28 protein-coding genes are annotated in these 47,813 nt (G+C 53.8%); 16 read left to right on the top strand and 12 right to left on the bottom strand.

The genetic code is table 11. The features are described 5' to 3' along the window. Window positions 1-278: 278 nt before the first annotated feature. Together EG028_RS27015 and EG028_RS27020 are read right to left on the bottom strand one after the other, a co-directional pair. Window positions 279-1,373, bottom strand: coding sequence for a helix-turn-helix domain-containing protein (locus tag EG028_RS27015; protein ID WP_120519429.1), 1,095 nt, complete (start codon window positions 1,371-1,373; stop codon window positions 279-281). An 18-nt stretch (window positions 1,374-1,391) separates the two neighbouring features. Further along, window positions 1,392-1,811 (bottom strand): LytR/AlgR family response regulator transcription factor, encoded by a 420-nt coding sequence (locus tag EG028_RS27020; protein WP_162946649.1) that lies wholly within the window; start codon window positions 1,809-1,811, stop codon window positions 1,392-1,394. Window positions 1,812-2,250: 439 nt separating this feature from the next. Between EG028_RS27020 and EG028_RS27025 the strand changes: the two genes are divergently transcribed. Then, a complete protein-coding gene (locus EG028_RS27025; protein ID WP_241559230.1) occupies window positions 2,251-2,916 on the top strand; it encodes a murein L,D-transpeptidase catalytic domain family protein in 666 nt (221 codons plus the stop codon). Window positions 2,917-2,962: 46 nt separating this feature from the next. Beyond that, window positions 2,963-4,777, top strand: a complete 1,815-nt coding sequence (locus EG028_RS27030) for a glycoside hydrolase family 9 protein (protein ID WP_120519427.1) — start codon at window positions 2,963-2,965, stop codon at window positions 4,775-4,777. On the opposite strand, the gene EG028_RS27035 is transcribed toward EG028_RS27030, so the two are convergent. Next, entirely contained in the window at window positions 4,740-5,291 is a 552-nt protein-coding gene (locus EG028_RS27035) for an RNA polymerase sigma-70 factor (RefSeq protein ID WP_162946648.1), read from the bottom strand. The genes EG028_RS27030 and EG028_RS27035 overlap by 38 nt on opposite strands. 181 nt (window positions 5,292-5,472) lie before the next feature. On the opposite strand from EG028_RS27035, the gene EG028_RS27040 reads away from it, so the two are divergent. The 4 genes from EG028_RS27040 (at window position 5,473) to nagA (ending at window position 13,226) form a co-directional block, all read left to right on the top strand. Then, complete coding sequence (locus EG028_RS27040) at window positions 5,473-6,453, top strand: FecR family protein (protein WP_120519425.1); 981 nt, start codon at window positions 5,473-5,475, stop codon at window positions 6,451-6,453. A gap of 329 nt (window positions 6,454-6,782) precedes the next feature. Next, window positions 6,783-10,328: a TonB-dependent receptor gene (locus EG028_RS27045; RefSeq protein WP_206614527.1), complete on the top strand. Its 3,546-nt coding sequence runs from the start codon at window positions 6,783-6,785 to the stop codon at window positions 10,326-10,328. A 19-nt stretch (window positions 10,329-10,347) separates the two neighbouring features. Beyond that, entirely contained in the window at window positions 10,348-12,099 is a 1,752-nt protein-coding gene (locus tag EG028_RS27050; protein ID WP_120519424.1) for a RagB/SusD family nutrient uptake outer membrane protein, read from the top strand. Window positions 12,100-12,122: 23 nt separating this feature from the next. Next, on the top strand, window positions 12,123-13,226 hold the full coding sequence (gene nagA / locus EG028_RS27055; RefSeq protein WP_120519423.1) for an N-acetylglucosamine-6-phosphate deacetylase: 1,104 nt from the start codon (window positions 12,123-12,125) through the stop codon (window positions 13,224-13,226). A gap of 63 nt (window positions 13,227-13,289) precedes the next feature. On the opposite strand, the gene EG028_RS27060 is transcribed toward nagA, so the two are convergent. Genes EG028_RS27060 through EG028_RS27075 form a run of 4 tightly spaced genes read right to left on the bottom strand, consistent with a single transcriptional unit; the run spans window position 13,290 to window position 16,951 of the window. Next, window positions 13,290-13,847: a hypothetical protein gene (locus tag EG028_RS27060; RefSeq protein WP_123864810.1), complete on the bottom strand. Its 558-nt coding sequence runs from the start codon at window positions 13,845-13,847 to the stop codon at window positions 13,290-13,292. 57 nt (window positions 13,848-13,904) lie between these two features. Then, window positions 13,905-15,548, bottom strand: coding sequence for an autotransporter outer membrane beta-barrel domain-containing protein (locus tag EG028_RS27065; RefSeq protein ID WP_120519421.1), 1,644 nt, complete (start codon window positions 15,546-15,548; stop codon window positions 13,905-13,907). Next, complete coding sequence (locus EG028_RS27070; RefSeq protein WP_120519420.1) at window positions 15,523-16,113, bottom strand: RNA polymerase sigma factor; 591 nt, start codon at window positions 16,111-16,113, stop codon at window positions 15,523-15,525. The genes EG028_RS27065 and EG028_RS27070 overlap by 26 nt, the downstream gene beginning before the upstream one ends. Before the next feature lie 58 nt (window positions 16,114-16,171). Continuing rightward, entirely contained in the window at window positions 16,172-16,951 is a 780-nt protein-coding gene (locus EG028_RS27075) for an RDD family protein (protein WP_120519419.1), read from the bottom strand. Between the two features lie 57 nt (window positions 16,952-17,008). On the opposite strand from EG028_RS27075, the gene EG028_RS27080 reads away from it, so the two are divergent. From EG028_RS27080 to EG028_RS27100, 5 genes are read left to right on the top strand one after another with little or no spacing between them, the layout of a single operon-like run. Next, window positions 17,009-17,995 carry a stage II sporulation protein M gene (locus EG028_RS27080; RefSeq protein ID WP_120519418.1) on the top strand — a complete coding sequence of 329 codons (987 nt, stop codon included), beginning with the start codon at window positions 17,009-17,011 and terminating at the stop codon, window positions 17,993-17,995. Next, on the top strand, window positions 17,992-18,930 hold the full coding sequence (locus EG028_RS27085) for a DUF4129 domain-containing protein (protein WP_120519417.1): 939 nt from the start codon (window positions 17,992-17,994) through the stop codon (window positions 18,928-18,930). The genes EG028_RS27080 and EG028_RS27085 overlap by 4 nt, the downstream gene beginning before the upstream one ends. Then, on the top strand, window positions 18,927-20,159 hold the full coding sequence (locus EG028_RS27090; protein WP_120519416.1) for a DUF4350 domain-containing protein: 1,233 nt from the start codon (window positions 18,927-18,929) through the stop codon (window positions 20,157-20,159). Before EG028_RS27085 ends, EG028_RS27090 begins: the two co-directional genes overlap by 4 nt. Next, window positions 20,159-21,139: an AAA family ATPase gene (locus EG028_RS27095; RefSeq protein WP_120519415.1), complete on the top strand. Its 981-nt coding sequence runs from the start codon at window positions 20,159-20,161 to the stop codon at window positions 21,137-21,139. Before EG028_RS27090 ends, EG028_RS27095 begins: the two co-directional genes overlap by 1 nt. A 1-nt stretch (window position 21,140) precedes the next feature. After that, complete coding sequence (locus EG028_RS27100; RefSeq protein ID WP_120519414.1) at window positions 21,141-22,484, top strand: DUF58 domain-containing protein; 1,344 nt, start codon at window positions 21,141-21,143, stop codon at window positions 22,482-22,484. Here EG028_RS27100 and EG028_RS27105 read toward each other — a convergent pair whose 3' ends face one another. Beyond that, on the bottom strand, window positions 22,485-25,151 hold the full coding sequence (locus EG028_RS27105; protein ID WP_120519413.1) for an outer membrane beta-barrel protein: 2,667 nt from the start codon (window positions 25,149-25,151) through the stop codon (window positions 22,485-22,487). 176 nt (window positions 25,152-25,327) lie between these two features. Between EG028_RS27105 and EG028_RS27110 the strand changes: the two genes are divergently transcribed. Continuing rightward, complete coding sequence (locus EG028_RS27110) at window positions 25,328-25,726, top strand: DoxX family membrane protein (protein ID WP_120519412.1); 399 nt, start codon at window positions 25,328-25,330, stop codon at window positions 25,724-25,726. Window positions 25,727-26,108: 382 nt separating this feature from the next. Here EG028_RS27110 and EG028_RS27115 read toward each other — a convergent pair whose 3' ends face one another. After that, window positions 26,109-26,864: an SDR family oxidoreductase gene (locus tag EG028_RS27115; RefSeq protein ID WP_241559229.1), complete on the bottom strand. Its 756-nt coding sequence runs from the start codon at window positions 26,862-26,864 to the stop codon at window positions 26,109-26,111. 156 nt (window positions 26,865-27,020) lie between these two features. Here EG028_RS27115 and EG028_RS27120 point away from each other — a divergent pair, with 156 nt between their 5' ends. Further along, window positions 27,021-28,514, top strand: a complete 1,494-nt coding sequence (locus EG028_RS27120; RefSeq protein WP_120519411.1) for an OmpA family protein — start codon at window positions 27,021-27,023, stop codon at window positions 28,512-28,514. Between the two features lie 77 nt (window positions 28,515-28,591). Here the strand turns inward: EG028_RS27120 and EG028_RS27125 are convergent, their stop codons facing one another. From EG028_RS27125 to EG028_RS27135, 3 genes are all read right to left on the bottom strand, one after another. Beyond that, a complete protein-coding gene (locus EG028_RS27125) occupies window positions 28,592-29,065 on the bottom strand; it encodes a Dps family protein (RefSeq protein WP_120519410.1) in 474 nt (157 codons plus the stop codon). A gap of 25 nt (window positions 29,066-29,090) precedes the next feature. After that, window positions 29,091-29,999, bottom strand: coding sequence for a transglutaminase domain-containing protein (locus tag EG028_RS27130; RefSeq protein ID WP_120519409.1), 909 nt, complete (start codon window positions 29,997-29,999; stop codon window positions 29,091-29,093). A 96-nt stretch (window positions 30,000-30,095) separates the two neighbouring features. Continuing rightward, window positions 30,096-32,672, bottom strand: a complete 2,577-nt coding sequence (locus EG028_RS27135) for an NACHT domain-containing protein (RefSeq protein ID WP_120519408.1) — start codon at window positions 32,670-32,672, stop codon at window positions 30,096-30,098. Window positions 32,673-33,387: 715 nt separating this feature from the next. On the opposite strand from EG028_RS27135, the gene EG028_RS27140 reads away from it, so the two are divergent. From EG028_RS27140 to EG028_RS27150, 3 genes are all read left to right on the top strand, one after another. Further along, complete coding sequence (locus tag EG028_RS27140) at window positions 33,388-44,154, top strand: gliding motility-associated C-terminal domain-containing protein (protein WP_120519407.1); 10,767 nt, start codon at window positions 33,388-33,390, stop codon at window positions 44,152-44,154. Window positions 44,155-44,249: 95 nt separating this feature from the next. Continuing rightward, window positions 44,250-45,260 (top strand): PorP/SprF family type IX secretion system membrane protein, encoded by a 1,011-nt coding sequence (locus EG028_RS27145; RefSeq protein ID WP_120519406.1) that lies wholly within the window; start codon window positions 44,250-44,252, stop codon window positions 45,258-45,260. A 32-nt stretch (window positions 45,261-45,292) separates the two neighbouring features. Further along, window positions 45,293-47,278 carry an OmpA family protein gene (locus EG028_RS27150; RefSeq protein WP_162946647.1) on the top strand — a complete coding sequence of 662 codons (1,986 nt, stop codon included), beginning with the start codon at window positions 45,293-45,295 and terminating at the stop codon, window positions 47,276-47,278. The last annotated feature ends 535 nt before the right edge of the window (window positions 47,279-47,813 follow it).

Here is a 47,813-nt window from a genome sequence, read left to right on the forward strand (position 1 = left end):
TCCGTAATAAACTCATTTACAGAATGTTTGCTGTCATAAAACGCCAAACGCCTTTTGATAAGAACTATTTAGCAGCGGCCTGAATTTTTTTTTGGTAGTCTCTTTATCTTAGAATACGCAATGACGGGGCTGTTATTTTCCTTTAGCACTGCTCCTGGCAATGATGGGCTTTGCGCCGCTTGGGGCACTCATGTTGAGGATCAGCACCGAAGCAGGACTTTAGTCCGGATTCCAAACCGCTGCAAGTGCAGAGTATTCTAGTTGGTAAAGGCCCGGATTTACGAAGCGGCCACGTTATACTTCGCCCGGTATTCGGTGGGCGTCATGCCGGTAATATCCTTGAATGCTTTATTGAATGTTGTTTTGTTCGCAAAGCCGGACTGGGCGTATACTTCCTGCATTTTCAGGTCATTGTTTTCCTGAGAGCAGATAAGGTGTTTGGCATGATTGACCCGCAACGCGTTGATGTAATCCGGGAAACTGAGCTGCATCTTTTCGTTGACCGTCTGGCTGAGGTAATTGGTGGAGGTGCCCAGTTCATCCGCGAGCTCTTTCATCCGGATGTCCGGCTGGAGGAACAGCTGCCGTTCCTGCATCACTTTCTGTAACCGGCGCACGATGTATTCCTGCGTTTCGGTACGCAGGGCGGAGGTTTTATATTTCCGGCCGGGCGTTTCAGCCGGGGTTTCTTTTTGCAGGGAATTGGCCAGCACCAGCTTCTGGTAAACGGTGAAATAGATGCCCACCGTCATGATAAACTTCACTACCATAGCGTAATACATCACATCCGGCTCGTTATTGACCAGCGCGGCTACGTACATGATGAGCGACAAGGCAAAACACAACGTAAAGATCAGCAGGTATTTCAGCGTTTTGACGCGGTATTGCAGGATACCGGCCGCCACTTCCACGTTGGGCGCATACTTCTGGTAAAACCGGGCGGAGATCCCGCAATACACGATCAGCAGGGCGGTGGTGCCAAAGGCGGTGTAAGCGCCGGGCAGCAGGATGGCCTTTCTTCCCAGGAAAGGGAACAACAGTATCTGTACCAGCAGGTACGCCGTGGGCAGCAGGCAGAGCAGCGCGGGTTTTTTATTATAGGGAAGATTGTATTCCCTGGCCGTGTACAGCAGCAGCAGCGGGCCCATCAGGCTGATGATCATCCAGGCTACAATGGAGCCGGGGTTCCAGCTCACCCGGCCATAGAACATGTTAAACACGTAAGTAAACAGCGAAAGGGACAGCAACAATATCAGCCATCCCAGCAGGTGTTGTTTTTTCTGCGGATGGCGCAGCAATATCACGCTCATCAACGTGCCGTTGGCCGCGGCGGCAAAAAAGAGCCAAAGAAAAACGGTGACAAAAAGGGGCATCAAAATTACTTTTTGAGGTTATTCACCCAGCCATATTTTAAACCCGGCCACCCTTTCCCGGCTGATCAATATTTCCGTGGCGGGGATCTCTGGCCGGATGTGCAGCTTCAGCTTGCCGTTCCACCAGACGCTCACGAGCTGAATGGCGCGGTAACTGATAATGAAGCTGCGGCTGGCCCGGTAAAAATACTCCGGGGAAACGGATTTTTCAATTTCGCCCAACGTCTGGGAAAGCAGGTATTCTTTGCCCTCATGGGTTTTGAGGTAACTGATCTTGTTCCGGGAGAAAAAATAAGCAATGTCCGTTACGTGGATAGACTGAATGGTTTGCCCGCGCTTTACAACAAAGCGTTCTTTGTAAGCGTTTTTTTTGATCAGCTCATGGAGCATCTGTCGCACGGCGGTGAGTTCCTCCGGAAGTAATTGTTCTGTTAGCATGGTTCGGGGTTTATGTTTTGCAAAGAAAAAGGATTGTACTGGTAAAAACACCGGAAACCCGCTACCATGGCGTACGTAATTATAATTCCTTACTTCCGGGGCGGCATTTTGGGGCGCTGAACCGGGTAAAATGGCCCTTATTCCATTCATTTCCTGAAATGAACGAAATCAAACTGACCGGTGACAATGCCGGCAGCGCCCAATTCCTGGCGTTATAAACAACTGATTATCAAGGGTGCATTTTTGACTGGAATTAGACAATTCAGTGATTGTAACAACAATACCCATGCAAGATTTTTCGTATCTTTGTGCCTCGCAATAACCATATTGAAAAACCGTTTAACATAGGAGAAAAGATATGAAGTGGATGAAATTACGCATTAACAAAAAAAGATACATACTGCCCTTTCTGGTATTAACTTCCCTATTCAGTTTGAAAGTGTCCTCGATCGGCAAGAAAAACAGCGGTGTGGTTGCTCCCGTAGCAGTCTCTCCTGTTGTTTCCGCCATGGCTGCTTTGTACGAAAATCTCTCGCTGGATTCCCTCGGGCTTTCCCGCGAAGCGTACCAGTATGCCATACAGGGTCACGACCGCCTGCTGAAAGAAGGTAAGCTGCGCAACGATGATATATTATCTATCGTGGACTTCAGCCTGCCTTCCACCAAAAAGCGCCTGTTTGTAATCGACCTTGCGTCCGGCACGCTGTTGTTCAACTCCCTCGTGAGCCACGGAAGGAATTCAGGTAAAGAAATGGCGACAGACTTTTCCAACTCTCCCGAGAGTTTTAAAAGCAGCCTTGGTTTTTATGTGACCGGCAAAACTTACCGCGGCCAGCACGGCTATTCGCTCAAGCTGGAAGGTGAGGAAGACGGGATCAATAACAACGCCATGGAAAGAGGTATCGTGATGCACGCGGCGAATTATGTGGATGAAAAACTGGCCCGTCTCCAGGGTTACATCGGCAGAAGCCTTGGCTGCCCTGCCATCCCGACGAAGCTGCATAAAAAGATCATCGGCAAGATCCAGAACGGCACCTGCCTGTTCATGTACAGCCCCGATACAAAATACCTGTCCGCCTCGCGGATGCTGCAGGCGGCAGCATAACGGTTCATAACGCCCAGATTGTCTTATTTTTGAACATATCCGGGCCATGATGAAACGTACTTTACTCTTTATACTTTTTTTACCATTACTGATAGCCGCACAAAAAGAAACGCCGGAAGCATATATCCGAATCAATCAACTCGGGTATTTGCCTTCCGGCGTTAAAGCTGCGGTTTGGGGAAGTTTCTCTTCCAACACGATCAGCTCCTTCCAGCTCATAGATTCCGCCAGCGGCAAGGCCGTATTCACCGCCCCGGCTGGCAAGGCTTTCGGCAGTTATGGCCCATTCACACAATCCTACCGTCTCGATTTTACTACATTTTCAAAGCCCGGTACTTATTACCTGCAAGCGGGCGGCGCCACCTCGCCGGTGTTCCGCATCGGGAATGATGTGTACAAAGGCGCGGCGGATTTCTGCCTGCGTTATCTCCGCCAGCAGCGTTGTGGGTTTAATCCGTTCTTAAAAGATTCCTGTCATACTTTCGACGGATACACGTTATACGGCCCTATGCCGGACAGCACAAGAATAGATGCTTTCGGCGGCTGGCACGACGCCAGCGATTACCTGCAATACTCCACTACTTCAGCCAATACGGTATATCATCTCCTCGCGGCTTACCGCGATTTCCCACGCGTATTCACCGATGATCACGATGCGAACGGCCTCCCGGAAAAGAATAACACGGCGGACGTACTGGACGAAGCCCGCTGGGGCCTGGACTGGTTGCTGCGCATGCATCCGCAGGATGACTGGCTGTTCAACCAGATCGCGGACGACCGGGATCACCGTGGTATGCGTATACCTGCGCTGGATTCGTTTTATGGGAGAGGTTTTGAAAGGCCGGTATATTTCTGCTCAGGCCAGCCACAGGTGCAGGGCGTGAAATATAAAAAGATGAACCGGTCCACCGGTGTGGCTTCCACGGCCGGTAAGTTCTCCAGCGCTTTTGCGCTTGGGTATTCGGTGTTGGAGAAAAAAGATCCTGCATACGCCAATAAACTCAGGACAAAAGCAGGCACCGCTTATACATTAGGTGTGCGAAAGCCCGGTGTGCAGCAAACCGCTTCGGTCCTTTCTCCTTACATCTATGCAGAAGATAACTGGACGGATGACATGGAACTGGCCGCCGCGCGGATGTTCACCATCACCAAAGACAAACATTACCTCGCTGAGGGTATGAAATACGCGGAAGAAGAAACCATCACGCCCTGGCTGGGCGCGGATACGGCGAGCCATTATCAATGGTATCCTTTTATCAATATCGGTCACTACGAAATGGCCGCGCAGGCAGCGGGCGCTGATAAACAAAAGCTGCTCGGTTACTACCGGGCTGGTATCGAAAAGGTATGGCGGAAAGCAAAAAACAATGCATTTTACCGCGGTGTTCCGTTTATCTGGTGCAGCAATAATCTCACCGCTGCTTTTGCGATACAATGTTACTGGTACCAAACCTTAAGCGGGAAAAACGATTACGCCGCGCTGGCGCAGGCGAACGTGGACTGGCTCTTCGGATGTAATCCCTGGGGCACGGCGATGGTGTATGGCCTGCCGCAGCACGGCGATACGCCGGTGGACCCGCATTCCGCATTCACCCACCTCAAACAATACCCGATAGACGGCGGCCTGGTAGACGGGCCGGTGTACGGCACGATCTACAACAGCCTCATCGGCATCCGCCTGGCCGAACCTGATGAATATGCGGCTTTCCAGAGCAGCCTGGTAGTGTACCATGATGATTACGGGGACTACAGTACAAACGAACCTACCATGGACGGTACGGCATCTTTGATCTACCTGCTTGCGTTGAAAGAAAATGAAGGGATTAAAACCAGCTTGCCAAAAAACCGATCAGTAAAGTAGTGCGTTGCAGTCCATTGCGGAGCAGGCGCAAAGCCTTACGCATATGCTGTTCCACGGTATTCACGGAAATACCGGAACGTTCCGCGATCTCTTTATTGCTCAGCTCTTCCGAACGGCTTAATAAAAATACCTGGCGGCATTTGTCCGGCAGCTGCTGGATGGCATCGGCCATCCGGAGGGAGAGTTCTTTATGGGAAAGATAAGTTTCCACATCGTTGGAAACAGCCGGTGGGCGGGTTTCCTGGAATACTTCGTATTTGTGGTGGATGTATTGGCGGTGCAGGTAATTTAACACACGGTTGCGGAGCGCGGTAAAGATATAGGCTTTAAAAGAGGTGTGAATGTCGAGGCGGTCCTTCCGTTCCAGCAGTTCCAGGAATACTTCCTGTACAAACTCCCGGGCGGTTTCTTTATCGCCGGTCTTTTCATATGCCTTTTTGAGCAGCATCACCGCATAACGCTCATACAAGGCGTCAAACGCTGCCTGGTCGCCCTTTTTCCAGCATGTGAGCAAATCTACGTCCGTATGGTGTGTATAGTGTGGAATAGACTTTGGTTGTTTTGCGTAAGTTAAATGTAATAAAAAATAAGGGCTAATTACAAAGTGAAACCAAAAAGAAATATTTTTTTAATACCAGTAACGGTTTGTTTTTTATTGTTTGTCCTATATGGTAACAGAAGTATAAATTCCGCCTATGGGCCTGATCGATTTAAAAGCACTGCTGGAAAAATACAAAGCCGGAACCTGCACCCCGGAAGAGCTGAAGGCGCTGGAAGAATGGTATGAAACCTGGCATCATCCCGATGCCGAGCCCGTGCAATGGCGCCCGGACGAAGAGCTGGCGAAGGAGCTGTTACAGGATTTCCGGGAGATGCGGCGCAGCAAGGAAGCCCTTTTCCGTGGCGGCTCGGGCGGTACCTGGTGGAAAGCAGCGGCAGTGGTCGTTCCTATCATCGGCATCGGCGCCCTGCTGTGGACCAGCCGCCCTTCTGTGAAAGAACCCGCCCCCGGCCCCGTGTTGGCTACAGTGCCCGCGAAGCCGGACAGCAAACGTTTCATCCTGCTGCCCGATAGCAGTACCGTGGTATTGCGTGAGGGCAGCACCCTCATATATCCTGACGTGTTCAAAGGCAACGCCAGGGAAGTGACGCTCACCGGCGAAGGGTATTTCGATATCCGGGAACAGCCGGGCAAACCCTTCCGCATCCGCTCCGGCAAAGTGATCACCACCGTGCTGGGCACTTCCTTTAACATCAAAGCATACCCGGACGAGCCTTCCGTGACCGTAACCGTTACCAAAGGCAAAGTGAAAATAGAAGAAGGCGGCAGCAACAAACTCCTCGGCATCCTGCTGCCGGACCAGCAGATCGTATATGAAAACGAAACCGCCGCCACCAAACCCGTGAAAGCGGTGGAGACCGTAGCCTGGGTAAAAAAAGGAATGGACTTCAACTCCGTGCCGTTTGAAGAGATCGCCCGGCAGATCGGCGAACAATACCAGGTAAAGATCCTGTTTGCCAACGACGCGCTCCGGCAATGCCGCATCCGTGCTACGTTTGAAGGCACGGAAACGCTGGATAAAGTACTGTATATCTTATGCACCGTGGGAAATGCCACTTATACCATCCGGAACAACGAAGTAACGATCAATGGAGACGGCTGCATGACCGAGTAACAAAAAATAAATCGGGTAATAGAAAATATTCAACGCTAACAATGTAATAGAGAAATAAGATCGGGTAATAGAAAATATTTACCGCTAACAATGTTCAGTGACCAAATTCTTATGCCATGACCCGGAAAATGCGTCCGCCTTCCTGACGATAATGGATATGAGAAACCCCTCCGTACTGTGGTAGGTCGGGAGGGGCTTAGCTTAAAACTCAAACAGCCCGAGGGCTGATTCTTCATCATTTTAAACTATTGCAATTTATGCAAAAATCAGCGGTTTTTGCTAAAGACAGGCTATTGCCTGCCCTTACATCAGCAGTTTATTCCACGCAAATGCGTTTCATTATGAGAATGAGCCTTACCACCATCATTTGCATGCTGGTTAGTATTCACCTCCTTTGGGCCATGCCTATCAAAGGGCAGGCGCTGGATGATAAAAAGATCACCATGGAGGCCGCCAACGTAACGCTTGAAAAAGCGCTGTCGCAGGTGGAAAAACTGTCCGGATTTCACATTGCCTATGCTTCCGAAAAAGTGGAGCGGTATAGCCGTGTGCAGCTGCAAATGGCCACCCGTAGCGTAAGCGCCACGCTGGCCGCACTGCTGAAACAAACCGGCCTCAGCTACCAGCTCACGGAAAAAACGATCATGATCGTTCCCAGGCAGGAGCCACACGTGGCCGGACCCGCTGCACAGCCGGCCGCAGATACCACCATCGAGGTGAAAGGCAAGGTGACGGATGAAACGGGCAATCCTATGCCTGGCGTGTCCGTCCGTATCAACGGCACCACCAAAGGCGTGTTCACAGACGGGCTGGGCGCATTCACCCTCTCCGCCGGCCGCGGGCAGGTGCTGGTGTTCACCTCCGTGGGCGCCATCCAGCAGGAATATGTGGTCAGGAACGCTACTACGATCAATATTGCGCTGAAGACCGATAGCCGCAGGCTGGAAGACATTGTGGTGGTAGGGTACGGCCGGCAGCGCAAAGCCAACCTCACCGGCGCCGTATCCACCGTGGATGTGAAACGCACGCTGGAATCCCGCCCCGTGACGGACATCGGCCGCGGCCTGCAAGGCGCCGTACCCGGCCTCACCATTACCACGGCCAGCGGTGACCTCGGGCGCAACCCCAATATCAGGCTGCGCGGCATGACCGGCTCGCTGAACACCGGAGCGGCAGGCGCACAACCCCTCATCCTGGTGGATAACGTAGAGATCCCCAGCCTGCAGATGATCAATCCCCAGGACATTGAATCCATATCAGTATTGAAAGATGCGGCCTCCGCCTCTATTTACGGAACGCGGGGCGCCTGGGGCGTGATACTTATCACCACCAAGTCCGGCGCGAAAGGAGCGCCCGCCAGCGTCAATTACACCAATAACTTCTCCTGGAGCAAACCGACTACCGTACCGGAAATAGCGGGCGCAGTGGAAGGCGCGGAAGCCGTATTGCTCAACCGCCGCCGCTCCGCGAACAACCCCGCCATCAACTCCTTTGGCGTACTCGGTATGTACTTCGACGATATCGGCATCCAGAAAATGAAAGACTGGGAAGCCAAATACGCCGGCCAGGACCTGGGAGACGAAATGGTGGAAGGCCGCGACTTCGAGATCAGGAACGGGAACTTTTATCCGTACCGCCCCTGGGATGCGAACGAACGGTATATGAAAAAATACGCCTTCCAGCAGAAACATGACCTGTCCGTAGCGGGTGGCGGCGATAAGACCACTTACCACCTGGGCCTGGGGTATCTCAACCAGACCGGTATGCTCAAATTCAAAACAGACCGCTTTGACCGTTACAATGCTACCCTCAGCGTAAATACCACCGTCAACGACTGGCTGGACGTAAGAGGGAAAATGATGCTCTCCCAATCCAAACTGGAAACGCCTTTCTCTTTCTCCGCCGCCCAGCTCGGCCCCTGGTATTATCTCTACCGCTGGCCGAAAGTATATCCCTACGGCACTTACCAGGGCAAACCCTTCCGTAGCGCCGTAACGGAAATGCAGCAGGCAAAAATGGACCAGGACAAAAATACTTTCACCCGCGTGCAGGTAGGCGCTACGCTGAAACCAATGAAAGACCTGACCATCGATGTGGATTACACTTATTCCAGCACGAACCAGCATATTCATTCCGTAGGCGGTGAAACCGGGGCTATCAACTTCTGGTTTGGCAACTTCAGTTATGTGCCCAACTACCAGGGCCCGGAATGGAACCGCGTAAAATATACTTCCAACTGGAATGATATGAACACCGGCCGCGCATTTGCCACTTACACCAAAAACCTCGGCGATCATCACCTGAAAGCCATCGTGGGAACGGATGTGGATCTTTTCCGGAACTGGTCGCAGACCTCCGAAAGAAGGGGATTGATAGACCCGAACCTGGGCGAGATCAGCCTGTCCACCGGTGACCAGTTTGTTACCGGCAGGCGCGGGCATTGGTCTACCAACGGTTATTTTGCGCGTGTCAACTACGATTATAAAAACAAGTTCCTGCTGGAAGTGAACGGCCGTTACGATGGTTCTTCCAAGTTCCCGAAACACGACCAGTGGGGATTTTTCCCTTCCGTATCCGCCGGTTACGTGCTTTCCGAAGAACACTTTATGGAGCTGACCAAACCGGTGCTTTCCTTCCTGAAACTGCGCGGCAGCTACGGTTCCATCGGCAACCAGAACGTGGGTGACGTAACATTCCTGTCCGTAATGTCCGCCAGCAACTCAGGCTGGCTGATCGGGAACAACAACATGACCACCTTCAGCACGCCGAACCTGGTACCGCGCAGCCTCACCTGGGAAACCATCTCCACCCTGGACTTCGGTGTGGATGCCCGTTTCCTCGAAAACAGGCTGGGCCTTACCTTCGACTGGTATAACCGTACCACGCTGGACATGATCGGCGAAACGGTGGGTCTGCCCTCCACCTTCGGCGGCTCCGCCCCGAAAGAGAACTTCGGTGAAATGCAAACCCGTGGCTGGGAACTCGCCCTCGACTATACACATATTTTCGATAACGGCCTCCGCCTGAATGTACTCGGCACCCTGTCCGACTTCCAGGAAGAGATCACCCGCTTTGCCAGCGCCACCACCAACGTATACCGCAACTACCAGGGCAGAAAGATCGGGGAGATATGGGGATACGTTACGGACAGGCTTTTCCAGGAAAGCGACTTCAATAAAGTAGCCGGCAAATGGGAACCTAAACCCGGCATCCCGGACCAGAGTGCGCTTACACAAGGCAGCGCATGGTTCTACTACACTCCCGGCGATGTGAAGTATACAGACATCAACGGCGACGGAAAAGTGAACTGGGGCTCGGAAACCACGGACGATCCGGGGGACCTCCGCGTGATCGGCAACTCCACCCCCCGCTACCAGTACGGTGTCAGGCTGGGCGCGGACTGGAAAGGCATAGACCTCGGCGTGTTCTTCCAGGGCGTGGGCAAAAGAGAACTCTGGCCTTCAGGCCCCATCTTTATCCCCGGCTTCAACGAAGCGGAAGCCTGGTATGAGCACCAGATGGATTACTGGACGCCAGACCGCACCAACGCATTTTATCCCCAGCCCACGAACCACGACAAGGCGGAAAGCAATAAGAACTTTTTCCGCCAGAGCCGTTACCTGCTGGACATGTCTTACCTGCGCCTGAAAAACGTGACGCTGGGTTACACGCTGCCCGCGCACATCAGCCGCGTTGCGCATATCAGGTCCGCAAGGGTATATGTGAGCGGGGAAAACCTGCTTACCTGGGACAAGATGTCCGTACCCATCGACCCGGAAATTGATTACACCGCAGAGCAGACGGACCGCTCCGCCTTCGGCAGGGTATATCCCTACCGCAAGGAATTCTCTTTTGGCCTTCAAATCACTTTCTAAAGCGAAAAACTGACTGGTTATGAAATCGACAATATTATTAGTGGTATTACTGGCGGCGCTGGGGATGGGATGCAAAAAAGATTTCCTTACCCGCCTCCCGCTGGACCAGATGGAGGACGCCACTTACTGGACAAACGAAAACAACGTACGCACCTTTGCATACGGGTTTTACCCGACCTATTTCCCCGGCTTCGGCCGCAACTTCGACCTGGAAGTGTATTTTTATTCCGGGCAGTCGCTGAACGATGACTTTGCGCCCACGGCGCCGGTAGCTTTCACCAAAACCGTTCCGGCTTCCGCTACGAACACCGCCTGGAATTTTACAAACGTACGCAAGGCGAACATCATGCTGGAACGCGTAAAAAGCATGGGCATGCTGGACGAAGCCACGCGCAACCACTGGGCGGGTGTTGCGAGATTCTTCAGGGCCATGGCCTATTACAGGCTGGTGAAAACCTATGGAGACGTACAATGGTACGGCAAACCCCTGGAGGTATCGGACGAGCAGCAGCTCTACAAACCCCGCGACAACCGCACGCTGGTAATGGACAGCGTACTGCTGGACCTGCAATTTGCCGCCGGCAACGTACGCGAAACAGATGGCGAAAAAGGGCTGAACATCAGCAAATGGGTGGTGATGGCTTTTATGAGCCGCATCATGCTGTTTGAAGGCACCTGGCAGAAATACCACCAGCTGAGCGAGGCGAAAAGCCGCGAATACCTGGAGGCGGCCAAATGGGCCGCGAACGAAGTGATGACCAAAGGCGGTTATTCTTTTTCCAACAGCTACCGCGAATCCTTCAACTCGCCGGACCTTGCGCCGAACAAAGAGATCATCCTATATCGCCGGTATGCGCCGGGCCTGCTCACGCATTCGCTGATGAGTTACAACAATAAAGAACCACAGACCGGACCCAATAAAAACCTGATAGAGACTTATCTCTGTACGGACGGTTTGCCCATCGGCCTTTCGCCATTGTACCAGGGAGACAAAACGATCGACAAAGTGCTCGCCAACCGCGACAGCCGGATGCTCCACACCTTCAACCCGGAACTCCGCCCCAATGGTTCCCGCACGCGTACAAACAACCTTGGCATCAGCACGACCGGTTATTGCACCTGGAAGTTCCTGGACGATAAGCTGCGCGAAGCGCCCACCGGGGAATCCAGCCTGAACGTGTCCCACGCTCCCGTGATCCGCCTGGGCGAAGTAATGGTCAACTATGCGGAAGCTGCGGCAGAGCTGGGCGCCATTACGCAGGAAGACCTGGACAAGTCCATCAACAAACTCCGCGCCCGCACTACGGGCAATACCACTCCGCTGCCCCCGCTGCAGGTGATGGGCGGAGAGCCGGCGGTGAGCGGCGCTGTGTACCACGACCCCGCGAAAGATCCCGATGCGAAAGTGACTTACATGATCTGGGAGATCCGCCGCGAACGCCGCGTGGAATTCTGCATGGAAGGCACCCGCTTCGACGACCTGCGCAGGTGGCGCAAACTGGATTACATGGACACCCGCGTACACACAGACCTCAACCGCGGCGCCTGGATCAAACGGTCCGAGTGGAACAAACCCAACCCTCCCGGCGGCTCATGGCTGAACAACGTGACGCTGGAAGGGCCGGATGAAGGATATATTATCCCTTCAGTTTCACCCCTGGCAGACCGGATTTATAACGACGATAAAGTATATTTGGAGCCGATACCACAAGACCAGATCAAACTGTTCCTAGACAAGAAAGTGACTCTTTCCCAGAACAAAGGCTGGTAGGCTCCATTTAAATTTTTATCAGTATGCTCACAGCGCTCACCCACGCGGTTATTTACACAGGAACGGAAGAGATCAGGGGGAAAGCCCTGTTGTTAGACAATGGCATTGTAAAAGGGTGGACGGACGAAGGGAACATACCATCGGATTTCCATATCATCAACCAGAACGGCCAGTATATCGCACCCGGATTGCTGGACCTGCAGATATACGGAGGAGGCGGTCAGCTGTTTTCAGACGACCCCTCCTCCGCTGCTTTAAGGAACATAGCGGACGCATTGGTGAAAAGCGGTACAACGGGTTTTCTGCCCACGCTGGCCACCAATGAAATGGCTGTTTTTGAAAAGGCGATAGACACGGTGAGGGACAACCCGCATCCCGCCGTACCTGGCCTGCATCTCGAAGGCCCTTACATCAACCCGGTGAAGCGCGGCGCGCATATCCTCTCCTGCATCAAAATGCCGGAGCTGAAAGAAGTGGAAGCCCTGCTGAAAAGGGCGCAGGGCGTCATCAAAATGATCACGCTGGCCCCGGAAATGACGGAACCAGCGGTGATCGACCTATTGCTTGCCAATGGGGTCATTATTTCAGCCGGGCACAGCAATGCCACCTTTACGGAAGCCGCCGCCGGTTTTAAAAGAGGTATTCAAACGGCCACGCACCTCTTTAATGCCATGAGCCCGTTCCATCACCGCGACACCGGTTTGCCCGGCGCGGTGTACCAGGGCGATGCTTATGCCAGTATCATCCCGGATGGGATCCATGTGGATTATGAAGCATTGTCCGTATCCAAAAAACTGATGGGCGAACGGCTCTTTATTATTACAGACGCCGTAGAAACCAGTACCGGCGCATATCCCCATATATTCAAAGGCGACCGTTATACCCTTACGGACGGCACCTTATCCGGCTCCGCGATCAAACTGCTGGAAGGCGTAAGGAACCTCGAAACACACGCCGGCATCCACCGCGCGGAAGCTTTACGGATGGCATCCACTTATCCTGCGCGCCTCATCGGCCACCCGGAGCGGGGGCTTATTACGCCCGGCCATCCGGCTTATCTCACCATGTTTGACGAACTTTTCCGGCCTTGCGGCACTTACATCAACGGCAGATTTTTTGAAGCATAAAAGAAGAGTCCCGGCATACCGCCGGGACCCGTTCTTGTTGTAGTCACCGTAATTGAAGCTATTTTACTGACGGGGGAATAGTTTCGGCTGAATGGTGATGATGCTGTCATGCGCCCAGCTGATGCTGTAGGCGGTATCCGTGGCATGAATGGTACCGGTGTATGTGTTGCCCCTGAGCGAGATATTGAGCGGCCAGTTGCCGTTCGGGTAACGCTGGTGAACGATCCTGCGTACGGCCTGCGAATAACCGGGGTTGGGGCTGAACTGGTAAGCCCGGATGATACCGATATTCCATTTGTCCGGAAAGGTATAAGCAGTGAGATCAAGGCGGGCGTGTTCAACGGGGTAATAATTTTTGGATTTAATGAGGAACACGATGGCGGTATCTTCTACGGACGATGCGGTGATGTCAAGGCCGGTAATGCGCCACCATGAACTGTCATTAGGGTGCGGGATCGTATCCGTCGGGATGGTGTCTGTGGAATCGTTGCCAATGCTGTCCCTGAGTGCGAGCAGGCTTTTGGCGTCTTCTTTCGATAATACAGCGTCCTGGCTGCAGCTGTGTACAATAAATGATATCGCCAGCATAAGCAATGGTAAAAATGGTGAGATCCGTTTCATAGAATGTTTGTTTTATACTATGAAAGACGGGGTGGTAAAATGAAAAGGTTGGGTGGGTTATTTTTTTCTTTTAAAAAAATACCGGACGTGTAGCTCAAGGCTCTGCCGGTTCGGATAAGCCGGTACATCGTTTACAAATCCCTTGCCGCCCGCGCTGCCATTCCAGCCAAGATTGTACTGGAGCCCGATGCGTAATACCGGCGTAAGCTGGTAATCCACCCCGGCCTGCCATTGGAAGAAATTTTTCCCGGCGAGTTTGTTCGCATTGAACCTGTCCGGGAAATGCGGCAGCGTATCCAGCGGGGCAGTATACGAACCCGGGATCACCGAATCTTTCCCTTTCTGCATCAGCTGGTACTGGTAAGCGATGCCGGTATACACGGACCATTTACCGGTTTCATACGTCAGTTGGATGCCAAGATTCCCATGCAGCGTGTTTTTCAGGGTGTAAAAGGTGCGGGCGGTGTCTATGGTGTACCGCCTCGGGCTGCCGATAGTATCTGTGATGCTGGCATTGCGGTAAAAATGTTCGTATTTACCTTTCGCACCGGTGAGATAAGTAATGCCTATAGATGGCCTGACGGCCAGTTTGGGGGAAAAGCAATAGGTGTATTCAGCCTGGAGGTTTCCCGCCCAGGTATTATTATTCGCAGCCATGACGGCGGCTTTTATATTGAAGGGGCTGACCTTGTGATCCGGGAAATCATGGGGTTTCATGGCAATGCGTGCGCCGCCGGCGTTGATTGTTTTTTGCGGAACAGTGCCGGGGTAGACGGGCTGAAGGTGGAAGGTGAATGGGCGGATGTTATTTTCATTTCCGGTGATGCCGTTGTTGCGTTGGCCGGGGTTGCCGGTTGAAATGGTTTGTTGTGCGTCAGGGTTATCCGGCTGAAGCGTTTCCTTTTTTCCGGTAGTGCTGCCGGGCTGCGCTTTTGTAGGGGCGGCGTTGTTTGGAAGCGCAAGGGTATTGCTGCGCTTCCCTTTACTGAAAGTACTGCCCGGCTTGGAATGATCCGTTTTTTCTTCGTTACGTCCCGGTTTGGCTTCGGCAGCTGTCTTATCTCGTAATGGGTCTTTATAATTCGTTTTTATTCCTCCTTTTTTGCCCGGAGATTTGCGGTCACTTTTACCCGTTCCAACGCCTGCACCCGAATCCTTGTTCTCTCCTGTATTTTTATCACTGCTATTGTTCCCGGCATTTTCCTTCGACGATTTGTTGTCGTTATTGCCGCTTTCTTCGTCCGGAGCCAGGCCCTCATTCCCCGCCGTATGTTTATCACTGCTCTTATCTTTGACCGTTCGGCCGTTTTCATGATCAACGCTAACGCCCGTAGGAAGTTTTTCATCTCCCTCCGCGTCCTTCCCCATCCCTTCCTTTTCACCATTTTTATTCTCCTCACCCGCCAGCATCTCCTTCCCGTTCCTCACCACTACTTCCTTCTTCACATCCTCCCGCTCCGGCCCCAAACGGTCCCCGCTGTGCAGTACAAACGTCAACCCCGTACCCAGCAGAACGATCACCTCCGCCAGCAAAAACCACCAGCCCCCGCCGGACGAAGGCGGCGGCGGAGTGCCCCGCACATCCAGCATGTGGCGCAATTGCTCCCAGGCCTGCTGTTTCACAGCGGGCGCGGCGGGCTCCGGCTCCTGCAGGGCCGCAGCTTTCAGCAAATGCTCAATATCCGGTTCTTGTCCGTTCATACCGTTGGTTCAATAATTCTTTTAACAGCCGCTTCCCCTCGGATACATGCCACTTGGACGTGCCCGCGCTGATGCCCAGCATCACGCCGATCTCCTTATGGGAATAGCCTTCGATGATAAAAAGGTTGATCACCATCCGGGTGGCCGGTGGCAGGTATTGTAATAATTGTAAAAGTTCCTTGTAGGCAGCCGGATCATGCGTGTCCGCCAGGGGTAAATGCGGCGGCAACGGAACGGCGGTGTCCAGTTGTGTTTTGTGCTCCCGGTAATAATCGGCCGCCGCGTGATGGATGATCCTGCGCAGCCAGCCCTCAAAGCTCCCGCTCCCGCTATATTGCCCGATTTTCGTAAACGCCCGTAGGAACCCGTTGTTTAATATGCTGATGGCCGCATCCTGGTCCGGAAAGGTCCGTTTCACAACGGCCAGCATCTTGTCGAAAAAGAACATATACAGCTTCTCCTGGCTCAGACGGTCATGCCTCCGGCATCCTTCCAGCAGGGATGCAAGATGGTCGGGCTGCTGGCCTGCCGCCGGGTCGGGTATATGTGGATGTTGCGGTTCCAATTGGACTATCCTGAACAGACGCCCTTTTTATACGGGAAGGTTGGGTAGGATTAAAAATTTATTTCCGGGTCACGAGATAATTGTAATCATTCAGCAGGGTTTCCAGGAAATGAACAGCTTCCATATCTGTTTCGATATGCAACACCTCCCTGATCCTCAGTGAAATACGCTCCGCCATGGAGGTGTCGCCGGTACGGGCCACACTGTCCAGCACGGTTTTGATCTTGCTGAGATCCTTATCGCTGAGCCGAAGGATCTGGGAGAACTGGGGGATATAATCCGGCTGGTGTATTTCCCTGAAAATGGTATCCTGGATGGTATGCCGTTCTTTTGTCCTCACCAGGATGGTGCCGGCGGCCAGATCGCCCAGCCGCTGATTGTAAGGGCTGCGCAGCACCACCACCAGCGGCAGGATGCCGATGGCGAGGAACAGTAAGGCCGCCAGGGGAGAATCTTCTTCCAGCATGGACGTGATCAGCGCCAGCGTTACCAGCGGCGATTCCACCATCCTGAATATCCAGCGAAGCAGTATCTGGCTCAGGCTGGGCACATTGCCCATCAGGCTCACCACCTTGATGTCCATCACCCTTTTGCCCAGGCTTTGCCCTTTCATGATCAGTTCCGATATCAGGTAATAAAAAGAGACCGGTAGTACCAGCAGGAAAACATCGGCGAAATACCCGCCAAGACCGGTATTTTTGAGGAAAAGCGACATCAGCAGCAGGTAAGCCCCCCTGATGAGCAGGTCCACCAGGTAAGCCACGCCGCGCCGCCCAAGATCCGCCGCTTCAAACTCCAGGTCGATGTTAAATACTGTAGGTATTTTGATAATAGGCATAAACAAATTTAAAATTTATTATATTTCCACCTCAGTAATTTTTATGACCCGTACCGCATGAGAGAATCTTCATTTATAAAACGGAACCTGGACCGGTGGAAAAAGATCCGTGAGGAACCCACCGAAGACCCGGATGAGATGGCGGAACGATTCACTTCCCTGCTTGATGACCTCGCTTATGCCAAAACTTTCTACAGCCACAGCAAAGTGACCCATTACATCAACGGGATGGCTTCGGGCATATTCCAGCGCATTTACCGCAATCATAAAGGAGACAAAGGCCGTATCCGCAATTTTTTCTGTTATATACTGCCGCTGCTGATCCGTAAACATCACCGGCTGTTCCTTTTTTCGTTCTGTTATTTCCTCCTGTTCTGCATCATCGGCGCGTTTTCCGCGGCGCACGACGAAACCTTCGTGCGTGGCGTACTGGGCGATGGGTACGTGAACATGACGGAAGAGAATATATCCAACGGCGATCCTTTTGGGGTCTATAAAGGCGAAAACGAATGGCAGATGTGGATACGCATCGCGTATAACAACATCCAGGTGAGCATGTTCTGTTTTGTGATGGGCATCGCATTTTCGGTGGGCACACTGTGGATACTGTTCAGGAACGGCATCATGCTGGGCTCCTTCCAGTATTTCTTTTTTGCAAAAGGACTGGGATGGCCTTCTGTACTCGTGATATGGATACACGGCACGCTGGAGATTTCTTCCATCATCATTGCGGGCACGGCCGGTATGATCATGGGGAACAGCCTTTTGTTCCCCGGCACGCATACCCGCCGCGAGTCGTTGAAACGCGGCGCCATGGAAGGGCTGAAGATCATCGTGGCGCTGGTGCCCATCTTTATCGTAGCCGCTTTCCTGGAAAGTTTCGTCACCCGCCATACCAGTATGCCCATCGCGCTCAGCATCAGCATCCTGGTGTTGTCCGCCGCTTTTATCGTCTGGTATTTTGTGATCTATCCCATAAAAGTGCAGCAAAAAGGTTACCGGCTGGATATGGAGGGGAAACTTCTAAAACCTGCCGCCGCATGAAACGAATGAGATACTGGATCGGCGCGGCGCTTTTCTGCATCAGCCTGCACGCCGCCGCGCAGGATAAAAAAGAAAAAAATAAAGAGTTCGACGAAAACGAATGGCGAGTGATCGATTCCACGGATGAGGGGAATGCCGTGGAAGGCGATATTGAAGACGCTTACGCAACAGATACCACCGTCACCGGAGATATAGACAGCGCCCTGGCTTTGGACGAGGCCACGGAAGAAACGGAAGACAACAGCACTGTTGAACAAAAAATACGAAACGGGACGATACCCTACGCCCGCTGGGACCAGCACCCTGTGGGAGACTGGGACGAAAGCGGCCAGGCCCGGCTTTCCATCCGCAAAGTATCCGGCGCGGACATGGAGGAGCTGCGGAAAATGGAAGCGCTTAATTACGAAGGAGAAGATAAACCCGCCGCAAAAAAAGAAGGTTGGCTCTTTTCACTCGGCGCATGGGTAAGGGCAAACGGCGTTCTCTTCATCTGGATATTTTATGTATCCCTGGGTGCGCTGCTGCTGGGTGTATTGGTGCTGTTCATCAGGAAAAACGATATTTCATTCCGTTGGTCTTCCACCAATAAAAATTACGGCAGCTTTGACATCGTGAAAGATGAAGGCCCCCTGAACTACGACGCACTGGCCCGCACCTCCATTGCGGAGGGCCGGCTGAGGGACGCCGTACGTTTCCGTTACCTGCACACCCTGCAATTGCTGGAAGCGCGACAGCTGATCGCGCCGGGGAAAGACAAAACGAACATGGACTTCCTGCGCGAACTTTCCCGCACCGCTTTTCACAAACCCTTTGCCGCCTTAACGCTGCATTACGAGTACATCTGGTACGGACAGCTGCCCCTCAGCAACGGGCAGTTCTCACAGCTGGATGACCAGTTTGCCGCCTTTACTCAATCTATAAGACAACATTCGTGAAAACCGGCATCATCATAGGCATTTCCGTGATCATTACAGCGCTCATCGTGCTGCTGATCATCGGCGGCGTCACACAGGGCGGCGGAGGCCCGCGGGCTGATTCGCGCCTGCAGGTGGAGTATATTTCCTACAGCAGCCGGGACAAATCTCCCTATGGGAGTTATGTGCCGTATAAACTGCTCCAGCATTTTTTCAAAGGCACCAAACCCAAAACCGCCACCCGCCCCTTTGTAAAAACATACGAAAAGGGCAACGACCTGAAAACGCAGAACAATGTATACATCATTGTAGCTGAGCGCCTGTGGCTCAGCGAAGAAGACGCCACGGCCATGTCCGATTATGTAGCGGAAGGCAATAAACTTTTCCTGGCCATCGAAGAGACGGATTCCCTGCTGGAAGCCACTTTCGGGTTCAGGGTAAGAGAGGGGCTGAATACCCCCGCCGTCACGGCGGTAACGCAGCATTTCTCCAACCCGAATTTCGGGGCGGACACTGCTTTTACCTCGAAAGGCATCCTGTTCAAAAATTCGCTGGCCAGGCCGGATTCGGGCATCATCACCATACTGGGCACCAACAAATTCCACGAGCCGAACTTTTTCAGGATACCGCATGGGAACGGCCAGGTGTTCGTGATGCTGAACCCCATGACCTGGACCAATTATTTCCTGATGAACAAACAGAACATCAGGGCGCTGGAGCTTCAAATGGCTTACCTGCCGGAGTATCCGCCGAATGTGTATTGGGACGAGTTTTACAAATACCAGCACGGCCCGCAGCAGGGAGACTTTTCCAACTGGCAGGTATTGCTGCGCCACCCTTCCCTGCGCTGGGCGTTGTTCCTTGCGGTGGTATTGCTGCTGCTGTATGTGCTGTTCGAAAGCAAACGCCGCCAGCGCCTGATACCGCCCAAGCCGGTACTGGCGAACAACTCGCTGGACTTTGCGGAAACCCTCGGGCGGCTTTATTACCTGCATCATAACAACTGGAACCTGGCGAACAAAATGACGCAGCACCTGCTGGATTACATCCGCCAGAATTATTACCTGAACACCAGTGCGCTTTCTTCCGAATTCGTAACGGCGCTTTCCCGCAAAAGCGGCCAGCCCCGGGAATCGGTGGAACGGCTCATGGGCATGGCGGCGCAGGTAAAATTATCCGGCAGCATCAGCGACGAGCAATTACAGGAATATTATAACAGTATCTATCAATTCTATTTAAAAGCGAAATAATGGAAATAAACACCTTTGAGCCCCGCACGGACCTCAGCGAACTCCACGAAGCGATTGCGGCTATCAAAGCTGAGATTGGCAAAGTGATCGTGGGGCAGCACCAGATGGTGGACCTGCTCACGGCCGGCCTGCTGGCCAACGGGCACATCCTGATAGAAGGGGTGCCGGGCGTGGCCAAAACGCTGGCGGCAAAGCTGCTTGCCGGCACGATAGATGCAAAGTTCTCCCGTATCCAGTTCACCCCGGACCTCATGCCGGCGGACGTATTGGGCACTTCCATCTTCAACCCGCAGAGCAAGGAATTTGAATACAAAAAAGGCCCCATCTTCGGCAATATCATCCTGATAGACGAGATCAACCGCGCCCCCGCCAAAACGCAGGCCGCGCTGTTTGAAGTGATGGAAGAGCGCCAGATCACGAACGACGGGCAAAGCCACCTGATGGACCAGCCCTTTATGGTAGTGGCCACGCAGAACCCGATAGAGCAGGAAGGCACCTACCGCCTGCCGGAAGCCCAGCTGGACCGTTTCCTCTTTAAAATAGAAGTGAAATACCCGGCGCTCCAGGAAGAGATCGCGATACTCCAGGCGGCGAACACGCAGGGCGGGCAGCACCAGATGCTGGCGCTGATAAAGCCGGTGGTCACCGCGGCCATCGTGATACGCCTTCAGCAGAAAGTACGGGAAGTGATCATGGAAGAAAAACTCCTGTTATTCATCGCCAGCCTGGTGAACGAAACGCGGAACAACCCGAGCATCTATCTCGGCGCTTCGCCCCGTGCGTCCATCGCGGTGATGAACTGCGCCAAAGCCGTGGCCGTGATGAACAGCCGCGACTTCGTAACGCCTGACGACATCGTGTACATCCTTCCCCACATTCTCCGCCACCGCATTGTGCTTACGCCGGAGCGTGAAATGGAAGGCATCACGCCGGACGAGATCATCGCGGAAATACTTAAAGCAGTAGAAGTACCAAGATAATATGGGAATACTCAGCCGGTTTTACAGGTCGTTTTTCCTCAGCTTAAGGTTGTACCTGGCGCTGGGCGTGGTCATCGTGTTGTTCGTGACCGCCTTTTTTGTACCCGTGTTTTTCCAGGTGGCCATGACGGCCCTGGTCGTATGCTCCGCAGTGCTGCTGCTGGATATGGCCCTGCTATACCTGCCACGCAACGCCATGCGTGCGGAGCGCCGCATGAGCGACCGCTTCAGCAATGGTGATGAAAACGAGGTGGAGCTGATCATCCGAAACGGTTACAACTTCCCCGTGCAGCTGGAAATAGTGGACGAGCTGCCTTTCCAGTTCCAGCGAAGGGACTTTTCCATGAAAGCCGGTCTCAAAGCCCGGGAGGAAAAACATTACACCTATAAGCTCCGCCCGGTGGAAAGAGGCGAATACCAGTTCGGCGGCACGCATCTGTATGTACGGAGCGCCTTTGGCCTGGTAACGCGGCGGTATACGGAAGCGCTGGAAAAAGCGGTGAAAGTGTACCCCTCCTTTATGCAGCTGCGCAACTACGAACTTTTTTCCATCAAACACAAGCTGAACGAAATGGGCGTGCACCGCAAACGCGTGATAGGCCACAGCATGGAGTTTGATCACATCAAAGAATACACCCGGGGCGACGATGTGCGCACCCTCAACTGGAAAGCCACCGCCCGCCGCGGCACGCTGATGGTGAACAACTTTATCGAAGAACGTTCCCAGCAGGTGTACTGCGTGATAGACAAAGGCCGCAACATGAAGATGCCTTTCGACGGCCTCACCCTGCTGGACTACGCCATCAACGCCTCGCTGGTGTTCAGCAATGTGGCGCTGGGCAAAGGGGATAGGGCCGGCCTGGTCACCTTCACGGGCAAACAAACGGAAGTATTGCCCTCCAGCAGCAAAAAAGTACAACTCAATAAGATCCTCGAACAACTCTACGCGCAAACCACCGCCTGGACGGAAAGCGATTTCGAAAGACTGGGCGTGCACCTGCGCGCGTCCCTTTCACAGCGGTCCCTGCTGATCCTGTTCACGAACTTCGAATCCATCACCAGCCTGCAAAGGCAAATGCCTTTCCTCCGCCAGATCGCCAAATATCATTTGCTGCTGGTCGTGTTTTTTGAAAATACCGAGATCAAAAAGCTGAACGAAAAACAGGTGGAAGGGGTGGAGCAGATCTATATCCAGGTGATCGCGCAGAAGTTCGCGCATGAAAAGAAACAGATAGTGAGGGAGCTGGCGCAGTATGGGATCATGTCCTTACTCACCACGCCCGAACATCTTACCGTGGACGTGGTGAATAAGTATCTTGAGCTGAAGTCGCGCATGATGGCGTAACTACAGCGGTTCTTCCTTCTCGTAATCTTTGGGCCCTTTCTGGCCCAGTTTGGTGAATTTCCGGATGTTGTAGGTAACGTTCAGGCTGAAGAAACGTACGTTTCTCCGGTTGTTCGAGTATTGTTCGTAAGTATTGGTCAGCTCGTAGAAGTTCTTCACGCTGGACCCGAAGATGTTCTCACAGGTGAATGCCACGTTCAGCTTGCGCTGGAACATGTTCACCTGTCCCCTCAGCCCGCTGTTAAAACGCGCTTCCTGTTTGCCCTGCGAATAATAACGCGGTCCGTTGTAACGCCCGTTCACCGAAATGGAAAACACCCTGATGCGGTATGCCGCCCACACGGTCAGGTTCGAAGTCCAGCCGGACACGTTCGCAAATCTTTCGCTCACCGCTTCTTTGCCTTCTTCGCCGCCGTCGGTGATGGTTTCGTAGTACCGTAAACCGCCGCTGACGTTCATGTTGAACGATCCTTTGTTATTGCCCAGCGCTTTGAAGAAGTGCGAGTTGAGGGTGACGTATGCGCTCCTGTCGCTGCGCGACGCGAGGTTCACGAAGGTGCTGGTATTGATGATGGTGCTGTCGTTGATGTATTCCACTTTGGTGTAGCGGCTGATGATGTCGCTGGCATCCTGTTTTTCCAGGCCCGCTTTCACCTGGTGGCTTTTGATCTGCGCGGTGTATTCCAGGCGGTAGTCTTTGGTGAAAGAAGGGCGCAGGTTCGGGTTACCGGTACGGATGTTGAAGCTGTCCGCCGTGTTCACAAAGGGGTTCAGCTGGTCGGGGGACGGGCGGTCCATGTTCCGGTTGAAGTTGAACGTGATCTGTTGCTGTTTGTAATCGTACTGGAAATTGATGCCGGGCGAGAAGTTCGTGTATTTGAACGGCACGGCGTTTTTCAGCGAATCCAGCAGGGCCATCTGGTTGAAGTATTGAATGCCGGGGTTGAACCGGAGGTTTGCCATATGGTGTTTCCAGGGGCTGTAATTGATGCCCATGGAGCTGCGCACTTCGTATGTTTCATTGTTAAAACGGTTGCCCGCATACAGTTCTTCCGATTTATTGCCGATATAACCCAGGCGGCCGGTGAAGTTGTAACCCAGCTTGCGGCTGCGTTTACCCACGGACACGTTCGCGGCGTAGTTCTGGTTGAGGTCGGAATAGTCGGTGGACAGTTGCGGGGCGGGCAGCAGCTCAAGATCGTTCACGTTCTTGCGGGTGGCAAGGTTCAGGTTCATGCCGCTGCTCAGCTCCGCGGTGGCGCTGAGGTCGTAATATTTACCGGCGGAAAGCGGCTGGCGGAAGTGAATGTTCGAGCGTACGTTGAAGTTGCCGTTTTTCCGGTCGTTCTTTTGCAGGGAAGTATCGTCCGTGAGCAGGTAAAAATAGTCGTTGTTGCCATACCCGCTGCCGCCGCCTTTTACAAAGTTGAAGCCGGCTTCGAGCTTCTTTTCGGAATTTTCTTCATACTCTTTGAAATAATACCAGTCGGTCACCGCGCGGTAGCCGTTGCGGCGGTTCCTGCTGTCCTGGTTTTTGATCATGGTCGGCTTCTGCGCATAGTTGCTGTTGATGCTGTTGTTTTCCGCGTCGCTGCCGTCGCCGGTCCAGCCGAGGGTTACGGAGCCGCGTAGTTTTTCTTTTTCGGTGATCTTCAGTTCGTAGCGGCCGTTCAGGTTGTGATTGAAGTTATAGGAGGTGCGGAAGTTCTTTTGTGAAAGATAAGAGCTGTCGCCGCCCGGTGTTTTCGGGAAGTAGGTCCGGTTCACGTAGCTGCTGTCCGAGTTATACTGCCCGTTGTTGAAGTAAGTCACCTGGAATGGCGCCAGGTTCAGGTTATAACGCATTTTGGCGTTCAGGTTGCGGCGACTGTCCACCCCCGCGGTGAAGGCTGCGGAATAACCGCGGAACTGCACTTTACGGGTGATGATGTTGATATAACGGATATTGGTACGGCCCTCCACCAGCGCCTGCTCTGCTTCCACCGCGTCCGGTGGGGCTTTCAGCACTTCAATGCGCTCGATCATAAAAGAGGGAAGATTGTTCAGGTAACTGTTCGCGTCCATGCCGGTGAGCGCAATGGGTTTGTCGTCCACATAAAACTTCACCCGGTCCTTGCCTTCCATGGTGATATTGTTATTCGCATCGATTGTCACGCCGGGCACGTATTCCAGCAGTTCCATGCCGGTACCGCCGGGCAGGAAGTTTTCATCGGGGGTGAACACGATGCTGTCCTTGTTCATGGTGAACATCTGCTTCTGGCCTACCACGGTCACTTCTTTCAGGCTGCGGGAGCCGGTTTCGAGGAGTACGGTGCCCAGGTCGCGTTGTGTTCTTTCCGCGGTGAGCTTCACATGCACGAAATAAGGATTGTATCCCAGCGTGCCTATTTTCACGAGGTAGCTGCCATACGGCACAGGTTTCAGGAGGAAACCGCCTTTTTCATCGGCTGCAACGCCGGTTACGATGGTAGAATCATCTTCATTCAGCAAAGCAACTGAAGCAAAAGGAATGGGTTCTTTGTTAGTTGCCTGAAGAACTTTCCCGCTGATAGCGCCGGTTTCCGTGTCCTTATTGGAAGGGGGTTGCTGCGCGTTTGCCGTGAAAAATGAAAACATACATCCCAGCAGGCACAGAAAGGCCATGCCGCATTTTGGCTTGATACTCATCTAAAAAAACGTATAGGTTGATTGTCCGAAAAATACGATCCCACTTTTTCCCAGCCGTAACATTTACACATATGCGTGATATGCAGGATAAATGGTAACGTACACGATGCCGGATATTCACGGAAACGGGGTATCTTAAGGTAAGACGTCAATTAATCAATAATCTTTGCCACGATATGCGATCTTTCTTCAACTGGCTGGATGAACGGCGTGAACTCGGGATTTTCGGCCTGAGGCTCTTCATCGGCCTCCGGCTTATTTACGGAACGATAGATAATGTGACCAGCTGGGACCGGATGCTGGAGTTCCGCGCTTTCCTGGAGGCGCAGTATTTCCCTTTTCCATTAGCCTGCGCTATTGTTTCAGTGACGGTGCAGCTCGTTGGTGGGTTCCTGTTATTGCTCGGATTGCTTACCCGGTACGTTTCCCTGCTGCTGATCGTGAATTTCCTGGTGGCTGCCTGGGTGGACTTTCCCGGCGGAGTGGGAGCGCTCACGCCGCCCCTTGCGATCCTGTTTTCGGCGGTTTTGTTCCTTTTTTATGGGAAGGACAGGTATTCGGTGAAATGGGGTTAAAAACGCCCGGGATGACCTTTTGCATCGTTTCGTTTTTTCATGAGAGTGGCAAAGGAGCGTATAAGTATCCCAGTGTATCTGCCTTTCACCGCCTTTAGTCCGCCTTACACTGGCGACAAGCCGGCTGGAAATGTTTCAGCCCCCTTAAAGTTTTCAGTTGAAACACTATCAGCGGCACCTGAAGCATATCAAAAGTATAGCAAGAGCATATCAAAAGCGTATCAAAAGCATACTTACCCCCACCCGCTGCCATTTTGGTCTACCCTTTTAGGCAAAATGGCAGTCTTTTCCCTGTGGCCGACTTTTTTTGGGCAGGTTACTGGCTCCCACAAAAAAGCCGGCAGAACCGCCGGCTTTTCCCAATTATGACCAAATTCCGGGATCAGGGAGCAAGATATGCTCCGTCTACCGGGTAATAAGCCCCTGTTACAAACGATGCTTTGTCCGAACTGAGCCAGATCACCAGTTCCGCCACTTCTTCCGATCTGCCCAGCCGCCCGATGGGATGTTTAGACACCAGCGCCGCTTTCATTTCCGGGGGCGCCTCTTTCAGCAAAGGCGTGTCTATAAAGCCCGGCCCTACCGCATTCACCCGGATGCCCTGTGAGGAATACTCGATCCCGGCATTCTGCGTAAGCCCTACCACACCATGCTTTGCCGCTACATACCCGGCAGAATGGGCAAACCCCACCTGCCCCAGGATAGACGCCATGTTCACGATCGCCCCGCCGCCGTTTTTCAGCATCACCGGCAGCTGGTATTTCATACAGTAGAATACGCTGGCCAGGTTCACGGCTATCACCTTGTCAAAACCCTCCACGCTCATGTCCGCAATCAGGTTCTGCTCCCCGCCGATGCCGGCGTTGTTGCAGGCAATGTCCAGCCGGCCGTAATGTTTCAGGGTGGCCTTCACCAGCTGTTCGCATTCCGCGGGCCTGCTTACGTCGCATTTCTCGAACTGCGCGTCCCCGCCGGCTTTGCGTATTGCCTCCACGGTGCTGTTGCCGCCCTTTTCATTCACGTCGGACACGATCACTTTCGCTCCGCAGGCCGCGTACAATACCGCCACAGCTTCCCCGATGCCGGAGCCCGCGCCGGTTACCAATGCCACTTTCCCGGTAAATAACTGTTCCATCATTTTATCTGTTTTAATGAAAAATTTGCACTCTTCGCAACGGTGGAATGTAGTATTAACAAAAAGCGGGTGAAAGGGTTGTTGCAGAATTGTGTTAACTTGCCATAACTGGATAATAATTAATGTGTTTTTCAGTTATAATGATAGAGTTCCCGCGCTATGAAACTAACGTACAGGCATATATTGTTTTTTATCCTCCTCCTTGGCTGCTTCACCAGCGGCAATGCGCAGAACCTTATTGCCAATCCCAGCTTTGAAGATGTGAACATCTGTACGGAATACAACGCCCCCTGCAGCCCTTCCGCCTGGGAAAGCGTAGCGCCGGAGCATGTCAAAATGCAATACCTGTACTCCGCCGCCGCTATGGCGGGCAGCAATGTGGTAAAACTGATCCACCGCCAGGGCGGCCTTCGTAATTATATACAGGCTCAACTGCTGTGTCCCGTTGAACCGGGGCGCAGGTATAAGATCACCATCGTTGCCGGTAAGGACTTCTTTGGCACCATGGAGCTGGGCCTCCGGCTGGATACGGCGTATATCTACCGCCTGTCCGCCATCCCGCTGGACACCCTGCCGCCCACCCTCATCTTTACCGAAAAAGACGCCGTGGAAACCAAAAAAGGCGAGGTGGATTTTTTCCGTATAGAAAAGGTGATTACCGCCCATGCCGCCGCCAGCCATGTGATCATCGGCAATTTTGCCAAAGGGAACCGGAAGGAGAGTGTGAGCCGTGAGAGTTATTTTATAGACAGCGTCAGCATAGAGCCCCTGGACGGCGGCCCGCTCTGCGATCAGGCGCAAAAGATAAAAGACAGTCTTTATGCCCAGCACCGGCGCCATACCATTCCGGCGGGTTATTTTAAACAGGAGAAGGCGAAGATGGAAGTGCGGCAGGACAGGCGGCACTGCATCACCCTCACCGTAAAAGACGAAAGCATTTTTACGCCCAGGGGTCGCTCTAAGTTCCCGGAAGCCGCCGCCCGCATGGATTCCCTCATCAGGATATACGACCCTTACGCCGGCACCAAAGTGATCGTGACGGGGTATGCCTTTAAGCCGGGAACGGGCAATTACAATAAGATCCTTTCCACCGTACAGGCGCAGAAGCTGAAAGACGTGCTGGTATACCGTCACGGCTTTGCGGTGGACGATGTGGAAGTATACGGCCGTGGCAATGCGGAACCGCGTTTCGAGACCACTACCGATGCCGGTAAAGAAGAAAATAATTTCGTGGAGATAGAATTCTGCCTGCCCAGGCCCCCGCCCGTGGCAGCCATCGCTCCGCCGCTCCCGCCCCCCGCGCCGGATACGCTGGTGATCCCGGATGTGCTGTTCCGGTTCAACAGCAGCGAACTGAACACAAAACTTTACAGCTCGCTGGACAGCCTGGTGGCGCGCATCCCGCGAAACGATACCATACAGCTGCAGATACTCGGGTATACGGACAATGTAGGCACGGAAGCCTATAATCTCAACCTGAGCCGCAACCGCGCGGCGGCAGTGGCGGAATACCTGAAGGGGAAAGGGCTGGAAAAATACATCCGCCATGTGTCCGGCCTGGGCGAAACCGTGCCCGTAGCGCCGAACGATTCGGAAGAAGGCCGGCGGAGGAACCGGCGGGTGGAGATCATTATTTACAAAGGCTCCGATTAAAAGATATTGCAGGGCAGGCAATGCAAAAGAAAAAGGCCGGCCCTTGACTGGACCGGCCTTTTCAATATCCTGTACGGTTATTTGCTGAGGTACGAACGGAGCATCCAGGCCATTTTTTCGTGCTGGCGCAGCAGGCCGGTCACGAAATCGCTGGAGCCAAGGTCTTTCTGTTTGTCGGCAAACTCGGTGATCAGCTCGCGCAGTTCGCGGATAATGGTTTCATGATCTTCCAGCAGGTTTTTGATCTGCTGAGGCTGATCGTTCGTGTATTCGGGTTCCAGCAGGTTGGTCAGTTTCAGGAAATCCACCAGGCGGCCGGTGCTGTAATGCCCGATCATGCGGATACGCTCTGCAACTTCGTCAATAATCTCTGCCAGTTCGCCATACTGCCCTTCAAAAAAGAGGTGCATCTCGTGGAAATTGTCTCCAACCACATTCCAGTGATAGTTGCGGGTTTTGGTGTACAGTACCTGCTCATCTGCCAGTAATACCTGCAATTTTTCCGCAACGGCCTGCAAATGTTTTTCGGGAACTCCGATGTTTACTTTCATGGTTATAATGTTTTGGGTAAAAAATCTACAATTCTATCAGGGCATATACTTTGTCGTTCAGGTAACGCCCTCCGGGATTCCATGCGGAATAGTCGAGGTTTATCCAGTATTCGCCCTTCATCTCATGATAATATAACTCCTTTACAGGCGGATTGTTGAATAAATGAACAATTGCCTGTTTCATCGTCTCAAATTCTTCCTTGCTCCCGCAATACAGCTCAGGGTAAGCATGCCCCTTGATCAGTACGATCCTGGTGCGTGCGCCGATGCTTTGCATACAGCTGGCCATCAGGATGGAATGATCGTCGCAGTCCCCGCCCAGGCCGTTCAGGATGGTTTCCATCGGGGTGGCGAAGTATTCGTCGCGCTGGCTGTCATTCACATACCGGAAGTGATGACGAATGTATTTAAAAAGCGAGAGATACCGTACCACCTTGCCGTACTTGGGAAAGTATTCGTCATAATAATCCAGCGAATGTGCCACAGAAAAGTTGCGCACCGTGGAATCCTTATAATTCGCCTTTTCGCGGATGCCGCGCACGGTTTTGTCCATGTAAGTCTCCACTTTGCGCGGATAGAGGCTCAGGATGTCCAGCTGTTTGTTGTCCCGGGTGCCCCAGTTGCCCTGTACCATGCCCTGGTAGTCGTTCAGCACGTTGGAAAAGGAATAACGCCCGGTAAAGAAGTTGAATACGAGGATGCCCGCCACCAGCACAAAGGCCGGGATGATCAGCGGTTTGAATACCCACAGCAGCAGGCGGGTGAACAGGAAAGCGATCAGGATGGAAAGGAAAAGGTCGATATGCCACTGGCCAAGCTGCACGACAGGCATGAACCGGTTGATATACGGGGCCAGGGGCAGTATGGTCAACAGGCTCAGGAGGTTCAGCAGGAAATGCTGGAAGGTGGTGTATTTACTTTGATCGATGGGCATTACGGTATCTGGTACCGTAAAATTATGCCAATTTGTGCGGTGTAGCCCCGGAAATATTGTTAAAATGCTATCAATATTTCCGGGAACCGCGGGCCACTACATGGGTTCAAAGGCCGGCAACGTCTGTTTGAAAGAAGTGCTTTCCCTGATAAGCTCCATTTTGTGCAGGGCGTCTTTCTTTTGTTTGTCCATTTGCAGGTGGTGGTATATTCGGTTAAGTACACCGTAATTGAGGAGTGCGAATATTTTGAAGTCCAGCTTCTGCGCGGTGTCCATCGCGGCTTCTGCCGCGCGGATGGCTTTGTTGAACTCTTTTTCCTGGTAATATATCTGTGCCGCGATGATCTTTTGCAGGGTGTCAAGATGGCGGCCGTTGAAGAAGTCCGAAGAATAATGTTTCAGTACGTTCTCCACGTGCTGGCTGATCCTGGAAGCGGCGGCAATATCCCCCGTGCTGATGTGCGCCTGCGCCTTCCAGCAAAGCAACATGAGCCGGAAAGGATCGGTACGGTTGAACAGGATAGAGGGATGCTGCTCGAACAGGCGCTGGGTGAACAGGAGCAGTTGCTGATAGTCGCCCAGCATCAGGAAGATAAAACACATGGCGCGGTATACCGCTTCTTCCCCTACGGTGAAGGACTTTTGCTGTGTGAAGTTCCAGTGCTGCACGTAGTGGTAGATCTTGTCTTTCATCTTTTCATCCAGCTGCCCGAATTTGAGGTATTCGTAAATGAAGAGGAAAGCCTCGTAGGGGCTGATCCACATTTCCCCCGCCATCTCGCCGCCGGCGCAGATCTTTTTGATATTGGAAAGCTCTATCTCGCACTGTTCCGCATCCAGCTGCATCAGCGCCATCACGAAGAGGTTGCTGCGGATCTTTAATTTATCGTCCGGAGATTCGGCCATGCCCAGCAGGGTGTTGAGCACTTTCCGTTTTTTGAAATGGATGAAGTCGTCGTTGATGAACTGGCTGAAGGGGTTTTTCCGGAAATAACCCGGCGGGAATATGGAGGAAAGCTGGGGTTGCTGAGAGCCTTCCTGCTGGTAATGCAGCACCACGTATTCCAGCAGGTGCGCCTTTTCGAGGGTAGCCAGCGGCAGTTTGAAAAAATTCCGGATGCTGTCCACCTGGTTGCCGGTGATGGCAAAACGTAAAAGCCATTTGAACACCGCGATGCGGAAAGGGCTTTGCGGGAAATAATCCAGCACTTCCAGCAGCAGCTTTTCGGACACAGTTTGTTCGTGCTGCGACAGGAAGTGCATCGCGGTGAAGTATTCCAGCAGGAAGTTGTGCGCAAAACGAACCTTTACGTTGAACATGATCTCCTGGCTGAGGTTCTCTTCCACGAGAATGTTGTCCGCCAGCAGTTCCTTGTACGCGGGAAAGAGTTCCGCATTTTTATTGAGCAGCGTGCATTTGTCCGTATACAAACCTGTCTTCCCCATATCCAGCAGCTGCAGCATTTTGTCTATGATGCGCACTTTGAAGGAATTGGCCGGGGAGCTGAACACACGGTTCTGGATGAACTTGCTGATCACTTCGAACAGGCTGAGGTTTTCATCCACAAACGACTGGTCGGGCGTGGCGTTCAGCTGGGAAAATAATTGCAGGTAATAAGGATGCCGCAGTTTTTGCAGGAAACTATCCGAAAAAAGCCGCACGGTGGCCGGATCGAAATCGAAGTTGTAGAGCACGGATTTTACTTCCTGTTCCGTGAGCAGGGGGATGTTTGTATTGGTATCCTCATCCATTTCCTGCCCCAGGTACCAGTATTTCCGGAAGGAGGGGTACTGGTGGCTTTGGTGAAACACTTCGCCCCAGGTGCTGGAGCGGATGGAAAGGATCACTTTCACCCAGGGGTGCAGATCGTTTGAATACACGAAATCTTCCAGCTTGTTATAGAGCAGTTTCAGTTTGTCCGCGCCCATGGCTATCTCGTCGAAGCCGTCGATGATGAGTACGAGCCTGCCGCCTTTTTCGTTCGGGTGGGTGGAAAAATATTCGCGGAAGTTGTCGCCGTTGCCGAGACTAAGTTGATTGTCCAGCCAGGCGGACAATGAAAAGCCTTTGAGGAGGAGGCTGCCGGCGGCGTGCGCGTTGATGAACCAGCAGATGTCATTTTGATATACAGGGTCGCGTCCGAACCAATAATGTTCGGCTGCGTGTACGAGTGCGAGTGATTTTCCCCATCCTGCGGGTGCGATCAGGACAGTGGCGGCGTGGCTGCTTTCGAGGAACCGTTCTATGTGGGAGAGGCAGTACTGGCGGGGTACGGTGTTTTCAAACGGCATGCCGCAGCGGTTTTTGAGCGTGAGCATGGTGTAATGGGATACAGCTGCCGCTCTTTTCCGGACATCTGCCCATTTGGAGTGATCTTCCGCTGTTGCCTGCGGGCGGAATGTTTTTTTGTAAAAGTGGGTCTGGAATTCTTCCCAGTCACGGAACCGGCAATACTGCGCCAGCGTGTTGAGGGTATAGCGTGAAAAGCTGTGCTGCGTGACCGCAAACCCGAAAACACGTTTGAGTGTGGTTTCGCTGACGAGTTTTCCGGTATGGTTAAGGATAGCCTGGGCGAGGTGTTTACATTGATTAGGTTGAAGGTTTTCCACCCCGAATTGTCGCAGCACCTCGCTTTGCAAGGTGATGATGAAGTCGTAGGACAGGTCGATCATAAGGGCACAATTAATGGATTAGGACTATAGAGACCCCTGAATAATGGTACAATTGAATAGATACGTAACAGAATGAATGTTTGGATTTGGCATTTTTTGGAATGAATAAACTGAACGGGTAATAGTTGATTGAACAAACATGTTTTGCGATTTGATTATCAATTAAATGACATGGGCTAAACGGAGTAAAAAAAAACTTCAAATTTTTTTAAGGGATAATCCTTTTGTATAGGATGATGAGAGTGGCATAAAGGAGTGAAAAGCGTGCGTAAAAAAGATATGTTTTTACGGCTGGGTGACATTCAGTAATGAATACACGCCGCTACATTTCCTGAACATATTTTGTTCAGTATTCATAAAAATGAACAGAATGAACAGTTTATTCAAACAATGAACAGCCTGCTTTCTGTTCACAGGAATGAACAAGAATGACACATCGTTTCCAGTGTGAACCCCTTTAATTTCGTGTAGTCAGATATGTAGTGCTTCCGAATATACCTGTATCAATACCTAAGAATGTATCCTATCAAAAACAAACTGAACGGCCTCGAAATACCTGAATTTTTTTGACAGACATTCTTCCAAAAAACCATTTCCTATGTGTATAAGGATAGGCTTATAAGGAACCAGTCCCCTGTTCATGTGCAGGGAGGTACCCCGCTACAATCACCGAAATCACGCAAACATTACTTTATTATAACCCAAACCATTGTATATGAGTTTTAATGTTACTCCTAAATGCCTTCTGCGCACTTTTATTGTCATTTCCGCAATCTGGCTTTTTGGTTGGCCGGCGAAAGGCGCGCATGCTGCTGATAGATCTGCTCACGCAGCGTTTATCCAGTACTGGTGGTATCCCGCTCCAAATACCGCTTCCGCCACGCCGGAAGAATGGTATGGGAAATCTCCCCTGATCACCGGCAGGAGTTCCGCTCCCTCCGCAAATACCTATTTTGCCGCAGGCCCTATCTACAGCCCCGGGTCCAGCGACGAGGAAATCAAACCCATCGTGCTCCTTTGCCCGCTCTGCTCAATCACAAACGACGGGGCCAGTCATGACGGTAATATTAATACCGCCGCCGAAGTGAACGCAAGCCTCGGCATACTCGCCAAAGTAGGACAGCGGATTATCTTCCCCGGTACTTACGAAGCGGGAGATAGTGTAGTCGTAGACTTTGAAGTGCCTTCCACCGTCATAGACGCATCGCTGCTGGGCGGTATCCGCCTTGCCGCGTTCAATGGTACTTCCACCACACCTGTATTGGATGTTGCGCTCAACTCACCGCTGGTGAACGTACAACTGGCCGGTATAGGCTCCGGTGGCAGACGCAGGGCCGTGATAGCCATGCCTGCCCAGTTCGACAGGGTGGAGGTGACCATCGGCGCTGTGCTGAACACGCTTAGTAACCTGCTCATATATGAGGTGACCGCCATGGTGCCCGTAACTGTTACCCCCGCCGCAAGACCGGTGATATCCCCCGCCGGCAGTCCCGCCACGCTCAACGCTTCCATGCGTCTCGGCGCCGCTACCTTCAACTGGTACGATGTGCCCGTTGGTGGCACTCCGCTTGGTACGGGCGCTACTTTTAATTCACCCGTGCTCACCCGCGGCGTGCATACTTATTATGTAGCCGCCACTACCACCGCGGACGGCAGGGAAAGTTACATCCGTACAGCCGTAACCGTAGACGTGGGCGGCGGCCCCGGTCTTTTATGGACGTACGGCGACCAGCAGGTAAGCCCGAGGCTCGCAGGCGTATGCGCGCTGTGTACCGTAGTGGACCCGCTGAATGCCGTGGATGCCGATCCCAACACCTCCTCGCTCCTGTCCGCGCCGGTAGGCCTGCTCAGCAGCGTGGGCCAGCTCCTCCAGTTCCCCGGCATCTACCAGGCCGGAGACAGCATCATCCTCGATCTTGAACTGCCAGGCCAGCTGTACACCAAATCACTGCTTACAAATATTACTATACAGCCCTACCTGGGCGCCGCCACCGCCGGGCCCGCCACGGACCTCGGCACCGATCTCATCAATGTACAATTGCTGGGCATAGGCATTGGCGGTACCAATAAATTCAGGGTGAGCGTACCCGCCACCGCTTCGTTTGACGGTGTGGAAGTGAACCTGAAAGCCGTATTGGCTGAACTGGCCGCGCTGCGCATCTACGAAGCCGCCGCTATGATACCCGTAGCTGTTACGCCTTCGCCCGCCCGTATACCTTACAATACAACCGCATCGCTGAATGCAACCGTACGCCCGGGTGGCGCTACCCTCAGCTGGTACACCACACCCACCGGCGGCACAGCGGTACAGACAGGCGCCGCCTTCACCACGCCCCAGCTTACCCGCAGCACCACTTATTATGTGGAAGCCTCCACGCCCGATGGCCTCACCAGTTACCTGCGTACTGCCGTTCCCGTTACACTCGGCGGCTCGGACGGCCCGCTCTGGAGTTATGGCGATACACAACAAAGCCCGCAGCTCAGCGGTGTATGCGTGGGTTGCTCCGTTCAGAATCCTGAACTGGCGATAGACCACGATACCACTACCGCTTCCAATATCAGCATACCGCTTGGTGTGCTTAGTTCCGCGGGTCAGCTGATCCGCTTCCCCGGCAATTACCAGGCGCTGGACAGCATTATCCTCGATCTTGCCATTCCCGCCGGTCAACTGCTCAACGCACAATTACTTTCCGGCATAAGGGTGGAAACCTTTAACGGCACCACTCCCAATAACGATGCCGCAGCATTCAGCACGGCGCTTTCCAATGCACAGCTGCTGGGCATTCCGCTCGGCCCTACCGGCAGGTTCAGGGTTACCCTGCCTGCCACCGCGGCGTTTGATGCGGTGCAGATATCGCTTACGCCTGTTGTAGGCGGCCTTGCCAACCTCCAGGTATTTGAAGCAACCGCTATGATCCCTGTAACGGTAAACCCCGCGGAGCAGACTGTGCCCGCCGGTACCACCGCTACCATCAACGCGGCAAACAGGCTTACCAATGCATCTTTTAACTGGTATACCAGCCCCACCGGCGGCACGCCTGTTGGCACCGGCGCATCGTTCGTTACGCCGCCCATGAGCCGCCGCACCACTTATTATGTGGAAGCTTCCACCCCGGATGGTAAAGTCAGCTTCAGCCGCACACCCGCGGTAGTGAATGTAGGCGGCGGCCCCGGCCCCCTGTGGACGTATGGGGACCGCCAGGACGGCGCTGTGATCACCGGTATCTGTGTAGGCTGTACCGTTACGGACGGAGACAATGCCGTGGATGAAGACACCACTACTTCTTCGCTCATCACCACCACCGTGGGCGCGCTCGGTTCTGTTTCCCAGCTGATCCATTTCCCCGGTACTTACCAGGCGGGGGACAGCGTGGCCTTCGATCTTGAGCTGCCGGACCAGCTGTTCAGCCTCCAGGCGCTGGGCGGCATCACCGTTCAGTCTTATAATGGCAATACACCCAATGGCGATGCCATTACCCTCGATAATAACCTGGTGAGACTGGAGCCTCTCGGCCTGGGCGTTGGCTCTACCGGGAAGTTCCGCGTGATAGTGCCCGTGAATGCAGGGTTTGACGGCGTAAGTATCGGCACATCCGCCGCGCTTTCCGCCCTCGGCAACCTGCGCGTATACGAAGCCGTGGCCTTTATGCCGGTAACCGTTACGCCTCCCGCGCCGGTGATACCATCGGGTACTACCGCTACCATGACCGCCAGCGTGAGAGCGCCGGGCGCCACTTATGCATGGTACGATGCACCCACCGGCGGTACGCCGCTGGGCACCAGCGCCAGCTTCACCACTCCGCCGCTTACCCGCAGCAAAGAATATTATGTGGAAGCCGCCACGCCCGATGGCAAAAAGAGTTTTGTACGTACTGCTGTGCCCGTTACAGTGGGCGGCGGCCCCGGTCCGTTGTGGACGTATGGGGACACCCAGCAGAGCCCCGTCGTTGGCGGCATCTGCCTCGGTTGTGTTGTACAGAACCCTGACCTTGCTGTGGATGGCGATACCACCACCGCATCACAAGCCATCATTACTGTAGGCGCGCTGGGTTCAGTGGGCCAGATCATTAAGTTCCCCGGCACGTACCAGGCGGGAGACAGCATCTCCTTTACCCTCGGTGTGCCCAGCCAGCTGCTCAGCGCGCAGCTGCTCTCCGGCATCAGGGTGCAGACCTTCAACGGTACAACGCCCAACAACGACGCGATTATGCTGGACAACGACCTGATCAATCTCCAGGCCCTCGGCCTGGACGTGACAGGCAACGTAACCAAGTTCCGTGTAAGCGTGCCTGTGAACGCCGGGTTTGACGGTGCGCAGGTGGATCTTACCGGCCTTGTTTCGGGATTAAGCAGCCTCAATATTTATGAAGCTGCGGCCTTTGTACCGGTAACAGTTACCCCTCCTTCCGCAACGGTTCCATTTGGTCATGATACCACGTTCACGGCTTCTATCAGGTTCCCGGGCGCTACGTTCAGCTGGTACGATACCCCCACGGGCGGTACGCCGCTGTTCACCGGGGCTGTCTTCAACACGCCTGTGCTGATCGCAGATAAGACATACTATGTGGAAGCAGCCACACCGGATGGCCTGAAAAGTTATATCCGTACAGCGGTGCCCGTTACCGTAACCGTAGGCCCCGCCAGCCCTGACCTGAGCTGCGGCCGTGGTATTACGCAGACGAACTCCACTTTCGGGCTCTGCCTGCTGTGCGGTATCCAGGATCCCGCGCTTGCCGTGGATGATAATCCGCAGACCTCCTCGTCAATCCATGTGCCTGTGGGCCTGCTGGGCGCTGGTGCTTACCAGCGTTTCCAGTTTGGCAGTCAAAGTTCCGCAGGTGACAGTTTACGTATAGTAGTAGGCTCCACCACGGGCCTGCTGAACCTGCAGTTGCTGGGCAACGTCACTATCCGCCCGCGCAACAACGGTGCTGAAATTGCAGCGGATGTAAGACCATTGAACAATGGCCTGCTCACGCTGCAGCTGCTGGACGGCGGCACCCGCCAGGTAATCTCATTTGTGCCCACCGGCATATTTGATGAAGTGGAAATAAGGATCGCGGGAGTTGCTTCCGCGTTGACGGAGATCAATGTATTCTACGTACAACAAATAACACCGCGCGCCACACTGGCATCAGATACGGTGAACGTGTGCAGTGGCTCACCGGCCGTATTAAATGCGAACGGTCCCGCGGGCGCTACCTTCCGCTGGTACGATGCCCCGACCGGCGGTACCCCGCTGTTCACCGGCGCTACCTTCAGCACCCCGGCCATCACCGCGGATGCGGTATATTATGTGGAAGCCGTTTCAGCAGGCTCAACCTGCCCGAGCGAAGTGCGCAGCCCTGTATTTGTAAAAGTAGGCCTGCCCACCGTTTCCGTAACGGCCAATTCAGTTACCATACCACAGGGCGGTACAGCCACCTTTAATGTAAATACGCCGGACACTTCGCTTACCTACAAATGGTACGATGTGCCCACCGGCGGCACAGCGCTGTTCACCGGCCCGGGCTTTACCTCGCAGCCATTGAACGCTACCACTACATTCTACGTGGAAGCCAGGAATAACAGCGGTTGCGTAAGCGCGCAACGTATCGCCGTGATCGCGAATGTTGTCATCGCCAACCCTGATGCGCCCTGCGATATCGCCACCACACAGATCAGCAATGCAAGCGGCATTTGCCTCGGCTGTTATGTGGACAACCAGGGTTCCGCGGTGGATGCCAGCACGCAGACCTTCTCCACCCTGCATGTAATAGCAGGCCTGCTGGGAGGTTACGTACAGCAAACGCTTATTTTCCCTGCCGTAAGCGATGCGGGAGACAGTGTAAGAATGCTGATCTCGTTCCCGTCTTCGCTGGCGGATGTAGGACTGCTGGGTTCATTGCAGCTCGCTACCTACAACGGGGCTACTTTTAATAACGACCGCGTTGCGCTGAACGGAGGATTGCTCACGCTCAGGTTGCTGCCCGGCAACACGCAGGCGCTGGTATCCTTTGCCCCGGCCGCAATATTCGACAGGGTGGAACTGCGGATGAACGCAGGCGTGGCCACCGCGCTGAGCGCAGTGAACGTACATTACGCGCAGCGTTTTGTACCGGTGCCGGTTCTCCAGGTGGACACCGTGGCTACCTGCCCCGGCAGCACCGCCACACTGGCCGTAGCCGCCAAACCCAATACCGTGTTCCGCTGGTACAGCACGCCCACAGGCGGCACACCGCTGTTCACCGGTACTACATTTGTATCAGGCCCGGTAAGCTCGGATACAGCATTCTATGTAGAAGCAGTTAAAACATCCACCAACTGTCCGAACCCCGTTCGTACAAGAGGCGTGGTAGAAATAGACAGCGTACCCGCTGCGCCCACACTCGAAGCTACCACTGTGACCACCTGCAGCGGCAGTACCGCTGTGCTCAGGGCTACGGCACCCGCGGGCGCCACGTTCCGCTGGTATGACACACCCACCGGCGGCACAGCATTGTTTACCGGTGCGGCATTCACCACACCGGCGCTGGACAGCTCCGTGGTATATTACGCGGAGACAGTGTCTTCCGGAGGCTGCGCAAGCACTACCAGGACGGCGGTGCAGGTGAACATTTCCGTACGCCCGGGCACACCGGACGTAACGCCGAATGGTACATCCATCTGCGCGGGCAATATGGCCACGCTTACGGCGAGCTCCGCTACGGCCGGCGTAACCTTCAACTGGTACGCCAGCGCCGCGCTGGACAGCATCATCTTCAGCGGGCCGGTATTCACCACGCCGGTGCTCAATACAACCACTACTTATTTTGTTACTGCCGCAAACGGCCAGTGCGCAAGCGCCACACCAAGGTCTGTGACCGTACAGGTGAATGCTGCGGCGATACAGCCCACGGTAAGCATACTGCCCGCATCCGGTATGATCGAGTACGGACAGACGGCGACGCTCACCGCTACTTCGGCTACCGCCGGCGCTACTTACCGCTGGTTCCTGGATTCACTGGGCACGGCGCCTGTATTTACCGGTGCGCAGTACATTACGCCGCAGCTGGCCAATACCACCAAATACTTCGTGGAAGCGGTAGCAGAGTCTGGTTGCGCCAGCGCCCGTACATCGGTGACCGTAAGGGTGAACCGTAACTTCAATCCTGGTTGCGACTTCGCGAATGCGCAGACCAATGTTGTCAACGGCATTTGTGTACTCTGCGCCGTTACGAACCCGGACAATGCGGTAGATACTGATACTACGAACGCTGCGACTGTTACACTGCCGGTTGGCGTTGCCGGAAGTATCTCTTACTTCTTCGACTTCGGCAGCCTTGCCGCGGCAGGCGATACCGTGAAGATCAGGTTTGCCACCCCGGCAGGTTTACTGGATGCGGCGGCACTGTCCAGGATAGAAGTGACCTCTTATAATGGAGCCACTTCCAACAACGATACCCGCACGCTGAGCAACAGCGCGCTGAGAGTAGTGCTGCTGGGCGGCGCGAATCAGCAGGCGGTGCTGTTTGCACCGGGCGCTCCGTATACGAGAGTAGAGATCAGGATGGGAGGACTCGTAGGCGCATTGCTCAATATGAACCTTTATTATGCAAACCGTGTGCTGGCATCGCCCACTGTAACGGCGAACACCACTACGCTCTGCGCGGGCGGTCAGGCTACCCTCACGGCCACAGCGTCTGACAGTGCGACGGTACGCTGGTATACACAACCCACCGGCGGCACGCCTGTGTTCACCGGTAAAGTATACACTACCGGTGCGCTCACCACCACCACTACTTATTATGCGGAAAGCTATCGCGCATCCACCAATTGCGTGAACCCGATACGTACGCCGGTTACTATCAGTATACTCCCCGTTCCGGATGCACCGGTTATCATCAGCGGAGATACTTCCATCTGTACGGGTGGCGTAGCGATCCTGCAGGCCAGAACGGTAGATCCCACTCACAGCATCCGCTGGTTCAGCGTGGCTTCCGGCGGCGTACCGCTGTCCCTGGACAGTGTGTTCACCACCGGCAATCTCACCGCCAATACTACTTATTATGCGGAAGCATACAACGGTACCTGCGGTAATCTCACCAGGGTTCCTGTAAACGTAACCGTAGGCACCATACCGCCGGATCCTGTTCTTGAATCCAATAACCTCACGATCTGCTCCGGCAACACTGCCGAACTGAAAGTGACCTCCACTACGGCGGGCCTCACCATACGCTGGTACACGGTGCAGTCAGGCGGCACGCCTGTAGCAACCGGTGCTACCTATATCACCCCGGTACTTTCATCCACTACGATCTATTACGTGGACGCAGTGAATAATACCGGCGGATGCCCGAACGGCGGCGGAAGGCTGCAGGTAACCGTAAACGTGAACGCCACACCGGCCGTACCGGCACTCGTGGATTCCGTAACGACGATATGCCGCAACCAGCGCGCTACGCTGACCATAAGCAATCCGCAGCCGGGCGTGACCTACAACTGGTACAATGCGGCCACCGGCGGTACGCTTCAGTTCACCGGCGCCAGCATACTCACACCCGCATTGCTGGACAGCATCACCTACTTCGTGGAAGCTGTAGGCACAGGCAGCTGTACCAGCACCAGCCGTGCAGTAGCCGCTGTAAGCGTAGTGACCTTACTGCCCGCTCCGCCGGTAGAATCCGCCAACCTGGCGGTATGCCGCGGCTCACAGGCTGTATTGCGCATCAGCAACCCGCAGACCGGCGTGACCTATAACTGGTACGACGCACCGGGCGGCAACCTGCTCTTCACCGGACCGGTATATACCACCGGCGTGGCAGTGGCAAACGCCAGCTACCATGTGGAAGCGGTAGGTACCGGCGGCTGCGCCAGCGCGGGCCTCACACAGGTAAATGTGACTGTAACGGACGCGCCTGCCTTACCGGTGATTGTCGGCAACACGACAGTCTGCCAGGGCAGCGCGATCAGCCTGAGCGTACAGAACCCCGTAGCATCGCTTACCTATCGCTGGTACAGCATTGCCACCGGCGGTACCGCGCTTGCAACGGGCCCGACCTTTGCACCGACAGGTGTAACTACTACCACTACTTATTATGTAGAAGCTGCAAACGGCAACTGTACCAGCGCCGGCAGAACCACCGTGACCGTAACGGTGAACCCTGCCCCGCCGACCGTAACAGTAGACGCGGCTGCCAAAACAGTCTGCACCGGCAACAGTGCGGACCTGCATGTGATCAACCCGCAACCGGGCGTTACTTACCGCTGGTACGATGTACCGACGGGCGGCACCGTGCTTTCCGCTACGCCTGATTATGTTACAGCCGTGCTCACAGCGAATAAGGATTTTTATGTTGAAGCGGTGAATGCAAGCAATTGCACCAGCCTCACCAGGACCAAAGTGACCGTAACCGTAGTGGCAGGGCCTACCCCGCCAACGGTAGAGTCCGCGAATGTGGCGGTATGCCGCAATGCACAGGCCATCCTGCGCGTGACGAACCCGGTTACCGGCATCACTTACAACTGGTACGATACCCCGGGCGGCACCCTGCTGTTCACCGGTACGGCTTATACCACTACCGCCATCACCGGACCTGCTGACTACTACGTGGAAGCAGAAAGCGCAGGCGGATGCGGCAGCGCAACACTTACCAAAGTGGATGTGACCATCACCGAACCGCCCGCCCTGCCTGTTGTAGGCGGCAGTACCACCATCTGCCTTGGCGCACCGGTGAACCTGACCATTACCAACCCGCTGCCCGGCCTTACTTATAGCTGGTACAGCGTAGCCACCGGCGGCACGCGCCTGGCACAGGGCACCAGCTTTGCACCGAGCGGCGTAACAGCTACCACTACCTACTACGTGGAAGCAGCCAGCGGTGCCTGCACCAGCGCCGGCAGAACGACGGTGACCGTAACCGTGAACCCCGTTCCGCCAGTACCCACAGTAGACGCCACCACCAAATCAGTATGTGTGGGCAACCAGGCTACACTGCATGTGACCAACGCACAGCCGGGCATCATCCACCGCTGGTACGACGTACCGACAGGTGGCACCGTACTCTTCAGCGGCACCACTTATGTTACCGCACCGATCACCGCAAATAAAGACTTCTATGTAGAAGCGCTGAACGGAAGCAATTGCGCCAGCACCAGCCGTACAAGAGTGAGCGTAACTATCACCAACGGGCCTGCATTACCCGCAGTAGCCGGAACGTTGACAGTATGCCGCGGCAACAGGGCAACTTCCAGTATTATAAACCCGCGCACCGACCTGCAATACCGCTGGTACGACGCACCGATAGGCGGCAACCTCCTGTTCTCCGGATCAGTGTACACCACCGCAAACCCGCTCTCTGTAAGAGATACCGTGTACGTTGAAGCAGTGGCTACCGGCGGTACCTGCACCAGCAATGGCCGCAGCCAGGTAATACTGATAGCGGCGGATGCACCCGGCACACCGGTACTGGCGAACGGCGGCGCGGCAACCATCTGCACCGGCTCCACCGCAACCTTCACCGTACAGAACCCGTTGCCAAACGTTACCTACCGCTGGTACGATGCTGCCGCGAACGGCAACCTCCTCCAGGACAACGCAAGCCCGACATTCACTACACCAACGCTCACCGCGAACCTGGATGTGTATGTTGAAGCAGTGATAGGCGGCAGCTGCGCCAGCGCAGGCAGAGCAAAAGCCTCCGCAACCGTAGGTAACATACCGGTAGCGCCGGTGGTAACAGCGGACGCAGGCACCGTTTGCCCGGATAGCAGCGCCACGCTCAGGGCCACCTCTGCGGATGCAGGCGTGGTATTCACCTGGTACACGTCAGCAACAGGCGGCAATGCAGTATTCACCGGACCTGTATTTACCACACCGGGCCTCACGGCAGCCACTACCTACTATGTAGCGGCCAGCTTCAGCGGCGGATGCGTAAGCACCGTGCGCACACCGGTAACCGTGAATATCTACGCAGTACTGCCGGCGCCGACCGTGTCACTGGCCAGCAGAACGGCTAACTCAGTAACCTTCACATGGAACGCCATTGCGGGCGCACTGGGTTACAGGGTATCCACAGACGGCGGCCTCACATTCACACAACCAAGCTCCGGCCTCACCGGCACTACGCATACCGTTCTCAACCTGCAGCCGAACCAGGTAGTCACCCTCCAGGTGATGTCCGTCGGTGCCAGCGCCTGTGCAAACAGCGCATGGTTCCAGGGCGGCGGCAGCACGGACAATCCCGCGGGCAACCTCATCTTTGTTCCGAACGCCTTCACCCCGAACAATGACGGCACCAACGACGTCCTGTACGTTTACGGCACCACCATTGCGACGCTGGAAATGAGAATTTACAACCAGTGGGGTCAGCAGGTATTCGAAACCAAAGACAAAGGCCGCGGATGGGATGGTACCATGAGCGGTAAAAAACAACCGGTAGGCGTGTACAACTACGCACTCCGCGCTACCCTGCAGGACGGTACGACGGTACAGAAACGTGGAACCATAACAATTATCAGGTAACCCGTATAATCAGGCAAGCAAACAAAACACAAAACTGCCGGAATGAAGCAACCCCGCTTCATTCCGGCTAACTCAAACACAAAAAATTTGTTCCTATGAAGAATAAAATATTATTCACTGTGATGTTCCTCTGCGCAATGTTTGCAAACTCTGCACGCGCACAGGTTGACCCGCATTTTTCCCAGTATTATGCTTATCCTTTATGGCTGAACCCTGCGCTGGCAGGTGTGATAGACGGGGATTACAGGCTTACCGGGAACTACCGGAACCAATGGGCCAATTTTGGCAACCCGTACTCCACCGCGGGCGTTTCGTTTGATGCGCCCACCAAGAAAAACCTCGGCCTGGGTATTACCGCGCTGAATATGTCCGCGGGCGATGCAGGGTACAATTATTTTAATGCCATGGCCACCGTGTCCTACAGCGGTGTGAAAATGGGAAAGAATGGTACCACGCAGCTGGTGGCAGGCATCCAGGCGGGTGTGATCAACCGCCGGGTGGACCAGTCCAAATTCCAGCTGGGCAGCCAGTACAATCCCGTTATGGGCTTCGATCCCAGCATTCCTTCAGGGGAAACGCTGCGGGCCACCTCATCCACTGTTTTTGACGCCAATGCCGGCCTTCTCCTGTTTGATGGTAACCCCAATCACCGTTTCAACCCGTTCATCGGCGTGGCGGGCGCGCACCTGACCCAACCGGAAGACCCGTTTGTGGCGGAAGACCAGGAAAGCAGGTCGCTGCCCATCCGCTACACCGTACATGGCGGCTCGCGCATACGCCTGACCGATATGGTAGGCATCACGCCACATGGCCTTTACATGCGCCAGGGCAACGCGGAAGAAATTGTTGCGGGCGTGTATTCACAGATCAGGGTGAACCTGGAATTTGACCTGCTGCTGGGCGCCAATTACCGCATCAACGACGCTATTTCCCCGTTCGCGGGTTTCCATTACAAAAACTTTACCCTCGGCCTCAGCTACGACGCCAATACATCCAACCTGCGCAGGCTTACCAAAGGCAGCAACGCATTTGAAATATCACTGTCTTTCATCGGCCGCAAACGCAGGATCATGCAGCCCGAATATTTCATTTGCCCCAGGTTATAATACCGCCCCAGTAACATCAAACGATGAACCTTATGAAAAGATTTACACTCATTTGCATATTGGCGCTGGCAGGGCTCTTCAGTACCCTGAAGGCCCAGTACGTCCAGGATTACAAACGCACGGCCGATCTCTACTTTGAGCAGAAAGATTTTTACTCCGCCGCTCAGTATTACAGCAAAGCCCTGGGCACCTTCTCCGTGAAACCCGGCGAATACAGGCCCTACCAGCTGGATAAAGACGGCAAAAGCAAACAGAAAAAACTCAAGGATTACGAGCAGGTAGTGTACCGCCTCGCGGAATCGTACCGGATGTACAACGACTTCGGCAATGCCGCGAAATATTACGAAGAAGCTACCAACTTCGACCCCGTACAGTTCCCGCTGGCCCGTTACTGGTTCGCGGTATGCGTAAGGGCCAATGCAAAAACATCCGCTGATTACGAAAAGGCGCTGGCACAGTTTAAACAGTTCAAAAGCGGGTACAAAGCCTTTGATGACCCCGCAAAAAATGCGGATCTCGAAATAAAGAACTGTGAATTCGCCATCGAAGAAATGAAATACCCCCCGCGGTATGAAGTGGCCAAAGTGACCGGCAACATCAACCAGGGCGGCGCAAACTACGCGCCCGTACCGGTGAATGCCAGTACGTTTTATTTTACTTCTTCCCGCCCGGATTCTACTCTTATCAATAAAAAAACGAACCCCTTTATCAACACCCTGTATGTTGCAACGGGAGACGAGAACAATTTTAACAGCCGGGAAAAAGTGCCCATCCCCATGGAAAAGGGCGTGGAACAAGGCGTAGCCTCCATGGCGCCGGATGGCAACACACTGTACGTAACCCGCTGGGCCACCAAAGACGGCAACAAAAAATCATCCATCTACCGCAGCACCCGCTCCGGCAATGGCTGGACGGAGCCGCAGCTGCTGTTCAAAGCCGCTGAATACAGCGACAAAGAACCTTACGTAACGGCGGATGGTAAATACCTGCTGTTTGCATCGGACCGCCCGGGCAGCGCCGGTAAGTTTGACCTCTGGGTGTCCACCATCAACGGCGGCAGCCTCAGCGAGCCCAGCAATATGGGCAAAACCCTCAACTCCCCCGGTGACGAAAGCGCACCTTTCTACGATCCCGCGAAAGGGGTACTGATATTCAGTTCCAATGGCCGCGTGGGTTTTGGCGGGCAGGACTTTTACACCAGTAAAGGTGATTTCAGCAGCGCATGGTCCGCGCCGGAAAACCTGGGATACCCCCTCAACTCCGCGAAAGACGATCAGTATTACGCAGGGCTTACTCCCGCGAACGCCATGAGCAAAGGTTTTATCAGTTCAGACCGGGAGTCTATCTGCTGTCTTGAGATATTCGCTTTTAAAAGAAGGGTAAAAATGGCCGGCGGCATGGTGCTGGATTGCGAAACCAACAAACCGCTCCAGGGAGCGAAGATCACGCTGCTTGACAGCATGCAGAAAGCTGTGGAAGTACAGCAGTCAGGCATTGCGGGCAACTACATGTTTGAAGTGGAAATGAATAAAAAATACCGCGTGGTGATCGAGAAGGACAATTATTTTTCCAAGAACTACACCTTTAATACAGAACAGTTGTCCATGGTGGATTCTATGATGAACCCCACCGTGTGCCTGAAACGTTTCGAGATAGATAAGCCGATCGTCATCAACGACATCTTCTACGATTACAACAAAGCTACCCTGCGCCCCGAATCGAAAGTAATACTGGATACCCTTTATTACCTCCTGCTGGATAACCCGAAAATGGAGATCGAGCTGGGTGCGCATACGGACAGTAAAGGAACAGATGCCTACAACCTGAAATTGTCCAACGCCAGGGCTAAATCCTGCGTGGATTATCTCATCGGGAAAGGCATACCCACAAGCAGGGTGATCAGCAAAGGTTATGGAGAATCAAGGCCGGTGGCGCCCAACACCCTGCCGAACGGCAAAGACAACCCTGATGGCCGCCAGCTGAACAGGCGAACGGAATTCAAGGTTTTAAGGAATTAATGCAAACGCAGAAAGATGTTCTTACTGGGAATTCCTTCCCACCATGAACCATATCCTATTCATATACAATCAGCAGCCGGGCGCGTCCGGCTGCTTTTTTTATTTCTAACCGGCCTCTAACCTACGTCTAACCTAGGTAAAAACCCGGTCTAACCGGCCTCTAACCTACGTCTAACCGGCCTCTAACCTACGTCGCCTTTTTTTCATGCAATACTGGTCATAAGGGAGATAATCGGTGCGGGTTAACAAAATCGGTCGATCCCCGTCCTAAAATAGGTTTACAGTAGCCTGATAGTGCTGAAACAGTATTGATACAGTAGTCTTACAGTAGGGATATAGTAGCCTAACAGTAATGATGAAGCAGGGTAAAAGCGTTCTAACAGTATAGTAAAAGCGTTCCCAAAGCAGGGTGTCTTGTCCTGAAAAAACTTTACAGTGGGGTATTTTGTCCTGGCAGGACTTTACAGTCGATTATTTTATCCTGCTGGAGGTTTACAGGGGTTGTCAATAATACGGATTTGGATTGACATAAAAG

Origin of the sequence: Chitinophaga barathri, assembly GCF_003807585.1 — a bacterium.
GTDB lineage: Bacteria > Bacteroidota > Bacteroidia > Chitinophagales > Chitinophagaceae > Chitinophaga > Chitinophaga barathri.

Excerpts from the sequence above, each read along its gene's own strand:
- EG028_RS27015 (WP_120519429.1), bottom strand. The coding sequence starts at position 1,373 with ATGCCCCTTTTTGTCACCGTTTTTCTTTGGCTCTTTTTTGCCGCCGCG.
- EG028_RS27020 (WP_162946649.1), bottom strand. The coding sequence starts at position 1,811 with ATGCTAACAGAACAATTACTTCCGGAGGAACTCACCGCCGTGCGACAG.
- EG028_RS27030 (WP_120519427.1), top strand. The coding sequence starts at position 2,963 with ATGATGAAACGTACTTTACTCTTTATACTTTTTTTACCATTACTGATA.
- EG028_RS27040 (WP_120519425.1), top strand. The coding sequence starts at position 5,473 with ATGGGCCTGATCGATTTAAAAGCACTGCTGGAAAAATACAAAGCCGGA.
- EG028_RS27045 (WP_206614527.1), top strand. The coding sequence starts at position 6,783 with ATGCGTTTCATTATGAGAATGAGCCTTACCACCATCATTTGCATGCTG.
- EG028_RS27050 (WP_120519424.1), top strand. The coding sequence starts at position 10,348 with ATGAAATCGACAATATTATTAGTGGTATTACTGGCGGCGCTGGGGATG.
- nagA (WP_120519423.1), top strand. The coding sequence starts at position 12,123 with ATGCTCACAGCGCTCACCCACGCGGTTATTTACACAGGAACGGAAGAG.
- EG028_RS27060 (WP_123864810.1), bottom strand. The coding sequence starts at position 13,847 with ATGAAACGGATCTCACCATTTTTACCATTGCTTATGCTGGCGATATCA.
- EG028_RS27065 (WP_120519421.1), bottom strand. The coding sequence starts at position 15,548 with ATGAACGGACAAGAACCGGATATTGAGCATTTGCTGAAAGCTGCGGCC.
- EG028_RS27075 (WP_120519419.1), bottom strand. The coding sequence starts at position 16,951 with ATGCCTATTATCAAAATACCTACAGTATTTAACATCGACCTGGAGTTT.
- EG028_RS27080 (WP_120519418.1), top strand. The coding sequence starts at position 17,009 with ATGAGAGAATCTTCATTTATAAAACGGAACCTGGACCGGTGGAAAAAG.
- EG028_RS27085 (WP_120519417.1), top strand. The coding sequence starts at position 17,992 with ATGAAACGAATGAGATACTGGATCGGCGCGGCGCTTTTCTGCATCAGC.
- EG028_RS27095 (WP_120519415.1), top strand. The coding sequence starts at position 20,159 with ATGGAAATAAACACCTTTGAGCCCCGCACGGACCTCAGCGAACTCCAC.
- EG028_RS27100 (WP_120519414.1), top strand. The coding sequence starts at position 21,141 with ATGGGAATACTCAGCCGGTTTTACAGGTCGTTTTTCCTCAGCTTAAGG.
- EG028_RS27105 (WP_120519413.1), bottom strand. The coding sequence starts at position 25,151 with ATGAGTATCAAGCCAAAATGCGGCATGGCCTTTCTGTGCCTGCTGGGA.
- EG028_RS27110 (WP_120519412.1), top strand. The coding sequence starts at position 25,328 with ATGCGATCTTTCTTCAACTGGCTGGATGAACGGCGTGAACTCGGGATT.
- EG028_RS27115 (WP_241559229.1), bottom strand. The coding sequence starts at position 26,864 with ATGATGGAACAGTTATTTACCGGGAAAGTGGCATTGGTAACCGGCGCG.
- EG028_RS27120 (WP_120519411.1), top strand. The coding sequence starts at position 27,021 with ATGAAACTAACGTACAGGCATATATTGTTTTTTATCCTCCTCCTTGGC.
- EG028_RS27125 (WP_120519410.1), bottom strand. The coding sequence starts at position 29,065 with ATGAAAGTAAACATCGGAGTTCCCGAAAAACATTTGCAGGCCGTTGCG.
- EG028_RS27130 (WP_120519409.1), bottom strand. The coding sequence starts at position 29,999 with ATGCCCATCGATCAAAGTAAATACACCACCTTCCAGCATTTCCTGCTG.
- EG028_RS27135 (WP_120519408.1), bottom strand. The coding sequence starts at position 32,672 with ATGATCGACCTGTCCTACGACTTCATCATCACCTTGCAAAGCGAGGTG.
- EG028_RS27140 (WP_120519407.1), top strand. The coding sequence starts at position 33,388 with ATGAGTTTTAATGTTACTCCTAAATGCCTTCTGCGCACTTTTATTGTC.
- EG028_RS27145 (WP_120519406.1), top strand. The coding sequence starts at position 44,250 with ATGAAGAATAAAATATTATTCACTGTGATGTTCCTCTGCGCAATGTTT.
- EG028_RS27150 (WP_162946647.1), top strand. The coding sequence starts at position 45,293 with ATGAAAAGATTTACACTCATTTGCATATTGGCGCTGGCAGGGCTCTTC.